General features: G+C 65.6%; 60 protein-coding genes (1 of these 60 cut by a window edge). 15 read left to right on the plus strand and 45 right to left on the minus strand.

Translation table 11 applies throughout. The annotated features are described in order from the left end of the window. A protein-coding gene (locus AB0J47_RS07555) for a BTAD domain-containing putative transcriptional regulator (protein ID WP_364341635.1) crosses the window boundary here: on the plus strand, positions 1–23 show its end. The gene continues 1,147 nt to the left of window position 1, outside the view; 23 of the gene's 1,170 nt are visible here — the last part of the coding sequence; its start codon lies off the left edge, out of view; its stop codon occupies positions 21–23. Here the strand turns inward: AB0J47_RS07555 and AB0J47_RS07560 are convergent. From AB0J47_RS07560 to dxr, 5 genes are all read right to left on the minus strand, one after another. Next, positions 17–1,804, minus strand: coding sequence for a penicillin-binding transpeptidase domain-containing protein (locus AB0J47_RS07560; RefSeq protein ID WP_364341637.1), 1,788 nt, complete (start codon positions 1,802–1,804; stop codon positions 17–19). The genes AB0J47_RS07555 and AB0J47_RS07560 overlap by 7 nt on opposite strands. Positions 1,805–1,868: 64 nt before the next feature. Continuing rightward, on the minus strand, positions 1,869–2,732 hold the full coding sequence (locus tag AB0J47_RS07565) for a GNAT family N-acetyltransferase (protein WP_364341639.1): 864 nt from the start codon (positions 2,730–2,732) through the stop codon (positions 1,869–1,871). Between the two features lie 55 nt (positions 2,733–2,787). Continuing rightward, the gene (gene ispG / locus AB0J47_RS07570; RefSeq protein ID WP_364341641.1) at positions 2,788–3,945 is read right to left on the minus strand and encodes a flavodoxin-dependent (E)-4-hydroxy-3-methylbut-2-enyl-diphosphate synthase; all 1,158 of its coding nucleotides are present in this window, start codon (positions 3,943–3,945) and stop codon (positions 2,788–2,790) included. A 169-nt stretch (positions 3,946–4,114) separates the two neighbouring features. Next, positions 4,115–5,317 carry a site-2 protease family protein gene (locus AB0J47_RS07575; protein WP_364341643.1) on the minus strand — a complete coding sequence of 401 codons (1,203 nt, stop codon included), beginning with the start codon at positions 5,315–5,317 and terminating at the stop codon, positions 4,115–4,117. Between the two features lie 276 nt (positions 5,318–5,593). Further along, a complete protein-coding gene (gene dxr, locus AB0J47_RS07580; protein WP_364341645.1) occupies positions 5,594–6,736 on the minus strand; it encodes a 1-deoxy-D-xylulose-5-phosphate reductoisomerase in 1,143 nt (380 codons plus the stop codon). 150 nt (positions 6,737–6,886) lie between these two features. On the opposite strand from dxr, the gene AB0J47_RS07585 reads away from it, so the two are divergent. Next, positions 6,887–7,153: a DUF2631 domain-containing protein gene (locus AB0J47_RS07585; protein ID WP_364341647.1), complete on the plus strand. Its 267-nt coding sequence runs from the start codon at positions 6,887–6,889 to the stop codon at positions 7,151–7,153. A 41-nt stretch (positions 7,154–7,194) separates the two neighbouring features. Here the strand turns inward: AB0J47_RS07585 and AB0J47_RS07590 are convergent, their stop codons facing one another. Next, positions 7,195–8,118: a LysR substrate-binding domain-containing protein gene (locus AB0J47_RS07590; RefSeq protein WP_364341649.1), complete on the minus strand. Its 924-nt coding sequence runs from the start codon at positions 8,116–8,118 to the stop codon at positions 7,195–7,197. A gap of 83 nt (positions 8,119–8,201) precedes the next feature. Here AB0J47_RS07590 and AB0J47_RS07595 point away from each other — a divergent pair, with 83 nt between their 5' ends. Beyond that, positions 8,202–8,615 carry a DUF5997 family protein gene (locus AB0J47_RS07595; protein ID WP_364341651.1) on the plus strand — a complete coding sequence of 138 codons (414 nt, stop codon included), beginning with the start codon at positions 8,202–8,204 and terminating at the stop codon, positions 8,613–8,615. Between the two features lie 347 nt (positions 8,616–8,962). Here AB0J47_RS07595 and AB0J47_RS07600 read toward each other — a convergent pair whose 3' ends face one another. After that, positions 8,963–9,550, minus strand: a complete 588-nt coding sequence (locus tag AB0J47_RS07600; protein ID WP_364341653.1) for an RNA polymerase sigma factor — start codon at positions 9,548–9,550, stop codon at positions 8,963–8,965. 204 nt (positions 9,551–9,754) lie between these two features. Here AB0J47_RS07600 and AB0J47_RS07605 point away from each other — a divergent pair, with 204 nt between their 5' ends. Next, on the plus strand, positions 9,755–10,546 hold the full coding sequence (locus AB0J47_RS07605; RefSeq protein WP_364341655.1) for an SAM-dependent methyltransferase: 792 nt from the start codon (positions 9,755–9,757) through the stop codon (positions 10,544–10,546). On the opposite strand, the gene AB0J47_RS07610 is transcribed toward AB0J47_RS07605, so the two are convergent. Beyond that, positions 10,543–11,580, minus strand: a complete 1,038-nt coding sequence (locus tag AB0J47_RS07610) for a hypothetical protein (protein ID WP_364341657.1) — start codon at positions 11,578–11,580, stop codon at positions 10,543–10,545. The two genes, AB0J47_RS07605 and AB0J47_RS07610, sit on opposite strands and share 4 nt — an antisense overlap. 121 nt (positions 11,581–11,701) lie before the next feature. On the opposite strand from AB0J47_RS07610, the gene AB0J47_RS07615 reads away from it, so the two are divergent. After that, on the plus strand, positions 11,702–12,730 hold the full coding sequence (locus AB0J47_RS07615) for an alpha/beta fold hydrolase (protein ID WP_364341659.1): 1,029 nt from the start codon (positions 11,702–11,704) through the stop codon (positions 12,728–12,730). Between the two features lie 33 nt (positions 12,731–12,763). Here the strand turns inward: AB0J47_RS07615 and AB0J47_RS07620 are convergent, their stop codons facing one another. Further along, complete coding sequence (locus tag AB0J47_RS07620; protein WP_364341661.1) at positions 12,764–13,021, minus strand: cold shock domain-containing protein; 258 nt, start codon at positions 13,019–13,021, stop codon at positions 12,764–12,766. 207 nt (positions 13,022–13,228) lie between these two features. On the opposite strand from AB0J47_RS07620, the gene AB0J47_RS07625 reads away from it, so the two are divergent. Both AB0J47_RS07625 and AB0J47_RS07630 read left to right on the plus strand, forming a co-directional pair. Then, positions 13,229–13,429, plus strand: coding sequence for a hypothetical protein (locus tag AB0J47_RS07625; RefSeq protein WP_364341663.1), 201 nt, complete (start codon positions 13,229–13,231; stop codon positions 13,427–13,429). A 90-nt stretch (positions 13,430–13,519) separates the two neighbouring features. Beyond that, positions 13,520–14,473: a TIGR03557 family F420-dependent LLM class oxidoreductase gene (locus AB0J47_RS07630; RefSeq protein WP_364341665.1), complete on the plus strand. Its 954-nt coding sequence runs from the start codon at positions 13,520–13,522 to the stop codon at positions 14,471–14,473. A gap of 48 nt (positions 14,474–14,521) precedes the next feature. On the opposite strand, the gene AB0J47_RS07635 is transcribed toward AB0J47_RS07630, so the two are convergent. From AB0J47_RS07635 to AB0J47_RS07645, 3 genes are all read right to left on the minus strand, one after another. After that, positions 14,522–16,636 (minus strand): catalase, encoded by a 2,115-nt coding sequence (locus AB0J47_RS07635; RefSeq protein ID WP_364341667.1) that lies wholly within the window; start codon positions 16,634–16,636, stop codon positions 14,522–14,524. Between the two features lie 5 nt (positions 16,637–16,641). After that, positions 16,642–17,208 (minus strand): hemerythrin domain-containing protein, encoded by a 567-nt coding sequence (locus AB0J47_RS07640; RefSeq protein WP_364341669.1) that lies wholly within the window; start codon positions 17,206–17,208, stop codon positions 16,642–16,644. A gap of 131 nt (positions 17,209–17,339) precedes the next feature. Then, entirely contained in the window at positions 17,340–17,756 is a 417-nt protein-coding gene (locus AB0J47_RS07645) for a CBS domain-containing protein (RefSeq protein WP_364341671.1), read from the minus strand. Positions 17,757–17,890: 134 nt separating this feature from the next. Here AB0J47_RS07645 and AB0J47_RS07650 point away from each other — a divergent pair, with 134 nt between their 5' ends. Beyond that, on the plus strand, positions 17,891–18,208 hold the full coding sequence (locus tag AB0J47_RS07650) for a hypothetical protein (protein ID WP_364341673.1): 318 nt from the start codon (positions 17,891–17,893) through the stop codon (positions 18,206–18,208). A 141-nt stretch (positions 18,209–18,349) separates the two neighbouring features. Here AB0J47_RS07650 and rlmN read toward each other — a convergent pair whose 3' ends face one another. Continuing rightward, positions 18,350–19,459, minus strand: coding sequence for a 23S rRNA (adenine(2503)-C(2))-methyltransferase RlmN (rlmN, locus tag AB0J47_RS07655; protein WP_364341675.1), 1,110 nt, complete (start codon positions 19,457–19,459; stop codon positions 18,350–18,352). Between the two features lie 329 nt (positions 19,460–19,788). Between rlmN and AB0J47_RS07660 the strand changes: the two genes are divergently transcribed. Beyond that, on the plus strand, positions 19,789–20,052 hold the full coding sequence (locus tag AB0J47_RS07660) for a lipopolysaccharide assembly protein LapA domain-containing protein (RefSeq protein ID WP_364341677.1): 264 nt from the start codon (positions 19,789–19,791) through the stop codon (positions 20,050–20,052). Positions 20,053–20,115: 63 nt separating this feature from the next. Here the strand turns inward: AB0J47_RS07660 and AB0J47_RS07665 are convergent, their stop codons facing one another. From AB0J47_RS07665 to rpsB, 5 genes are all read right to left on the minus strand, one after another. Beyond that, positions 20,116–20,982, minus strand: coding sequence for a phosphatidate cytidylyltransferase (locus AB0J47_RS07665; protein WP_364342032.1), 867 nt, complete (start codon positions 20,980–20,982; stop codon positions 20,116–20,118). Positions 20,983–21,581: 599 nt separating this feature from the next. Then, complete coding sequence (gene frr / locus AB0J47_RS07670; RefSeq protein ID WP_364341680.1) at positions 21,582–22,139, minus strand: ribosome recycling factor; 558 nt, start codon at positions 22,137–22,139, stop codon at positions 21,582–21,584. 49 nt (positions 22,140–22,188) lie between these two features. Then, positions 22,189–22,917 carry a UMP kinase gene (gene pyrH, locus AB0J47_RS07675; RefSeq protein WP_364341682.1) on the minus strand — a complete coding sequence of 243 codons (729 nt, stop codon included), beginning with the start codon at positions 22,915–22,917 and terminating at the stop codon, positions 22,189–22,191. Positions 22,918–23,166: 249 nt separating this feature from the next. Beyond that, positions 23,167–23,991, minus strand: coding sequence for a translation elongation factor Ts (tsf, locus tag AB0J47_RS07680; RefSeq protein WP_364341684.1), 825 nt, complete (start codon positions 23,989–23,991; stop codon positions 23,167–23,169). Positions 23,992–24,161: 170 nt separating this feature from the next. Next, positions 24,162–24,995, minus strand: coding sequence for a 30S ribosomal protein S2 (gene rpsB / locus AB0J47_RS07685; protein ID WP_364341686.1), 834 nt, complete (start codon positions 24,993–24,995; stop codon positions 24,162–24,164). Between the two features lie 365 nt (positions 24,996–25,360). Here rpsB and AB0J47_RS07690 point away from each other — a divergent pair, with 365 nt between their 5' ends. The 3 genes from AB0J47_RS07690 (at position 25,361) to AB0J47_RS07700 (ending at position 27,040) form a co-directional block, all read left to right on the plus strand. Beyond that, positions 25,361–25,900, plus strand: a complete 540-nt coding sequence (locus tag AB0J47_RS07690; RefSeq protein ID WP_364341688.1) for a hypothetical protein — start codon at positions 25,361–25,363, stop codon at positions 25,898–25,900. A gap of 6 nt (positions 25,901–25,906) precedes the next feature. After that, positions 25,907–26,452, plus strand: a complete 546-nt coding sequence (locus AB0J47_RS07695) for a M23 family metallopeptidase (protein WP_364341690.1) — start codon at positions 25,907–25,909, stop codon at positions 26,450–26,452. 69 nt (positions 26,453–26,521) lie between these two features. Next, complete coding sequence (locus AB0J47_RS07700) at positions 26,522–27,040, plus strand: DUF1990 domain-containing protein (protein ID WP_364341692.1); 519 nt, start codon at positions 26,522–26,524, stop codon at positions 27,038–27,040. Between the two features lie 155 nt (positions 27,041–27,195). On the opposite strand, the gene AB0J47_RS07705 is transcribed toward AB0J47_RS07700, so the two are convergent. The 16 genes from AB0J47_RS07705 to AB0J47_RS07780 all read right to left on the minus strand — a co-directional run bounded on the left by AB0J47_RS07705 (position 27,196) and on the right by AB0J47_RS07780 (position 40,217). Next, positions 27,196–27,561, minus strand: a complete 366-nt coding sequence (locus tag AB0J47_RS07705) for a hypothetical protein (protein WP_364341694.1) — start codon at positions 27,559–27,561, stop codon at positions 27,196–27,198. Between the two features lie 76 nt (positions 27,562–27,637). Continuing rightward, the gene (locus AB0J47_RS07710; RefSeq protein ID WP_364341696.1) at positions 27,638–29,533 is read right to left on the minus strand and encodes an alkyl sulfatase dimerization domain-containing protein; all 1,896 of its coding nucleotides are present in this window, start codon (positions 29,531–29,533) and stop codon (positions 27,638–27,640) included. A 48-nt stretch (positions 29,534–29,581) separates the two neighbouring features. Next, the gene (locus AB0J47_RS07715; RefSeq protein ID WP_364341698.1) at positions 29,582–29,890 is read right to left on the minus strand and encodes a DUF202 domain-containing protein; all 309 of its coding nucleotides are present in this window, start codon (positions 29,888–29,890) and stop codon (positions 29,582–29,584) included. After that, positions 29,887–30,252 carry a DUF202 domain-containing protein gene (locus tag AB0J47_RS07720; RefSeq protein ID WP_364341700.1) on the minus strand — a complete coding sequence of 122 codons (366 nt, stop codon included), beginning with the start codon at positions 30,250–30,252 and terminating at the stop codon, positions 29,887–29,889. Before AB0J47_RS07720 ends, AB0J47_RS07715 begins: the two co-directional genes overlap by 4 nt. A gap of 162 nt (positions 30,253–30,414) precedes the next feature. After that, positions 30,415–31,143 carry an acetoacetate decarboxylase family protein gene (locus AB0J47_RS07725; RefSeq protein WP_364341702.1) on the minus strand — a complete coding sequence of 243 codons (729 nt, stop codon included), beginning with the start codon at positions 31,141–31,143 and terminating at the stop codon, positions 30,415–30,417. A gap of 326 nt (positions 31,144–31,469) precedes the next feature. Beyond that, positions 31,470–32,390, minus strand: coding sequence for a tyrosine recombinase XerC (locus tag AB0J47_RS07730; RefSeq protein WP_364341704.1), 921 nt, complete (start codon positions 32,388–32,390; stop codon positions 31,470–31,472). A gap of 373 nt (positions 32,391–32,763) precedes the next feature. Then, positions 32,764–33,915 carry a DNA-processing protein DprA gene (dprA, locus tag AB0J47_RS07735; RefSeq protein WP_364341707.1) on the minus strand — a complete coding sequence of 384 codons (1,152 nt, stop codon included), beginning with the start codon at positions 33,913–33,915 and terminating at the stop codon, positions 32,764–32,766. A gap of 686 nt (positions 33,916–34,601) precedes the next feature. Then, complete coding sequence (locus AB0J47_RS07740; protein WP_364341709.1) at positions 34,602–36,110, minus strand: YifB family Mg chelatase-like AAA ATPase; 1,509 nt, start codon at positions 36,108–36,110, stop codon at positions 34,602–34,604. Beyond that, a complete protein-coding gene (locus AB0J47_RS07745) occupies positions 36,110–36,466 on the minus strand; it encodes a YraN family protein (protein WP_364341711.1) in 357 nt (118 codons plus the stop codon). The genes AB0J47_RS07740 and AB0J47_RS07745 overlap by 1 nt, the downstream gene beginning before the upstream one ends. Before the next feature lie 180 nt (positions 36,467–36,646). Then, positions 36,647–36,952 (minus strand): DUF2469 domain-containing protein, encoded by a 306-nt coding sequence (locus AB0J47_RS07750; protein ID WP_011210678.1) that lies wholly within the window; start codon positions 36,950–36,952, stop codon positions 36,647–36,649. 46 nt (positions 36,953–36,998) lie between these two features. Then, the gene (locus tag AB0J47_RS07755) at positions 36,999–37,787 is read right to left on the minus strand and encodes a ribonuclease HII (RefSeq protein WP_364341713.1); all 789 of its coding nucleotides are present in this window, start codon (positions 37,785–37,787) and stop codon (positions 36,999–37,001) included. A gap of 43 nt (positions 37,788–37,830) precedes the next feature. Then, positions 37,831–38,574, minus strand: a complete 744-nt coding sequence (gene lepB / locus AB0J47_RS07760; protein ID WP_364342034.1) for a signal peptidase I — start codon at positions 38,572–38,574, stop codon at positions 37,831–37,833. Between the two features lie 106 nt (positions 38,575–38,680). After that, positions 38,681–39,022, minus strand: a complete 342-nt coding sequence (gene rplS / locus AB0J47_RS07765; protein WP_011210681.1) for a 50S ribosomal protein L19 — start codon at positions 39,020–39,022, stop codon at positions 38,681–38,683. Further along, a complete protein-coding gene (locus AB0J47_RS07770) occupies positions 39,019–39,501 on the minus strand; it encodes a hypothetical protein (RefSeq protein WP_364341716.1) in 483 nt (160 codons plus the stop codon). The genes rplS and AB0J47_RS07770 overlap by 4 nt, the downstream gene beginning before the upstream one ends. Continuing rightward, on the minus strand, positions 39,498–39,821 hold the full coding sequence (locus tag AB0J47_RS07775) for a hypothetical protein (RefSeq protein ID WP_364341718.1): 324 nt from the start codon (positions 39,819–39,821) through the stop codon (positions 39,498–39,500). The genes AB0J47_RS07770 and AB0J47_RS07775 overlap by 4 nt, the downstream gene beginning before the upstream one ends. An 18-nt stretch (positions 39,822–39,839) precedes the next feature. Beyond that, positions 39,840–40,217: a DoxX family protein gene (locus tag AB0J47_RS07780; protein WP_364341720.1), complete on the minus strand. Its 378-nt coding sequence runs from the start codon at positions 40,215–40,217 to the stop codon at positions 39,840–39,842. Between the two features lie 95 nt (positions 40,218–40,312). On the opposite strand from AB0J47_RS07780, the gene AB0J47_RS07785 reads away from it, so the two are divergent. Further along, positions 40,313–41,182, plus strand: a complete 870-nt coding sequence (locus AB0J47_RS07785; RefSeq protein ID WP_364341722.1) for a sigma-70 family RNA polymerase sigma factor — start codon at positions 40,313–40,315, stop codon at positions 41,180–41,182. A 73-nt stretch (positions 41,183–41,255) separates the two neighbouring features. On the opposite strand, the gene AB0J47_RS07790 is transcribed toward AB0J47_RS07785, so the two are convergent. The 4 genes from AB0J47_RS07790 to AB0J47_RS07805 form a co-directional block, all read right to left on the minus strand. Next, a complete protein-coding gene (locus AB0J47_RS07790; RefSeq protein ID WP_364341724.1) occupies positions 41,256–42,122 on the minus strand; it encodes a hypothetical protein in 867 nt (288 codons plus the stop codon). A 30-nt stretch (positions 42,123–42,152) separates the two neighbouring features. Beyond that, positions 42,153–44,522 carry a Tex family protein gene (locus AB0J47_RS07795; protein ID WP_364342036.1) on the minus strand — a complete coding sequence of 790 codons (2,370 nt, stop codon included), beginning with the start codon at positions 44,520–44,522 and terminating at the stop codon, positions 42,153–42,155. Between the two features lie 303 nt (positions 44,523–44,825). After that, positions 44,826–46,460, minus strand: coding sequence for an AMP-binding protein (locus tag AB0J47_RS07800; protein WP_364341726.1), 1,635 nt, complete (start codon positions 46,458–46,460; stop codon positions 44,826–44,828). Then, positions 46,460–48,106 carry an AMP-binding protein gene (locus tag AB0J47_RS07805; RefSeq protein ID WP_364341728.1) on the minus strand — a complete coding sequence of 549 codons (1,647 nt, stop codon included), beginning with the start codon at positions 48,104–48,106 and terminating at the stop codon, positions 46,460–46,462. Before AB0J47_RS07805 ends, AB0J47_RS07800 begins: the two co-directional genes overlap by 1 nt. 96 nt (positions 48,107–48,202) lie before the next feature. Here AB0J47_RS07805 and AB0J47_RS07810 point away from each other — a divergent pair, with 96 nt between their 5' ends. Further along, positions 48,203–49,057, plus strand: coding sequence for a LuxR C-terminal-related transcriptional regulator (locus tag AB0J47_RS07810; RefSeq protein ID WP_364341730.1), 855 nt, complete (start codon positions 48,203–48,205; stop codon positions 49,055–49,057). 434 nt (positions 49,058–49,491) lie between these two features. On the opposite strand, the gene trmD is transcribed toward AB0J47_RS07810, so the two are convergent. The 4 genes from trmD to rpsP are packed head-to-tail and all read right to left on the minus strand — an operon-like array spanning position 49,492 to position 51,390. Then, complete coding sequence (trmD, locus tag AB0J47_RS07815) at positions 49,492–50,172, minus strand: tRNA (guanosine(37)-N1)-methyltransferase TrmD (RefSeq protein WP_364341732.1); 681 nt, start codon at positions 50,170–50,172, stop codon at positions 49,492–49,494. 26 nt (positions 50,173–50,198) lie between these two features. Further along, the gene (rimM, locus tag AB0J47_RS07820; protein WP_364341734.1) at positions 50,199–50,723 is read right to left on the minus strand and encodes a ribosome maturation factor RimM; all 525 of its coding nucleotides are present in this window, start codon (positions 50,721–50,723) and stop codon (positions 50,199–50,201) included. After that, positions 50,723–50,965, minus strand: a complete 243-nt coding sequence (locus AB0J47_RS07825; protein ID WP_040693288.1) for an RNA-binding protein — start codon at positions 50,963–50,965, stop codon at positions 50,723–50,725. Before AB0J47_RS07825 ends, rimM begins: the two co-directional genes overlap by 1 nt. Further along, the gene (gene rpsP / locus AB0J47_RS07830; RefSeq protein ID WP_364341737.1) at positions 50,965–51,390 is read right to left on the minus strand and encodes a 30S ribosomal protein S16; all 426 of its coding nucleotides are present in this window, start codon (positions 51,388–51,390) and stop codon (positions 50,965–50,967) included. Before rpsP ends, AB0J47_RS07825 begins: the two co-directional genes overlap by 1 nt. 225 nt (positions 51,391–51,615) lie before the next feature. On the opposite strand from rpsP, the gene AB0J47_RS07835 reads away from it, so the two are divergent. Then, the gene (locus AB0J47_RS07835) at positions 51,616–51,783 is read left to right on the plus strand and encodes a hypothetical protein (RefSeq protein ID WP_364341739.1); all 168 of its coding nucleotides are present in this window, start codon (positions 51,616–51,618) and stop codon (positions 51,781–51,783) included. Between the two features lie 277 nt (positions 51,784–52,060). Here AB0J47_RS07835 and AB0J47_RS07840 read toward each other — a convergent pair whose 3' ends face one another. The 3 genes from AB0J47_RS07840 to ffh form a co-directional block, all read right to left on the minus strand. Continuing rightward, positions 52,061–53,044 (minus strand): LLM class F420-dependent oxidoreductase, encoded by a 984-nt coding sequence (locus AB0J47_RS07840; protein WP_364341741.1) that lies wholly within the window; start codon positions 53,042–53,044, stop codon positions 52,061–52,063. A gap of 126 nt (positions 53,045–53,170) precedes the next feature. Beyond that, positions 53,171–54,265 carry an amidohydrolase family protein gene (locus AB0J47_RS07845; protein WP_364341743.1) on the minus strand — a complete coding sequence of 365 codons (1,095 nt, stop codon included), beginning with the start codon at positions 54,263–54,265 and terminating at the stop codon, positions 53,171–53,173. Positions 54,266–54,484: 219 nt separating this feature from the next. Continuing rightward, positions 54,485–56,038: a signal recognition particle protein gene (ffh, locus tag AB0J47_RS07850; RefSeq protein ID WP_364341745.1), complete on the minus strand. Its 1,554-nt coding sequence runs from the start codon at positions 56,036–56,038 to the stop codon at positions 54,485–54,487. Between the last annotated feature and the right edge of the window lie 96 nt (positions 56,039–56,134).

Below are 56,134 nucleotides of genomic sequence, written 5' to 3' on the forward strand. Positions count from 1 at the left end.
CCAACTCCAGGCGCGTTCAGTAGCCCGCGGGCAGGGCGGCGAGCATATCGCGCGTCACCGCGACGGCATGATCCGAACTGCCACCCTTGACCAGCAATGTCGCGAAAGCCAGATCCCCGCGATAGCCGACGAACCACGAATGCGAGCCGCCGTCGACCTCGGCCTCCCCGGTCTTCCCGTACACCTCGCCCTGGTCGGCAACACGTTCGGCGGTACCGCCGGTGACCACCTTGCGCATCATCATGCGCAGACCATCGATCACCTCCGCACCGATGGCCGGACGATCGCCTTTGATCTCGGTGATCCGCCCGGCGATGAGATACGGCACCGGCGCGGACCCGTGCGCGACGGTCGCCGCGAGCACCGCCATTGCGAACGGGCTCACCACCACCTTGCCCTGGCCGATACCGTCCTCGGTGCGCTGGATCATGTCGTCGGCCGGTGGCACCGAACCCGATTCGGTCGGCAGGCCGGGAACCGTATACCCCTGTCCCACACCGAGTTTCGCGGCCGTATCGTGCAGCGCATCGCTCGGCAGCTCGCTGGCCAATTTCGCGAATGCGGTATTGCAGGATCGCTCGTAGGCGGTGGCCATCGGTACGTCACCGAGTTGGAACAGGTTGTAGTTCGGAATTGTCCGGTCCCCGATGACAATTCGGCTCGGACACGGCAAAACCGTTTCGGGCGTGGCCTTTCCGAGTGACATGGCGGCTGCCGCGGTCACCGTCTTGAAGACCGAGCCCGGCGGATACTGGCCGATGGTGGCCACCGGACCGTCGCGGTCGGCCGCCCTATTCTGTGCGACAGCGAGAATCGCGCCGGTCGAGGGCTGCAGCACCACCATCATGGTCTGTTCCTCGCGGCCACTGACGGCCCGCTGTGCGGAGTTCTGCACGTTGCGGTCGATGCTGAGCGAGAACGACGGGGCGGGTTGTGCGGGCACCTCGGTGAGCACGTCGGTATCGGCGCCGTTGGCGTTCATGGTGACAACGCTCCAGCCCGCCTTACCGTCCACCTCGGCGACCACCGTCTTGCGCACCTGCGCGAGCAGATCCGGTGCGAAATTCCGGTCGGTGGCGACCATATCCCACTGTTGGGTCAGCGTTACCCCGGGCAGGCCGATGAGATCAGCACTCACCTGGTCGTATTCGTACTCGCTCAAGAGCGCGACGGTGTACTCGCCCTTGGCGGCGTACGCCGCATTCAGGATCGACACGGGGGTGAGCCGCTCGTCGAAGCGGTTCAGCGCCGCCGCCAGCGAGGTCGCGGTGTAACCCGGATCCGGGGCGGAGGCCGCGGTGAACGCGACCCGAGATACCTTGCCCGGCACCAGCACATCACTGCCGGACTGCTCGTTCACCCTGGCGCGCGGGGCCTGGTTGGCGCGCAGTGCCATGGTCTGGGTATCGCCGAGTTTGGGGTGGATATCGGAGGAGGTCCAGCGCACCATCCAGCGGCCGTCACTGCGACCCATCTGCAATTGACCGGAGTACTTCCAGATGCGGTCCTTGGGCAGGTGCCACTCGTAGGTGTAGTCGACGGTCGCGGTATCGCCGATGACCCTGGCCGCGCCGGTATGCGCGATCAACTTCTCGGCCTGCAACTCGCCCCATGCCGAACGCAGCGCGGCGGTCGCCTTCTCGGGCTGACTGGTGAGTTCGGCCGCGGCCGCGCTGTCGTGGTCGGCGAAGGCGGCCAGGAAGGCATCGGCCGCGGGCACCGGTCCCTGCGGGTTGGCCGAGCAGGCGGTCCCCACCGCCGCGAATGCCGCGACGGCCAGCGTAATGAGCATGCGAGTCGACATCGGGACCGATCGTATAGTCAACAGCAAGCAAACGGCTGTGGCACACCGATGTTCGGCGCCGCGTTCAGTCGAGCAGAACGGTCGCGAAGGTGGCGATCTGCCGGAACCCGACTCGGCTGTAGGCCCGGCGGGCAATGCCGTTGTAGTCGTTCACATACAGACTGGCGGTGCGGCCCGAGGCCACCACCGCATTCGCCACGGCGGCCGTACCACGGGTGCCGAGACCAGCGCCGCGCCGTTCGGGATGCACCCACACGCCCTGGATCTGCCCGGTACGCCGGGACAGCGATCCGACCTCGGCCTTGAACACGACTTCGCCGTCCTCGAAACGCGCCCAGGCGCGGCCGGATTCGATCAGACTCTGGATCCGGCGCCGATAACCGCGGCCGCCGTCGCCCGCGCGCGGGTCGACGCCGACCTCCTCGATGAACATGGCGATCGCCGCGGTGAGATAGCGCTCCAACTCATCCGGCCGGACTCGGCGGACCTGCGTATCCGCGGTGGCCAGAGCGGGCTGGCCGAGGGCTAGTAGCGGCTGTGCACCGCGTAGCTCGCGTTCCGGTCCCCAATGCGCGGACAACATCTCCCACAGCGGCAGCGTCAGTTCCTGACGCCCGACCACCGACGAACACACCCGCGGCCAGCGGACCGCCCGCGCGGCGAAGGCGCGCAACGCATCCTCATCGCCGCGCAGGGGCACCAGATTCGCACCGGAGAAGCACAGCGATTCCGACGGACCACCCCGACTCCACAGTTCGCCGTGCCCGACGCCGGTATCCAAGCCGAATTCCTGTAACCGCGCCGCCACCATGCACGAGGCGATCGGATCGCTATCCAGCACCCGCAGCACCTGTGCCAGATCTCGGTTCGCGAGCTGACGCGCGGGGGCATCCTTGGCCCGCCGCGCGGGCTCCAGCAGACTCCGCACATCGACAGCCTGCCACGAATCGGCCGAGTCCGGTACGGCTACTCGGGAACCCGTGCTACCCGACGGTGACGACGGGTTCGCCGGCGCCGGGCGTCTCGCCCATCTCCTCGGCGATGCGCATGGCCTCTTCGATCAGGGTCTCCACGATCTGCGCCTCCGGCACGGTCTTGATGACCTGCCCCTTCACGAAGATCTGGCCCTTGCCGTTGCCCGAGGCGACACCGAGGTCAGCCTCGCGTGCCTCACCGGGTCCGTTCACCACACAGCCCATCACAGCAACCCGCAGCGGCACCTCCATGCCCTCCAGACCGGCGCTCACCTCATTGGCCAAGGTGTACACGTCGACCTGGGCACGACCGCAGGACGGACAGGAAACGATCTCGAGCTTGCGCGGGCGCAGATTCAGCGACTGCAGGATCTGCCCGCCGACCTTGACCTCCTCGGCCGGCGGCGCGGACAGCGACACCCGAATGGTGTCGCCGATGCCCTCGGACAACAGCGCACCGAACGCGACGGCGGACTTGATGGTGCCCTGGAAGGCCGGACCGGCCTCGGTCACCCCGAGGTGCAGCGGGTAATCGGACTGCGCGGCCAACTGGCGGTAGGCCTCGACCATGACCACCGGATCGTTGTGCTTGACCGAGATCTTGATATCGCCGAAGCCGTGCTCCTCGAACAGGCTCGCCTCCCACAGCGCCGATTCGACCAGCGCCTCCGGGGTCGCCTTGCCGTACTTCTCCAACATCCGCTTATCCAGCGAACCGGCATTCACGCCGATGCGAATCGGGATGCCCGCCGCGCCGGCGGCCTTGGCCACCTCACCGACCCGTCCGTCGAATTCCTTGATATTGCCCGGGTTTACGCGCACCGCGGCACAACCCGCATCGATGGCAGCGAAGATATAGCGCGGCTGGAAATGGATATCCGCGATGACCGGGATCTGGCTCTTGCGCGCGATGGTCGCCAATGCGTCGGCGTCCTCCTGGCGCGGGCAGGCGACGCGCACGATATCGCAGCCCGAGGCCGTCAGTTCGGCGATCTGCTGCAGGGTGGCGTTGACGTCATGGGTCTTGGTGGTGGTCATCGACTGCACGGAAATCGGGTGATCGCTGCCGACGCCCACATTGCCGACCATCAATTGGCGGGTCTTGCGGCGAGGCGAGAGAACGGCCGCGGGTGCGGTCGGCATCCCCAATCCGATTGTGCTGGTCACTTTCGGCTGCCTACTTTCGTGCGTACTTTTTCGGGCCGTTCGCCTACCGAGCTTAGCCGCGTGCCGCGGCTGCTCACCCTGTGAGGGCCATGACATGAGTCATGACACACAGATGTCCCGAAATACCAGCAATCCGGCGTTCGCGGGGGTTATCGCGACAGGTTAGCGCTCAGCGGAACAACTGGATCGGATTCACGATGTCGGCGACCAGCGTGAGCACCATATACGCACCACCGATCACCACTGCGACGTAGGTCACCGGAAGCAGTTTCAGGTAGTCGACCGGACCGCCCGGAGCCAGCCCCTTCCAGCCACGGACGGTATTGCGGATCTTCTCGTAGAGCACCACCGCGATATGCCCGCCGTCCAGCGGCAGCAGCGGCAACAGGTTGAAGGCGCCGAGGAAAAAGTTCAGGCTGGCCAGGACCAGGATGAACACACCCCACAGGCCGCGCTCCGCAGTCTCGCCACCGATCTTGCTCGCGCCGTAGACACTGACCGGGGTTTCCGGATCGCGCTCACCACCGGTGACCGCGGTCCACAGCGCGGAAACCTTCTGCGGCATCTGGGCCAGCGATTCCACCGTGCGCACGAACATCTGCCCGGTATATGCGCCCGCAGCCGGAATCGCGGCCAGCGCGTTGTACTTCAGGGGTTCGTAGTATTCCGAACCGACGCCGACCGCACTGACCTCGCGGCCAGGACCGCCGTCGTCGGGATAGCGAGTGATGCGTTCCGGAGTGACCTCGATGGTCTTGGTCTGACCGCCGCGCTCGATGGTGTAGGTGAACGTACCGGTCTGCTTCTGGGTTTCGGCGGTGAACTGCTGCCAGGTCGTCACCTTCACGCCATTGACGGCCTTGACCACGTCACCGCGCTGCATACCGGCCCGCTGCGCCGGACCGGTGCCCTGGCAGTCGGCAAGCGACTTATCCGGATTCTGCTGGGCTACGCATTTCATCGCACCGATGGTGGTGGCCGGCGGCTGGTCGAAGCGCGGCAGGCCCCAGCCGATAGCAAGCACGACCAGCAGGAGGAAGCCGAGCACGAAGTTCATCGCGATCCCGCCGAACATCACCACCAGGCGCTTCCAGGTGTCCTGGCGGTACATGGCCCGGTCGAGTTCCTCGGGTGCGAGTTCGTCCAATGCGGTCATGCCCGCGATATCGCAGAAGCCGCCGAGCGGGAGCGCCTTGAGGCCGTATTCGGTTTCACCGCGCTGGAACGAGAAAATCTTCGGACCGAAGCCGATGAAATAGCGTCGCACTTTCATGCCGGTGGACTGGGCGGTCCACATATGCCCGCATTCGTGCAGCGCGATCGATATCGTGATGCCGAGGGCGAACAGTACGAACCCCAACGCGAACACCATTTGCTGTACAGCCCTCCTGCGTTGCGCAGCTCGCCTCAAATGAAGTGCGGCCGCCCGCAGCGGCCGCGATTACCCGCACAGGCGCGTCCGTCCGCGCCGCGAGCACCCCGACCACAGTAACCGGACGCCGACCAACCTTCGCTCCCAAGTCTGCCAGGCCACCATTCGGCGGCGCGTCCGATCGCATCGAAGGCCGTTCGGGGCCGACGATCCGCCCGGCCACGCACTTGCGTACGCATGCCGCAAAAGTCACCGGATAGCGCGGGAAATACGCGCTCAGGCGGGGTGGACCAGCGCGCGGGCGTAGTCGCGCGCCCAGGTGTCGGCCGCCAGCACGTCGTCGAGTGTCTCGGGCTCGGCCTGCCACCGATCGGCCGCCTCGACCGCGCGGGCGACGGTGCGCACGATATCCGGGAACCGAATGATCCCGTCCAGGAAGGCTTGCACCGCAATCTCATTCGCCGCGTTGTAAACCGCGGTGACGCTGCCGCCCGCGGTGCCCGCCTGCCTGGCCAGCTCGACCGCCGGGAATACCGCATTGTCGACCGGCTCGAATTCCCAGGTCGACGCGGTGCTGAAGTCGCAGGCAGCCGCCGCGCCCGGCACCCGGTCGGGCCAGCCGAGGGCAAGCGCGATGGGCAGCTTCATATCCGGCGGGCTGGCCTGGGCCAGCGTGGAGCCGTCTTTGAAGGTGACCATCGAGTGCACGATCGACTGCGGATGCACCGTGACATCGATGCGGTCATAGGGCACCCCGAACAGCAGATGCGTCTCGATCAGTTCGAGGCCCTTGTTCACCAGCGATGCCGAATTCAGCGTATTCATCAGCCCCATCGACCAGGTCGGATGCGCCTTCGCCTCGGACGGATGCACCGATTCCAGCATTTCGGTGCTCCAGCCGCGGAACGGACCGCCGGACGCGGTGAGCACCAGCCGGTCCACCTCCTCGGCCCGGCCGCCACGCAGGCACTGGGCGAGCGCGGAATGTTCGGAATCGACCGGCACGATCTGGCCGGGTGCGGCGGCGCGGGTCACCAGCGAGCCGCCCGCGACGAGGGATTCCTTATTCGCCAGCGCCAGCCGGGTGCCCGATTGCAGCGTGGCCAGGGTCGGCTCCAGGCCGAGCGAACCGACCAATGCGTTGAGTACTACATCGGCCTCAGTGCGACGCACCAGTTCGGTGACCGCGCCGGGACCGCTCAGTGCCAGGTCGAGTCGGGTGCCCGCAGCCGGATCCGCGACCGCGACATTGCGGGTCCCGGTGGCGGCCATCTGCGCCGCGAGCAACTCGGTATTGCCGCCGCGCGCGGCCAGGCCGACCACCTCGAACTTGTCGGGATTGGCGGCAATCACCTCGAGCGCCTGGGTACCGATGGAACCGGTGCTGCCGAGCAGAAGGACTCTCACGATGTCGGACACGGCCCCATTGTGGCAGCGGAGCCGGCGACGCGCCGCGAGGCGGTAGCCTGCGTAACCACTCCGCCGATCAAACACAGCCCTGCTGGCTACGACGAGCGGTCGTATGCCACGATATCGGCAGCAACGCCCACACCGAGCTAAGGAGCGATCGTGGCCGCCACGGAACTCGAACCCACCAGTGACCGCGCAATCGTCACCCACGTGGATACCGCCGAGGTTCCGTCCGCCGAATGGGGCTGGAGCGGGGAATCGCGCCGCACCTTCCGTGTCGCGGGCTGGATCGTCTGCGTGATCCTGGTGGCCATGACGATCGGCAACCACAAGGGCCACATCGAGGACGTGTTCCTGATCGGTTTCGCCGCCGTGATCGCGGGCATCATGATCCGCGACTCGATCCTGCGCCGCAAGCCTCGGTAGTCCACACCGAAAGGTATTGACTCGCTTGGGGATACGCCCGCCTAACGCCCTCGTCGTTTGGCGGGCTTTTTCTTGGCTCCGGTGGTCTTGACGACATGTTTTGTCGAGCGCTTGGCGGTGGTCTTCTTCGGCTCGGTCTTCTTGCGCTGAGCCTGGGTGCGTGAGCTGCGTTCCGAGCGACCGCGCACGATACCGACGAAGTCCTCGATCAGGTCGGTGGTCTGTGCGGCGGGCCAGGCCAGGGCGATTTCGGTATCCCGGACGCCCATCATCGTCCGGTAGACGAGGTCGCGGCGGGCATGCAGACGGGCAATGGAATGCGGGACGATGGCGACACCGACACCGGCCGCGACCAATTCGATAGTGCCCGCGATCGCATCGATATCGCTCGAGTCCTGGATTCGTTCGCCTTCCAGATCGCCCATGCCCACCTGTTCGAACAGCGACAGGGTGTGATCCTTGGGCAGCACGACGACAGGAAGCTCTCGGTAGAGCGGAATCGCGCTCAGACCTGCGCGATCGATGGGTAGGCGGACGAAGCAGGCCTCGACGCGCCCGTCCCGCAGCGCGGCGAGTTGTTCGGCCATCGGGATCGCGATCACCTCCAGCGGGGAGTCCGGAAACCGCTCAGCCCAGATGCGCGTCCATTTGGAGACCGTGACGCCAGGTACGAAGCCGACCCGCAGTGCGACCTCCCCCTGGGCCACCGGCTCGGGCTCTTCTTCGGCGCGCGCGATGATGTACCTGGCATCGCGCAGCAACTGCTGTCCGGCCTCGGTCAGCTGCGTCGGCTGCGCACCGGGCACAAAAAGTTTGCTCCCGAGTTCCTGCTCCAAGCCGATCACCGTGTGACTCAACTTCTGCCGCGAAATGTGCAGCGATTTCGCCGCGCGGGCGAAATGCAGTTCCTCGGCAACCGCGACAAACCAGCGCAGGCGGGTCACGTCGATGGACTCGGGGTTCATTCGTATGAGGGTATTGCCATCAGGGCTGTCGACTACCGAGGCGGGTGGTCTGAGGGCGAGACCGGGCCGGATACGCTGTACCGGTGAGCCCGGATAAGAAACCGCAGACCATGAAGCCGCTTACTGCGGCGAACAAACTCGGCATCTACCTTCCGGCGACGCCCGAGGAATTCCGCAACTCGCCGATCTCCCGCGCCGAACTCGAACAGTTGCGCACCAATCCCCCGGCCTGGCTGACCGAACTGCGCAAGACCGGCCCCTTCCCTCGCGATATCGTCGCCCGCAAACTCGGAGTTTCCAATACCGGCCTGGCCCGCGCCGAAGTCTCCGATGCGATGAATGCCGAGGAAATCGCCGCGCTGCTCGCCGACCCGCCGGAATGGCTGATCCGCGAGCGCGAGAACTACGCCGCGGTGCGCGAGGAAAACGAGCGCATCAAAACCCAACAGGCCGAACGCCGCGCCGCCGCCAACCGGCCCGCCAAGAACCGCGCCTAGCACAGCCGCACCCATCTGGGGTGCGGCTGCGTTTCAGCGGAAGTGGTTATGTCGCATCGGGATTCGTGGTGACCAGTTGGCAGCGTCCGTCGGTGCACGAGCGCTGTAATCGGCCACGGGAGAGGGTCTGGAGCAGGCCGATCGCCCAGCACGTCGGGCAGCCACGCAATGCGACGAGGCCGACCGGTAGGAGCAGCAGGCTGACGAGGCCAACCGCTGGCATCAGCGCGAAGGAACCGATTACAGCGCCGAATCCGATTGCGCCACGGACCAAATGGCGAGATAGCGACGCACTGGCGAATTCATCGCGCCCACCCGGTGCTCGACCACCACCTCTCATGGAATCGCTACGCGATGACTTCCTCATTACCGACCTCCAAACTCCGCTGCACCGCCGCACGCGCCCGATGCAGCCGTGATTTCATCGCCGCGGTGCTCAGCCCGAGCAGATCCGCGACCATTCGACCGCTGTACCCCTGCACATCTCGCATGATCAGCACCCGTCGTTGATCGCCGGGCAGCGCCGCGATCGCCGCGGCCACCCGCTCGGCCTCCAGGCGATTGATCGCCTCCTCCTCCGCCGACGCGATGGCCGAGTCGGGAATCGGCTCGGCCCGACGCACATGGAACCGCAGTTGCCGCAGACATTCGTTGCGCACAATCCGAAACATCCACGAGGCCAACGCACCCGATGCCCGCAAGGTCCCGATCTTGCGGTACAGAATGATCAACGCCTCCTGCGCCGCGTCCTCGGCATCCTCCGGCGACGCGCACAGCGAGTACGCGAATCGACGCACGTGCGGATGCGATCCGGACACCAGCGTGGTGATCGACTCGATATCGCCAGCCCGCGCCGCGGCGACGAGATGTTCGTCGGGCCAGCACACCTCGGTCACTTCGACCGGCTCCGCCGCCGCAGCACGGTGATGCTGCACGCGCAAATGAGCAGCGCCCCAACAACAATCGTGGCAATGATCACGACAAACCTCCGATCTCGTGCCGACCGTGTTGCCGACACAGGTATGAGAGGTGTGAACCCGCACAAAGGATTCACCGCCATCGAGTCCCGCAGCTCGATCCACGCGGACAAACGACCAGTCGTTGTTACCATGTGCCCAGGGATATCAAAGGGAGGTGCGGTGGCTGAGGCCGATCGGGCGCCGGTGCGCGTCGATCCATCCAAGCCGAACGCTGCTCGGGTGTACAACTACCTGCTCGGCGGTAAGGACAACTACGAGGTGGACCAGCGAGTCGCCGAGCGAATGCTCGCGGTCGCGCCGGACACCAAGACGACGGCCTGGTTCAGTCGTAAATTCCTCCTCAACGCTGTGGAAGACGCGGCCCATGCGGGGATTCGGCAGTTCATCGATATCGGTGCCGGAATCCCCATCTCACCCAACGTGCACGAGGTGGCACAGAAGGTCGACCCCACGGCACGCGTCGTGATGATCGACTACGACCCGGTCGTGTACGTGCACACCAACGCGCTGCTGTCCGGCACATCCGGTGTCGCATCGATACTCGGTGATATTCGCCGAACGGACGAGATCATCGAGAAGGCGCGGACCGAAGGACAGATCGACTTCGACCAGCCGGTGGCGATTCTGATCGTCGGTGTGCTGCACTTCGTGATGGACGACGAAGCCCCTGCCGGGATCATCGCGAAACTCCGCGATGTGATGGCACCGGGCAGCATCCTGGCCTTCACCCACGGATCGGTCGACACATACTCGGAATTCGTCGCGCAATCGACCGGCGATACCGACGGCAGCTCGGCGCAGGTCCAATTCCGGACCCCGGATATGGTGGCCGCCTTCCTGGACGGTTTCGAGGTGGTCGAGCCCGGTCTGGTGCCGGTACAGGATTGGCTCGACGATGACCTGCCGCGCACCAAGTTGGTGCTTTTGGGCGGAATCGGGCGCAAGCTCTAGGTCGCGGCGAGCGTATCGGCGCGTGCCGCGAGCGCGTCGGCGATCGGACGCGGACGGCGGCCGAGTCCACACGCACTCGCGACGCCGTCCACCGGTCTGCCCAGGGCGTTCTCGATCAACCGTAAGGTCTCGACCTGCTCTGCCACCGTGGGAGTGTCGTGGACTAATCCCGCATAGAAATTGGTGCCCTCGTCGAGTGACAGGTCCGCCAGGGGTGCGTAGAACCCGGGATCCGCCGACGGCGGCATCTCTCCCGCCGCGAACGGACCGTGCACATAGGTCAGCGGCCGATCCGAAGGCCACTGCCGGACAACGGAATTGGCCAGGTCCACGAAGGGGCGCAGATCACGCATGTTGGCCCTGGACTTGTTGTGCATACTGCCGACGCACAGGTGCACGCCGAATCTCGTTCCCGCAGGCGCGGATTCGGCCAGCGCCGCAATCCCCTCGCCAAGGTGCAATGCCGTCTCCACTCGCTGGTGCAATGGCTGCGTCTTCGCCATGATCACCATTTCCGCGGTGGCCTCCAATTGCACGACCACGTCGGGACCGACCAGTTCGTGGATGGCCGCGATGTCGCGCACGGTCGCGTCCCGGAACGCCTTGCGGTGCGACCTGACTCCGGATATGCCCATGGCGACGAATGCCAGGGTGAAATCGGTCGGCATCCCGATCTGGAGGGTTAATTCGGGCAGCTCGCGCGCCGCGCGCAAATCCCGAAATATCGGGAGCGCCTCCTCGGCCTCGGCGAGATAACCGAGGTCCATCATGTCGCCGGTCAGTTCGCGACCGGATGCGACGCGATGGATGGTGCGTTCTCTACTGGACCGCCACGTGCCCGGCTTCTTCACTTCCAATGCGCCCTGCGCCACCAGATCCTCGATGATCGGCTGAATATAGAACTCATAGCGGCGCGTTTCCCCGGTAGGGAGCGTGCGTAGCCGCGGTCCTGCGGCATCGAGCATCGCACGCATAGCGTCGTCCGTACTCGTACCCGGAAAGCTACCGACGAAATGCACACCACGCGAACCCATGCCGTGCATCGTAGATCGCATCTCCGCCACGCAACCCCATAGCTACGGATCTTCGTGTGCGGTATGGTGATTCGCCAGAAGATGGCGCAGCGCACGATATTTCCCATTCGGAGGGAACGCGGTGACGAACAAGCTCTACGCCCGGATGTTGGTGGCCGCTACCGCGGCGGCGACAATGCTCGGTGTCGTACCGGGCGCGGCCGGTGCCGATCCGGCGGCCGCACCCGACCGTTGTCAGGAGATCTCTTTTCCGGTACCGGAGGGGACCTTGGCCGCGACTCTGTGCCTGCCGGATCGGCCGACCGACACCGTCATGGTGTTGATGGCGGGCTCCAATTACAACCACACCTACTGGGATTTCCCTTACGCCCCAGAGACTTACAACTTCCGCCGCGCGATGAACGCCGCGGGTTACGCGACGCTGGTGGCCGATCGACTCGGTAACGGCGCGAGCACCCGCCCGCCGAGCATGTCACTGACCGCGACCGCCACCGCGGAAGCCCTGCACAACATCGTGCAGGCCCTGCGCCACGGGCTCGCGGGCGCACAACCGTTCGGCAAGGTCGTCACCGGCGGTCATTCGCTGAGTTCGGGCACCTCGGTCATGGAGGCCACCACTTACCACGACGTCGACGGCGTACTGCTCACCGGATACTCACACACCCTGAGCGTGCCGGACGTCCTCGGTGTCATCGGCACGTACTACCAGGCCGTGCGGGATCCCGTATTCGCCAGCCGCGGATACGATTCGGGCTATCTCGTGACACAGCCGGGCACTCGGGCCAGCGATTTCTTCGGGCCGGATAATTTCGATCCGCAGGTGCTCGCGATCGACGAGGCGACCAAGGAAACCTTCTCGCTCACCGAATATCCCGACGGGCTCACCTCCACCCTGCCCGGGATGTCGAGCTTCATCACCGCCCCGGTCATGCTGGTCAATGGCAGTTTGGACCGGTTGTCGTGCGGACCCGCCTATTCGATCTGCGCCGATAGCGCGACTCTGCAAACCGCGGAGGCGGCGTTTTTCAGTCCGGCCGCGCGGTTGCGCACCTTCGTGCTGCCCGGCAGCGGACATTCGGTGAATCTCGCACGGAACACCGCGCAGTATCAGGCCGCCGTCGTCGACTGGATGAAGTCGGCCGTCGGATAGCTCAATCTGCCTGCAGTAGTTGACATTCCGCGATCACAACCGGCTGTCCTGCGGAAGGTACGGACGCACCACCGCGGCCGCACGACCTTGCGCCTCGGGATCGCACAGGTAACGCACCTGCTGACCTTCGGCGAGTGCGCGATAGCCCGGCACATCGATATGGCTGTATTCGACGAACACCGGCCACTGCCGGACACCGTCGGGTTCGATGAAGCCGAACCCACGCTGTTCGTCGAACCAGGCCACCGTACCGGTCAGCCATACCGAGGTCGGATCGATAACGCTGCTCATCGTAGCCTCCGCGAGGTCGGGATCGGCGATACCCCCGCATCCGGCCTACCCGCGAATGGCACTGGTAAACACTACTTTTCAGGGCGCGAGATCGTCGCGCAACCGGGAGACATCAACTCGATTAGTCGACTCGATCCGGGGTAGGTCGCAGATGTGGTCCGAACCGGGGCCGCAGATAGTTCCAACTACCGAAAAGGAGTGCCGACCATGGCAGATCCGAAGAACCCCGGGCAGTTCGGTAATCGCAAGGACACCCAGGAGCAGGCCAGCAAGGGTGGAAAGGCCAGCACCGGCAGCTTCGGCCAGAAAAACGCCGCAGACCCGCATGAGGCCGGTCGTAAGGGCGCACAGGCGCAGCCGACGGCGGCCAAGCAGAAGGGCGGCCAGCACAGCCACAGCGGCAGCTAGCTCCACCTGTCGAACGGGCCTCGGTCATCTCGATCCGGGGCCCGTTCGTATGCGTCGAATATCACCGGCGAACCTGGGTAAGCGCCGGACATGGTCACCTTCGGATATTTCTTAGCCAGCGAACAGTTCGGGCCGAAAGAACTCGTCGAGCAGGCCAAACGCGCCGAACAGGCCGGATTCGAACGGCTGTGGATCTCCGACCATTTCCATCCGTGGAATGACGCCCAAGGGCACAGCCCCTTCGTGTGGGGCACCATCGGAGCGCTCTCGCAGGCCACCGACCTGCCGATCACCACGGCGGTCACCTGCCCTACCGTCCGCATTCATCCCGTCATCATCGCGCAGGCCGCCGCGACCGCCGCCGTCCAACTCGACGGCAACTTCGTTCTCGGCGTCGGCAGCGGTGAGGCACTCAACGAGCACATTCTAGGCGATCCGTGGCCATCGCCCACGGTCCGGCTCGAAATGCTGGAGGAGGCGGTCCAGCTGATTCGGCGGCTGCACCGCGGCGGTAACGTCAACCACCGCGGCCAGTACTACACCGTGCAGGACGCCAGAATCTATACCCTGCCCGATGCTCCGGTGCCGATCTATATCTCCGGATTCGGCCCGCAGGCAACGCAATTGGCGGCCCGCATCGGTGACGGCTTCTGCACCGTGCTGCCCGACGCCGATGCGGTCGACACCTTCCGTACCGCGAGCGGAGGCGCGAAACCGGTACAGGCGGGCGCCAAGGTCAGCTGGTCCCGCGACGAGGAGTCGGGTCTGGACGCCGCACATCGCCTTTGGGCCAATGAGCTGTTGCCGGGCCAACTTTCCCAAACACTGCCGCGGCCGCGCGATTTCGAGGACGCGATGAGCCTGATCGATCGCGAATCCACCCGCGACCACTTCGCCACCGGGCCCGATCCGGAACGTCATATCCGCCAACTTCAGCAGTATCTCGATGCCGGTGTCGACGAACTGTACGTCCAACAGATCGGGCCCGATCTGGATGGCTTCTTCACCGCATGGGAGAAGGAGATCCAGCCCGCCCTGAACTGACCCGAGGCTTAGGGCTGAACCGAGACGGTTAGGGGTGAACCGAGACGGTCAGGCCGGTACCGCGACGGTCGCCCGGTTCCAGACCCGGTGCCGGGCAACCGCATTCGCGAATGCCTCGATGAAGTCCTCGGTCACGCCCGCACCGCTGGCGGTCGTGGTGAAGACGCCTGCTTGCGCGTCCTGATCGGTATCGGATAGGAGACCGACGACCCGCAGCAGCGTGACACCGTCGCCGAAGCCGCCGATCGCTTTGACGTGTTTGAACGCCTCCAGGACGAAATGCACCGCCGCGCCATTGCCCGCCAGCGTGTCGGCGGACTGTTTTCCACCCGCGACGAGCACCGCATCGTAGAGAACCGACGCGACGGTGGCCAGCGACCGGTCCACGGCGAGGGTTTCACCGTCACTGCCGTCACCGCCCAGCGTACCGGCATGCGGCGCAAGCACTTCGGGGATGGCACCACGCTCGGTCAACCACGATTTGATGCGACGTACACCCAGGGTGTCCACCCCGTCAGCAGCCAGGATCGCGATCTTGCGGGTCGCGATGGTGTCGGTGACGGTATTCAGTTGCGACAGTGCGGGAGATACCACCGCCTCCCGATCGCCCGAGTCCGGTTGCGGTACCGGCATACCCAGTTCACCCGCGACCCGCTCGGCCAGCTCCGGCTCGATCTGCACCAGATGTTCGAGCACCCTGGCCCGGATGGCCACCCGCTCCACCTTGCCGAGTTCGAAGGCGAAGGCGGCGACGATATGATCGGCCTCCGGCGGTGACATACTGCGCCAAAACATTCGCGGCTGGCGGTAGTACTCCCGAAAACTGTTGGCACGCTGACGAATAGCTGATCCTGTAAGTGGCTCAGCGTAGTGCTGGAACATCTCGGTGTTCGCCAATGCCGGACAACCGCCGCCGATGGTGTTCTTGGTATACGCGGCCTCGCCCTGCGGAATGGCGTGTTGGCCGTAGCCATCCTGCTGGTGATTGCGCACATCGGCGACCGGCCGGTTGATCGGCAGCTGGGCGAAGTTCGGCCCGCCCAAGCGGATCAACTGGGTGTCCAGGTAGGAGAAGTTGCGCAACTGCAGCAGCGGATCATCGGTGAAATCGATACCGGGCACCAGATTGGCTGTGTGGAAGGCTACCTGCTCGGTCTCGGCGAAGAAGTTGTCCGGATTGCGATCCAGCACCATGCGGCCGACCGGCTGCACCGGAACCTGTTCTTCCGGAATGATTTTCGTCGCATCGAGCAGGTCGAAGTCGAAGCCGAATTCGTTCTCGTCCGAGACCAGCTGCACGCCCAGCTCCCACTCCGGATACTGGCCCGCCGCGATGCAGTCCCACAGATCGCGCCGATTGAAGTCGGGATCACGTCCGGCGATCTGCTGACACTCGTCCCACACGAGCGAATGCACGCCCAGTTTCGGTGTCCAGTGGAACTTCACGAAGGTGCCTCGGCCCTCGCTGTTGACGAGTCGGAAGGTGTGCACACCGAAGCCCTGCATCATGCGATAGCTGCGCGGCAATGCCCGGTCCGACATCAGCCACATGATCGCGTGCAGCGTCTCCGGTTGCTCCCCGACGAAGTCCCACAGGGTGTCGTGCGCGGAGGCAGCCTGCGGAATCTCGTTGTGCGGCTCGGGCTTCACCGCATGCACGAAGTCCGGGAATTTGATTCCGTCCTGGATGAAGAACACCGGGAAGTTGTTGCCGACAAGATCGTAATTGCCCTGGGCGGTATAGAACTTCGTCGCGAAGCCACGCACGTCGCGCACGGTATCGGCGGATCCGCGCGATCCGGCGACAGTCGAAAACCGGACGAACACCGGCGTTTCCACGCTCGAATCGGTGAGGAAGCGGGCGGTGGTGAAATCGCTGAGCCAGCCGTCGTAGGGCCGGAAGTGTCCGTAGGCGCCCGCACCTCTGGCATGGACAACCCGCTCCGGAATCCGCTCGTGATCGAAGTGGGTGATCTTCTCTCTGGCATGGAAATCGGCGAGCAGCGTCGATCCGCGCTCCCCTACTTTCAGGGCGTCATCGGTGCTGTCCACCCGTACGCCCTGCTGTGTGGTGAGCTTCCCCTGTTCGCGATCTACCCGGTATCGGTCCAGCTGGCGCTGCTTCTCATTCGATGCGCCGTTCTTGTTCGTCGCGTCGGTCACGCCGCTCACCCCTCGGTCTTGCGGCGCCAATCACGCACCGCGTCGCGAATCCGGTCGAAGAGCGCAAGTGGCGGTCCGGCAACGATATTCACCAGTGCCGACTCACCCGCCTCCGGATGCGGCCGGGTCGGGGCGACGGCCTCAGCGACCCGCACGACATCGGCGAGCACCGCGCTCTCATTGGCGGAGATCTCTTGGCGCAGCTGGTCGAATTCCTCCTTCTCCTCCAGATCGGCGTGTTCGATCACCGATTCGGCGAAGGAGCGGAACTTGGTATCGAAGTCCTCATGCTGCACACCCATGTCGTAGAGCTCGGCCAGCACGTGCTTGGCCTCTTGCTCTTCGTGCAACCTGCTGTCGACAACGCTGGCGGGCACCGATGTGCGCCGTGATGCCGGATGCACCACTTCCTCTTCGGCGCTCTCGTGCACCGCCAGTGCGCGAACCAACTCCTCGAACGGCTCCCGCTTGGCCGCACCCTGCGCAAGCTGCACTTTTTCGATCAGGCCCTTGATCAGTTCGTGCTGTGCCAGCAAGAGCGTGACGACGTCTTCCTTCTGACCGGTGGCCATTGCGTACCTCCTCGATCGGGGACGGAGCCACCGCGGCTCCTCTCGTCCGCGCATACCCGCAAGCGGAACACTCACACCTGAGACGGAGACAGTGCGGACGAGCCGGAGCCGAGCCGGATCGCAGGTCGCGGTCAGTCCGTAGACACCGCCTCCACCACGCCGCCGGTATCGGCATTGCCGAGCGCGACGGCCACATCGGCCTGCGCCACAATGCCCACCAACTGGTCGCCGTCGAGCACCGGCACCCGGCGGATCTGATGCACCGACATCACATTGAGCACCTCATCGGCATCAGTGCCCGCCTGCACCGTGATCGGTGTGCCCTCGGCCAGTTCTCCGGCCTTGACGCCGAGCGGATCCTTGTTCTCGGCAAGTACCTTCACCACGATGTCGCGGTCGGTCAGCATGCCCTCGAGCCGATTGTCCTCACCGCAGATCGGGAGCGCGCCCACACTCAGCTGTTTCATCAGCTTGGCGGCCTCCACCACCGAATCGCTGGATCGCACGCACTGCACACCTTCGGTCATGAGTTCACGAGCGGTTGTCACGGTTGTCCTCCCAATTCGTCGCGAGCAATTCGGGTTCGCGGTACCCGTCGCGTTGCCCGATACACCCTTGATTGATCCCGAACATCCGGGGTATCCGCACGAACGAGACGATCCATCCGAACGGAGAGGACGCCATGTTTCCTGGACACGACCAGCCCGAATCCGATCGGCTGCGCTCCGACTTCCCGGACCGCGCACGCAACACCAGAAACCACGCGGGCGAATTGATCGCCGACACCCACAACTGGCCCGGCGTCATCCTGGTGCTGCTCGGCGTAGTCGCTGCCGCCCTGACACTCACCGCCGCAGGCTACGGATTCGCCGGTTGGGCCATCGTGGCAGGAATCGCCACCGTCGTCTGCCTGATCTGCGGCGGCGGGCTAATCCTCGCCGAACACCGCCGAGTCAAGGCCGACGAAGGCCGCGACCTGCTCGAGCCGGGCGGTCACTGACACACACTCACCTGCGAGGACCGGCGCTACGCTCAGATGTCGCGCCGAGATTCTGGCCGACCTGGACACCGTGGACGCGTGCAGCAGCGTCATCGACAGGTGCCCGGCTCTGGATCAACCACTGTGACTTCGGGGGACTGCCTAGCCCTCTGCGGCCAGCTGTCCGCAGGCGGCGGCGATTTCCTGGCCCCGCGTATCGCGCACCGTGCACGGCACGCCCTGTGCGTTGACGCGCCGAACGAATTCCTGCTCAACGGGTTTCGGGCTGGCATCCCACTTGCTGCCCGGCGTCGGGTTCAGCGGGATGACGTTCACGTGCACACGGGAGCCAAGGGCCTTGTGCAGCTTGGCGCCGAGCATATCCGCACGCCACGGCTGGTCGTTGATATCGCGGATCAGCGCGTATTCGATGGACACCCGACGGCCGCTCTTATCGGCGTAATAGCGGGCGGCATCGAGGACCTCGGCGACGGGCCAGCGGTTGTTCACCGGCACCAGGGTGTCGCGCAGTTCGTCATCGGGGGTGTGCAGCGAGACCGCGAGGGTGACCGAGAGGTCCTCGTCGGCGAGCTTGCGAATGGCCGGAGCCAAGCCGACGGTAGAAACGACCACGTTGCGCTGAGAAATACCGAAGCCGTCGGGCGCGGGTGAGGTGATGCGGCGAACCGCGGCGACCACCCGCTTGTAATTGGCCAGCGGCTCGCCCATGCCCATGAAGACGATATTGGACAAGCGGCCCGGACCGCCCGAGACCTCACCATCGCGCATAGCGGCGGCCGCGGCACGAACTTGGTCGACGATCTCGGCGGTAGAAAGATTGCGATTGAGCCCACCCTGGCCGGTGGCACAGAACGGGCACGCCATACCGCAGCCTGCCTGGCTGGAAATGCACAGGGTGGCACGGTCCGGATAGCGCATCAGCACGCTCTCGAGCAGGGTGCCATCGCCCGCGCGCCACAGGGTCTTTCGTGTCTCGCCGCCATCGCACGCAACATGCTTGACCACCGACATCAGCGGCGGAAACAGCGCTGCGCCGATCTTTTCGCGCACCGCGGCGGGCAGGTCGGTCATCTGGTCCGGGTCGGCCTGCAGGCGGCCGTAGTACTGGCGCGCGATCTGATCGGCACGGAACTTCGGCAGACCGAGCTCCTCGACCACGGCCTTGCGCCCGTCGGCATCGAGGTCGGCGAGGTGCCGCGGCGGCATGCCACGGCGTGGAGCATCGAAGACGAGGGGCAGGGAGACGGTCATAATCTCTCCAGTGTCCCATCTCGCGTATGCGGCCCGGACCGAAGGTGACCATCACGACGCCCGACGCGACGAAGGTCACGTGCGATCAGGGCGGGTGAGCAGCCCCTGCCTCGACATAACGACATACCGGTCAGCGCCCAGAAATGCGTGCACCCGGGATAGCGATCGGCAATGATCGAAGTATGACCAGTCACGCCGAGTCGTCCGAGCCGGAGCGCACCGATGATGTCGCACCTGCGTCGACGGGCCGTGAGACGGTCGAGCCGACCGACCGTAGGACGGTGGAACCGACCGACCGTAGAACGGTGGAACCGACCGACCGTAGAACGGTGGAACCGACCGGTCGCAAGTCGCTGGCGAAGAGCCGGACCGGTGACACCTGGGTCGCACTCGTCGCCGCGACGCTGATCGGGATCGTGCTGCTGATCTTCATCCTGCAGAACCTGGAACAGCAACGGGTGGATCTGTTCTTCTGGAGCTTGTCCCTGCCGGTCGGCATCCTGGTGCTGCTGTCGGTGATCGCGGGCGCACTGGTGATGGCGCTGGTCGGCGGCGTGCGGATCATTCAGCTTCGGCGGGCGGCGAAGCGGTAGTACGCGGTTCGCACTTACCGCCCATTCTTGCGTCGAAAATTCAGCTCGAGAATGGACGCTGACTCAGATCAAAGTGGACAGCACCAACCAGGACACGAAGGCCGATGGCAGCATCGAGTCGAGGCGGTCCATGATGCCGCCGTGGCCGGGCAGCAGAGTGCCCATATCCTTGATGCCCAATTCCCGCTTGACCTGGGATTCGATCAGATCGCCCACGGTCGCCACCAGCACAAGGCCGACGCCGAGCACCACGCCGATCATCGAATTGGCTTCCAGCAGCAGGGTGACGGTGAGCAGACCGCCGATCACGCTGAACACCAGCGAACCGCAGAAGCCCTCCCAGGACTTCTTCGGGCTGATCGCGGGCACCATCGGATGCCGCCCGAACAGCACACCCGCGACGTAACCGCCGACATCGGAGCAGACCACCAGAATCATGAAGGTCAGCACCCGCAGATTACCGTCGGGCTCGAGCAGCAGCAGCGTCGCGAACGAGGCGAGCAGCGGGATCCAGGCCAGCGTGAAAATCGTAATCGCGGTGTCGCGCAAAAAGTTTCGCGGCGCGGTACGCAAGCCGTGATCGAAAAGTCGCCACACCATGCAGATCAGTGTGGTCGCGGCGAAGGCACCCGCCACGCCGCTGGCGCCCCACGGCCAGCCGAGCCAGAACACCGCCTGACCGCCGACGATGAGCGGGATCCGCGGGACCAGGACATCCGCCTCCCGCAGCCGCTTGGCGACCTCCCAGGTGGCGACGCCGACTCCGGCGGCCGCGACGCCGATGAATACCTTCGGCACGAACAGCAGGATCGCGATGAGCGAGAGACCGAGGCCGAAGCCGACGGCCAAGGCGGCGGGCAGATTGCGGCCGGCACGCGAGGCGGGGGCTGCGGGTTCCGCCGAGTTCTCTTGCTGGACGGCGGGATTCACCGGCGCGGTCGAATATTCGGGGTTCGCGGATCCGTCGCTTTCGGAGCCGGGCGTCACCGGCCCCCAGGTCGAGGGCCCATCGGTGGCGGTTCCTGGGATCGCGGTGCTATTGGTCGCGGATCCCGGTGCCGCGGGTCCATCGGCCGCGGGTTCCGGTGCCGCGGGTCCATCGGCCGCGGGTCCATCGGCCGCAGGCCCGGGTGCCGGGGGTCCACCGGCCGCAGGCCCGGAACCAGCGGGTCCATTGGCGGAGCGTCCCGGTGTCGCAGGTCCATCAGTCTCGGGAACGGGCGCTGAGGGTGCGGCGGTCGAATCTCCCGAAGTCGCGGGCCGACCGGGCGAGGCCACCGGCGAACCGGATTCCCGACGCGCAGCCTCGGACGCAGCGAAGTCGGTGCGCACAGGTTCGGGAGGTGCGGCTTCGGGAATCGCGGCATCGACCGCGCGCCCGTCCGTCGCATCAACTGTGCCGTTGGCCGGCCTCGGCTCCTCGGCCGCACCGGTCGCGGCGGCGTTCTCGGCCACGATTGTCCCGTCGCTCAACTCGTCGTTCCGTTCGTCCCCCGCCCGGGCGGGCCTGAAAGATCCGGCCTCGGACCTCAGACCTCGAGCAGTTCAGCTTCCTTGTGTTTGACCAGTTCATCGACCTGGCCGACATATTTCGCGGTGGTCTTGTCGAGCTCCTTTTCGGCGCGCCCGACCTCATCCTCACCCGCCTCGCCATCCTTCTGGATCCGCGACAGTTCGTCCATGGCCTTACGGCGGACATTTCGAATCGAGACCTTGGCGTCCTCGCCCTTACCCTTGGCCTGCTTGGCCAGTTCGCGGCGCCGCTCTTCGGTCAGCTGCGGAACCGAGATCCGAATGATGTCACCGTTGTTGGTGGGGTTGACACCGAGATCCGAATTGCGGATCGCGGTTTCGATCGCGCCGAGCGTCGACTGCTCATACGGTTTGATCACCACCATCCGCGGTTCGGGCACGGAAATGCTCGACACCTGGGTAATCGGGGTCGGCGAACCGTAGTAGTCGATGACAATCCGTTGGAACATACCCGGATTCGCCCGACCGGTACGGATGGACCCGAGGTCGTCCTTCGCCACCGTGACGGCCTTCTCCATCTTCTCCTCGGCGTCGAAGAGCGCTTCTTCAATCACGACCGTTTCCTCCACAGCGTCGTCATCGTCATGATCCGCGGGCGCGGGGTCAGGACCGAACCAAGGTGCCGATCTTCTCACCGGCGACCGCACGGGCGATATTGCCCTTCGTCAACAAATTGAACACCAGCATTGGCATCTGGTTGTCCATACACAGGCTGAAGGCCGTCGCGTCGGCGACCTTCAGATCACGCTCGATGACCTCTTTGTGCGTGATTTCGGTGTACATGGTCGCGCTCTCGTCGACCCGGGGATCCGCGGTGAAGACCCCGTCGACGGCCTTGGCCATCAGCACCACGTCGGCGTCGATCTCCAGTGCGCGCTGGGCGGCGGTGGTGTCGGTGGAGAAGTAGGGCATGCCCATGCCCGCGCCGAAGATGACCACACGGCCCTTCTCCAGGTGCCGCTTGGCGCGCAGCGGCAGATACGGCTCGGCCACCTGGCCCATGGTGATCGCGGTCTGCACGCGGGTGTCGACGCCCTGCTGTTGCAGAAAGTCTTGCAGCGCAAGGCTGTTCATCACGGTGCCGAGCATGCCCATATAGTCCGAACGGGCGCGTTCCATACCGCGCTCCTCGAGTTCGGCGCCGCGGAAGAAATTGCCACCGCCGATCACCACGGCCACCTGAACACCGCTGGAGACCACCTCGGCGATCTGCTCGGCGACCGTCTGCACCACATCGGGGTCGAGCCCGACCTTGCCGCCACCGAACATCTCCCCACCCAATTTGAGGAGCACCCGGCGATATCCTGGGCGGTCGGTCCCGGGGTCCGTCATGGGTGTTCGTCTCCTTCGGCGATAGATTTCGGTCTGTCGACACAGCACGTGGGCCGGATGGCAACGCGGAGGCTCAATACGGAGCGCCCTTATCCTGCCCTACTCGGATTCGATGTGGGTAGAAGACCCCCTCGGACGCAACGAACCAGCCCGGTCAGGCTCGGGAATTGCGGATGAACGGCCAGCGTCCGGACAGGCGAAACCCCTCGTACACCGTATCCGGCGCACGAGGGGTTTCGCGGGGCGTGATCAGGCCTGGCCGACCTCGAAGCGGGCGAAGCGGGTCACGGTGACACCGGCCTCCTCCAGCAGCGCCTTGACGGTCTTCTTCGAATCGGTGACCGATGCCTGCTCCAGCAGGACGACATCCTTGAAGAAGCCGTTGACGCGGCCCTCGGTGATCTTCGGCAGCGCGGCCTCGGGCTTGCCCTCTTCCTTGGCGGTCTGCTCGGCGATGCGGCGCTCGTTCTCCACCACGTCGGCCGGCACATCCTCGCGCGTCAGGTACTTGGCCTTGAGCGCGGCGACCTGCATGCCGACCGCACGCGCGGCCTCGGCGGCGGTGTCACCCTCGCCCTGGTACTCGACCAACACGCCGACGGCGGGCGGCAGGTCGGTGGCACGCTTGTGCAGGTAGACGGCGACGGGGCCGTCGAAGGACGCGACCCGACGCAGCTCGAGCTTCTCGCCGATCTTGGCGGCCAACGCCTGCAGCGCATCGTCGGCGGTCTGGCCGCCCAGGTCCAGGGCCTTGAGGGCGTCCAGATCGGCCGGCTTGGCGGCCGCGGCGGTGGTCACGATCTTGTCCGCCAGACCCTGGAATTCGGCGTTCTTGGCGACGAAGTCGGTCTCGGAGTTGATCTCGATCAGCACGCCGCCCTTGGCGGCGACCAAACCTTCGGCGGTGGCGCGCTCGGCGCGCTTGCCGACGTCCTTGGCACCCTTGATGCGCAGCACCTCGACGGCCTTGTCGAAATCGCCGTCGGTCTCGACCAGCGCGTTCTTGCAGTCCATCATCCCGGAGCCGGTGAGCTCCCGCAGCCGCTTCACGTCAGCGGCGGTGTATGTCGCCATGGGTGGCGCTCCTCCTGTGTGTTGTTTCGGGTGGTAACACCACCTTGCCGACCGCTCCTATCAGGAGAGGTCGGCAAGGTGAACAAACGCCCGCGGTGGCAGCTACGGGGCCGGAGGCGGCAGCTCGCGTCACCATGTAGGCACCCGCTGCCACCGCCATCAGGCACCGATCAGGCGTCGGCCGGAGTGGCGGGGGCCTCGGCGGCAGCCTCGGCCTCGCTCGCGGCGGGGGCGGCCTGCGCGAGCAGCTCCTGCTCCCACTCGGCGAGCGGCTCGCCCGCACCGGCTTCCGGCTTCTCGTCACCGGAGGAGATACCGGCCCGCGCCTGCACGCCCTCGGCCACCGCGGAGGCGACGACCTTGGTCAGCAGAGCGGCGGAACGGATCGCGTCGTCGTTACCCGGGATCGGGTAGTCGACCAGGTCGGGATCGCAGTTGGTGTCCAGGATCGCGATGACCGGGATGTTCAGCTTGCGCGCCTCGCCGACGGCGATGTGCTCCTTGTTGGTGTCGACGACCCAGATGGCCGAGGGCACCTTGGCCATATCGCGGATACCGCCGAGGGTGCGCTCCAGCTTGTTCATCTCACGCGTGAGCATGAGGATTTCCTTCTTGGTGCGACCCTCGAAGCCACCGGTCTGCTCCATCGCCTCGAGTTCCTTGAGGCGCTGCAGGCGCTTGTGCACAGTGGAGAAGTTGGTGAGCATGCCACCCAGCCAACGCTGGTTGACGTAGGGCATCCCGACGCGAGTCGCCTCGGCCGCGATCGACTCCTGGGCCTGCTTCTTGGTGCCGACGAAGAGGACGGTGCCACCGTGGGCGACGGTCTCCTTGACGAACTCGTAGGCCTTGTCGATGTAGGTCAGCGTCTGCTGCAGGTCGATGATGTAGATGCCGTTGCGATCGGTGAAGATGAACCGCTTCATCTTCGGGTTCCAGCGCCGGGTCTGGTGTCCGAAGTGTGCGCCGCTGTCGAGCAGCTGCTTCATTGTTACGACAGCCATGGTGCCGTATCCCTCTTTCGTTGCCGGTTGCCGCGGCGAATCGGTGATCCGCCGCCCTGGCGCCTCCGGATCATCGGACCCGATCGCTAGGATCAGGACCAGCCGATGATTCCCTGCTTCGCATGCACTGCCGATTCACGAAGTCGAGCTCCGGTTCGAACAGCGCCGTTACGAGCAAGCATGGGGTGGCGCGCGAAGTCGGTCAGTGCAGGCACAGACCGCTCGACCAGTCTACGGGCTGAGGGGGTCAGTTTCTAAATCGCCCTGTCATGGGTCGAAACGAGCCCTCTCCACAACCGAGCAAGTTGTCCACACTCGCCGAAGCTAGGGTACTGCGGGCGTCATGCGCGGCCGACGCTTGAAGCATGAATCGCATAGCTATCTCGATAACCATGCTCATCCCACCGCTATTCCTGCTGTCACTGGTTCTGGCACAGCCGGTTTCGACCGCACCACCGAACAGCTCGACTGCCGCGGCGTTGCCTTGGGGTCCGCTGGCAACCACTGGGCATGATGGCGGTTTCCCTGGAACGGAAGTCGTGTTCGGGGATTGCACGGGTTCGGCTTGTTCGGCGGGTGGCGGACTCACGTGGATGCCCGATCCGCTTCGGGTTGCACCGCTCGTTGTGAATGTCGCGCCCGACGCACTCCGTGTCGATATCGCACCAGATGCACACCGTGCGGACCTCGCACTCAACGTGCCCAATGTGGACAGCGCGTTAGAGGTACGTCCGACTGAAGGGGTACAGACGCCGATCTCTGCGGAGGGCGCGACGCCGCTCGCCACCGATATCGCGCGTCGGGGCGGTACCGGATCGGCGAGTTCGTTGCCGCGGGTTTTCAGCGATCTGCTGTCGCGGCTGCTGGATCTGGTTCAGCGGGCTCCGCTCCCGCTGCGGCGCTGATCTCGGATGCATCGCCTCGGCTGGGTCGGCGGGGTCTATCGTCGGCGCCTGATTTCGATCATCCTCGGCGTCGTCGCTCTGCTGGGACTCGTTGCGGAGCAGTCGGTTTCGGCTGCGCCACACGGGGAGTTCAGCTGGCCGCTGCAACCACGGCCCGCAGTCGAGCGGCAGTTCGACAAACCGGCGCAGGACTGGCTTCCTGGGCATCGTGGTGTCGATCTGGCAGGTGCGCCTGGGCAGGCGGTCTTCGCGGCCGGTGCGGGAATCGTGGTGTTCGCGGGAACGGTCGCGGGCAAACCAGTTGTGTCGATCGACCATTCCGGCGGTCTTCGCACGACATACGAGCCGGTACAAGCCGAGGTTTCGGTGGGCCTGCGAGTTGCGCGCGGAATGCGAATCGGCACCTTGGAGGCAGGACACGAAGGTTGCGTGGCGGCGGCGTGCCTGCATTGGGGTGCGAGACGAGAAGCGAGTGGGCACAGCCGACGTGAGTACATCGATCCACTCGGACTACTGCACCCGACTCCCCTGCGACTGAAGCCCGTGCCATGAATCAGGGGCCGAGCAGCGGGTTCGACGGGCGCCCTTCCGTCGTGACCGTTCCGGGACGAGGATCGGGTTATGGGATATGCGCTCGGAGATCCGCCGTTCACCTATACCGAGGTCGGCGCGACGAAGGGGGTGTCACCTGCGGGCTATCACCGGTTTCGGCTGCGCCGCCGCATCGGATCCGGGCGGGCGCTGTTCGAGCGCGCTGGTGCGGAGATCCTGGCATATCGAATGCAGAAGGGCACCGGCATCTTTCGGGAGGCCGACACACCGACCGCGGAGCCAGGGACGGGACTGACGGTGCGGTTGGGCATCGGTCCGGTCGGCATCACCGCACCGTGCCGGGTCGTGTACGTCCTCGACGAACCCGACCGGCGCGGCTTTGCCTACGGCACGCTGCCCGGACATCCGGAAATCGGCGAGGAACTCTTCGCCGTCGAATACGACACCACCGACGCCGCCGTCTACGGCGTGGTCACGGCCTTCTCCCGCCCGGGGGCCTGGTACGTCCGGCTGGGCGGACCGGTGGTTCGAGCCATTCAACGCATCATCGCCGGAAAGTACATCGATACCCTCCCGACCTCCGCCTAGTATCCGTCCACCGCTTATTCGACTGCGGCACAGCCGAATTCGGTGCTATTTCCTCGATGGCCAACACGAAAACCTGCGGGTGATCGACGTGCTTCGCAGCCATCCGGGCCTCGCGCCCACGGCTCTGCACGTACACAGCACCCGGCGTCGGGTACCTAGAGCTGCACCTCGAGCGCGGCAGCTTCGGCGCGCAACAGATCGCCGTGATCGGAGCGGCCGAGAGCGTCGTATTCGGCGGCGGCATGCTGTCGGTCGGCGATTTCGGCGCGGACGATCTGTTCGATATCGGCCTCGGTGAGATCGCGGCGGCGAGCTTCGGCGGCGCCGAGTCCGACCGCACTGGTCTCGATGGCACCGGCCTTGATGTCCACGGTGTCGATGGCTTCGGCGTTATCGATGGCACCGAGGGCTGAGCGCAGCCCGGAGATCGCGCTGCGGTCGCGGGTCTTCATCGCAGCGGACAGCGCAGTGCGGAGGCGCTCACGCACAGGTACGGATTTGTCGATGGCTTCCGTGGACATGGTCGCCGACCATACGTGCCCGGACCTCGCGCGTCGAGCGATTTAGTCGATCGGCACACAAGGTCCCGGCACGATCTCACGGGGTGACGATGGCGAAGTCAGGATCCGGCGCGTCGATCACACCGACCACCGAGTTCAGCCCGCTGGGATTCCCGGCAATGGCGATATCGCCCGCGGCGACCAGTGCGCCGAGGTTCTCGCCTGCCAACAAGGCTCGAATCAGGATCGCCCTCGTCAAGGTGAAAGATGCGTCCGGATCGGGTATGTCGGCGCCGTCGGGCTTGTCGTAGTGGACCAACAGGCCGTTGCGCAGTTCGAGGCGGTAGGTGCGTTTTTCGTCGGTAATATGCCAGTCGATCACCACGCGCAGATTCCACGCCTTCGGTCCGTCGATGCGCAGCGCGATCACATCGAAAATCTGCTCGATGGTCAGCGCCTCCAGCATCGTGGGCGCAGTTGTCGTCGGGCTGCCAAACGAGCCGTTGCGCAGCTCATATGCTCCGCTGAGGTAGAAGTTGCGCCAGGTGGCGTTCTCCGCACCATAGCCGAGCTGATCGAAGGTGTTGGCCTGCAGTGTTTTCGCCGCCTCGTTAGTCGGGTCAGCGAAGATGACGTAGTTGACCACCTGGGCGACCCACCGGTAGTCGCCCGCGTCGTAAGCGGTTTGCGCCTTGCGCAGCACCTCGTCGGCACCACCCATGAATTCCACATGGCGCCGCGCGGATTCGACCGGCGGATGCTCCCACAGATGCGCCGGATTACCGTCGAACCACCCCATGTACCGCTGGTAGATGGCCTTGACATTGTGGCTGACCGAGCCGTAATACCCGTGCGTGTGCCATGCATCGGCGATGGCCGGTGGCAGCTCCAGCATCTCGGCGATCTCACCACCCAGATATCCCTGATTGAGCCTGCGCACCGTCTGATCGTGCAGGTATCCATACAGATCACGTTGCAGCGAAAGGTATTCCACCAGCCGCTCGGTTCCCCAGGTCGGCCAGTGATGCGAGGCGAAGACCACGTCGGAATTACGGGCGAACAGATTGATCGACTCGGTCAAATACCTGGCCCACACATGCGGGTCACGCACCAGCGCGCCACGCAGCGTCAGCAGATTATGCATTGTGTGCGTCGCATTTTCGGCCATACACAGCGCGCGCATATCGGGAAAGAAGAAGTTCATCTCGGCGGGCGCCTCGGTGCCCGGGGTGAGCTGGAACACGATCCGGATCCCGTCGACCGTCTCCTCCTGGCCGGTGCCGGTGATATCCACCGTCGGCGAAATCAATGTGATCGTGCCCATCGACGTAGTCTGTCCGAGACCGGCGCCGACCTGCCCCTTCGGACCGCGCGGCAGCGCGGCGCCGTACATATAGGCAGATCGACGCCCCATCGCCGTTCCCACATAGATGTTTTCGGCAACCGCGTGTTCGAGGAACCCGGCCGGTGCGAGCACCGGACAGCGACCGGCCGCAACCTCGTCGACCGTCGTCACACCCATCGCACCGCCGAAATGGTCGGCGTGCGAATGGGTGTAGATCAATCCGGTCACCGGTCGATCGCCTCGGTGCGCGCGATACAGCGCCAGGCCCGCCGCAGCGGTCTCCGCCGAGATCAGCGGATCGATCACGAGCACACCGGTGTCGCCCTCGATCAGCGTCATATTCGACAGGTCGAGCCCGCGGATCTGATAGATACCCGCCGCGACCTCGTACAGTCCCTGCTTGACAACCAGACCGGACTGCCGCCACAGGCTCGGATTGACCGACGCCGGACAGCTTCCCTGCAGAAAAGCGTAGGAGTCGTTGTCCCACACCATCTTTCCATCCGGCGTGCGCACCTCCCCGGGCTTGAGTGCCGCGATGAACCCGCGGTCCGCATCCGCGAGATCGGCCGTATCAGAGGGCAGCGCGGCAGTCGCTCGTTGCTGCTCGGCGACGATGAATTCGCTCGGCTCGGTCGCAGTGCTCATATCCATCCTCCTGTGGTTGTCCGCCGAACATGTCCGGCCCGCAACGCATTAGGGCCGTGGATCCGTAAAACTGATAGCGGCCGCGACGCATGCGACGGCCAGCACCGCCAGCATGGTCGCGGCAATGGCTCCCCCGCCGTGGCCGAAGCGCCCCTGATGCAAGGCGCGATTGCGTGAAAAGGAAAGGGCCGCAACGGCTGCCATGGTGATCGCCGCGCCGGTCGGTGCGATGGCGACGGCGCGCCACCCGTGCATCGCGGCATGATTGACGAAAAGCGCGGCCACGACTATCGCGGCAACGGCGGTGCGCCGCCACGCCAAAGCGGTGCGTTCGGCGGCCAGACCCTTGGCGCTCATCGAAACAACACCACCACGCATGCAAATACCGACACGACGGCGATACCCGCCGACAGAATCGGCACCATGATCGTGTTGGGTAGCGGTTCACCGTTTCGCATGGCCCGACCGACGCGCCGCCAATGTCCATACGCACCGACCGCGATGATCACAGCGAGCACGATGCAGCTCATCGCGAGCGTGCGACGCAGCCCCGACATCCGCAGCGGCTGCACCAGCGTGTGCACCGCGACACCGCCCGCGAGCAGGCCGAGCGAGGTGCGCATCCAGGCCAGGAAGGTGCGTTCGTTGGCGAGGGTGAAGCGGTAGTCGATCTCGTCTTCCCCGTCCTCGGATTCCTCAGCGGGGGTGGGGAGGGTCATGCCGCCTCGGCTCGGACTGCGCCATGGTCGTCGTCGGAATTCACGGGCACCTCTGCATCGCTTGTCGGTTTCCTGCCGCATGCGAACGTTCCGCTACGTCAGGTTAACTACCGGCATTGCGGTCGTCTACAAAGATCGCGATCGCGTGTGCAGCGCTCCCGGTCAGACGGGTGTGGCGTCCTGGAAGGTCATCGCGAGCCGATCGACGGTCGAGGCCATGAGTGCACGCTTGGGTAATCCGAGGGAGCGCAATTCGTCGGCCCAGGCATGCTCGCCGAGGGACAGTTCTGCGCCACCGGGGCGAACGCGCATGCCGGACGGCTCCATCTGCCAATGCGTGCAGCGGGTGATCCCATCGATATGGGAGTAGGCGTCGAAGGAGGAGCCGCTACGGCGCTGCGGGACCGCGAGACCGGGGCGGATGGTGAGATCGACGATCAACTGTCCGCTCTGACGCAGTGCGCCACGTCGCACGCTGCCCTCGTGCTGTGCGTCGAAATCGGCGATTTCCTTGGGGAAACCCCAGATACCGCGGCCCGCCGCCAAGGTGAATTCACCGTCTACGGGGAGACGATGGATAAAGACACCCGCGCCACCGGTGGACAGCGCGCGCAGATCACCGAGCGTGCCGGTGGGTCCAGCGGTGTGGTGGCGGACCATGAACGACACACCGAACTCGTTGTACGGCCCGAGGTCGCCGTCGACGTAATCGACGAAAACGAGCGTGCACATCGCGCGACCGCCCGGCAGCCGAAGGATCTCCAGGCCGGAGTAGGCGATGAGTCGCTGCGCGGCAGCCGCCGATACCGAGTAGGTCGCCATAAATGCACGCGCAAGCCGAATCCGCACGGGCATCTGCACTTGCTTGCCCAGCACAACATGCGTACTCATCGGCCCCGCCCCGAGATAGCAGTGCAGCATGCACCGTCGACAAATCGTGCGGTGTTCACGAATCCTCCAAACTAGAACTCGTGTCAGAATAGACGCCATATCACTCTTGTCGCATCGCTTTCAGCTACAAGAACGCGTTTCAATTATCATCTGAGCCCGCGGTCGCTTCGATGGTCCTGCCCCGCTCGCACACCACTGTCAGCTGCACACTCCTCCCTGCAGCGGGGTGCGCAGCCGCTGTAAGCGGGTGGACGAGACATCCTGGTGGCCAGCGCCCCGATCCCGATCACGGCTTCCGGTGCAGTGGTCCTCCATCCCGAGGGCGGTCAGGCACGGGGGTGGGCTTGGTCGTGCACCTTCTTCAGGCGCTCGATGGAGACGTGGGTGTAGAGCTGGGTGGTTGCCATACTGGCGTGGCCGAGGAGTTCCTGTACTACGCGCAGGTCCGCGCCGCCCTCCAACAGATGGGTTGCGGCCGAATGCCGCAGACCGTGCGGGCTCATATCGGGTGCGCCCGGAATTGCCGAAACGACCTCGTGGACAACCGTTCTGGCCTGTCGCTGGTCGAGCCGTTTACCGCGACGACCGAGCAGTAGCGCGCGCCCGGAGTCGGCTATTGCCAGCGCGGGGCGGCCGTACCGCAGCCAATTCGCAATCGCCTCGTCGGCCGGTACTCCGAAGGGCACCGAGCGCTCCTTGTTGCCCTTACCGATAACGCGGACCAGCCGCCGTTCGCGATCGATATCGTCGAGATCCAGACCGCACAACTCACTGACCCGAATCCCGGTCGAGTACAGCAGCTCCACAATCAGCCGATCCCGCAATGCCATCGGATCGCGTTGTACCGCACCGGATTCCGCCGCATCCATAGCCGCGACAGCCTGCTGCGTACCGAGCACCGCAGGCAACACCCGATGCGCCTTCGGCGACCCGAGCCGCAACCCCGGATCGATGGACAGCCGCCCGGTGCTGGTCAACCAAGCGGTGAACGTCCTCGCCGAGGATGCCCGCCGCGCCATGGTAGTCCGGGCCACCCCACCAGCCGACTGTGCCGCCAACCACGACCGTAATAACGCCAAATCCATTTCCCGCACCGCCGAATCCGCCGACCGCGCAACCAAATGCCCCAACAACGACCGCGCATCCCCCACATACGCCCGCGCCGTATGCACCGACCGATTCCGCCCGAGCCGCAAATGCCGCTCATACTCCGCCAGCAACGCCTCGAGATCCTCCGGCAACTCCATCCCCCCACCGTCACCGCCGCCACCCCCCTTGGCAAGTGAGCACGCCGCAACGCCGCAGGTTTACCGCCGTGGACACGGTCTGCCGCATCATCGCGTCAACTGCATTTCTCCGAAATCGGCGGACGAACGACACCGAGCCACCGACTGCACCAGTCCGCGCCGATGCCGGTCCATGGCCGCGGAGATCGCGAAACGCCCCTCAGCTCACTCGAGCTGTCCCTCGTGACAGCGAGCGAGCTTCGCCACGAGGGCACCAGCACGGCTACACCCCCAGACGAGCGCGACTCGCTTGCTGCGAGCACGAGCCGCGCTGCCGAGCGCGAGCTCTCCGGGTCACTCGAGCGAGCTGTGATCGGCTCGGCGCGTGAATCGTTCATCGGCTCGGAGGATTCGCGGTTCGGTGCCAGCCGTTTTCGTCCATGCCCACTAGACCAACGAGTTCGAGGGCAGGGAGTATGGCACGGACGGTGGGGAGGTCCAGGCCGGAGTTTTCGGCGATAGCGCGGGGTTGGCGGGAGCCGATTTCGGGGAGGACGGCGTAGACCGAGGCTTCGTGGCCTTGTAATCGGTCGCTGGGCTCGGACGGCTGGCCGATTGGTAGTGACAGGCGTAGTGGGCCGGCTTCATCGATGACGTCTTCGGCGCGGGTGACCAGGAGGGCTTCACCTTCGCGGATCATGCGGTGGCAGCCTGCCGATGAGGCGGCGGTGACCGGGCCTGGGATGGCGAGGGCGGGGCGGCCGAGGCGGCGGGCCCATTTCACGGTGTTGCGAGCGCCGCTGCGCAGTCCGGCTTCTACAACGAGGACGCCGTCCGCCAGCGCGGCGATCAGGCGATTGCGGGCCAGGAATTGGTTCTTGTGGGCAACCGTACCTGGCGGGTATTCGCTGACTACCAAACCGGTTTCGGCGATCTCGGCTAACAGTCGCTCGTGCTGGGCCGGATAGGGACGATCGACGCCGCAGGCAAGGACGGCGATCGTCGGAGCGCCGACGGCGAGCGCGCAGCGATGCGCCATACCGTCGATACCGAAGGCGGCTCCAGACACGATTGTCCAGCCCTGTGCGGCCAGATCACCAACGATCTCGCCGGTGACGTGCTCGCCGTATCCGCTGCTGCACCGCGCCCCGACCACCGCGATCGCCCGCTCGCTCGACTCCGACAACGACTGCGGCCCACGCACCCACAATGCCAACGGCACCGCCCCGTCCCGATCGCGTCCCGGCTCGAGTTGGCGGAGCCCGAGCATCCGCCACGCCGGCCACTCCGGATCGTCCGGAGTCACCAACCGGCCACCCAGCCGCTCCATCACCTCGAGATCCCGCGCCGCACAATCGATCTTCCGTCGTTCAGCGGTCGGCCCGAGCAACGACCCCGGCAGCTCACACTCCCGTACCGCCCGCGCCGCCTCCACAACCCCGACCGACTCGATCAACGACGACAACGCCGCACACGGCCCCTGAACCACTCGCGACAAATACGCCCAAGCCAACCGCCGCCCATCAACATCCCCACTGGAAACCATTAGCTCCGAACTCCCCGAAGCCCAACCATCCAGATCCACATCCCCATGCCCCGAACCACGTGTGCGGTCTGTCCCCGCCCTGACATCTCCCGCCGCATCCGCCCTGCTGTCCACCAATGCGACCGGATGCGTATCACTTTCCACCGAGGTACCCGAGGTTCCCTTTGCCGCAGCCCCACTCGCCGAGGCAATAGATCCGCCGCATGCCCGCACCTCTACGCGATCCGAGACAACGTCCGAATCGCCTGTGGTACATGAGCTGTCGCCCGGCAACGGAACCGTGGTGGGAACGCCGCCACAGGCAGCTCGGTAATCCGAGGTGGCCATCGACTCGGCTGCACACCCGCCAGTGGCGGATGCACCGCCCGCCGCCGCCTCTGCGGGTTCGGGTGCAACGACCGCTCGCGTCGCGCAAGATCCGCTGCCCACCGGGGTGCGCATGGCACCGCTCGCGGGATGGTCGCCACGCGCCGTCAGTGGTGCCCAATCGGAGACATTGCCCGTCGACTCGCCCGGACACCCCACGGCAGCAAGGCAACTCGCTGCGGTCGCCGAGAGATCCGAAGCGGCCGCACCGATGTGCGCCGTGCCTGCGCACCCCGAGGCGTTTGCACTGTCGCCGATGTCTGGCGCAACGGACCTCATAACCTCACCGACGATCGGGCGCTCGGCTCCCGTCGCCCCGCTCAATGGGAGCTCCGTTGGCGGAAGTTCAAGGCGGCCAGTACGTCTTGGGCACTGGGTTGGTCGGCGTTGCGGAGGTCGCAGATGGTCCAGGCGACGCGGAGGGCCCGGTCGGCGCCGCGGGCGGAGAGGCGGCCCAGGCGGAGGGCGGCTTCGATGGGGGCGGTTGCTTCGTGGGGAAGTCGGAAACGTTGGCGCAGGATGTGGCCCGGAACTTCGGCGTTGTTGGACCAGCCGTAGTCCTTCCAACGTTGCACTGCGGCCTGCCGTGCGGCCGCGACTCGATGGCGCACGACCTCGCTGCTTTCGGCTTCCTCGGCGGCGAACGACGCCCCGGGGTGCCCGTGCATCTGAACCCAGATGTCTATGCGATCCATCAACGGTCCGGACAATTTGCCGAGGTATCGGCGGCGCGCGAGCGGGGCGCAGATGCAGTCGACATCGCGGGCGGGGGCACAGGGGCAGGGATTCGCGGCCAAGACCAGTTGGAAACGGGCCGGGTAGCGAGCCACTCCGTCGCGGCGCGCGATGCGAACTTCGCCCTCTTCCAAGGGCGTTCGCATCGCTTCCAGGACCTTGGTCCCTATCTCCGCACATTCATCGAGGAACAAAACCCCGCGATGAGCACGGCTGACGGCACCCGGACGTGCGGTCCCCGATCCCCCACCGACCATGGCGCTGGCCGAGGTCGAGTGATGCGGAGCGACGAAGGGCGGCATGGTGATCAACGGAGCGTCGTTGGAGAGCGCGCCTGCGACCGAATGGATAGCCGTCACCTCGAGCGCCTCGGATTCGGTGAGCGGCGGGAGTAGTCCCGGAAGACGTTGTGCCAGCATGGTTTTACCGATTCCGGGCGGCCCGGTGAGCAGCAGGTGATGTCCGCCGGCCGCGGCGACCTCCAATGCCCACCGGGCCTCCTCCTGACCGACCACCTCGCTCAGATCGCCGCCACAGCGCACGCTGTCTGGCAGCATGCCATCGGGCTCCACCAGACTGCCCTCACCGCGCAGCCACGCGACGACGGTGCGCAGGCTCGTCGCCCCGAAAACCTCGATGCCGTCGACCAGACCGGCTTCGGCCAGTGCGGATTCCGGCACGATCACCCGCGTCCAACCCGCATTGCGTGCCGCGAGCACCGCGGGCAGGATGCCGCGCACCCGGCGGACGCGCCCATCCAGCGCCAATTCCCCCAGCAATACGGTCTTTCCGAGCCGATCGGAGGGGACCGCGCCCGCCGCGTCCAGCACCGCGATCGCGAGGGCCAGATCGTAGACGCTGCCGATTTTGGGCAGTGTCGCCGGAGACAGTGCCAGGATCACGCGTCCATCCGGCCATTTCTCCCCGATATTCGCCACCGCGGAGCGCACCCGGTCACGAGATTCCTGCAGTGCGGTATCGGGCAAGCCGACCAGATGCACCGAAGGCAGTCCCTGCCCGATATCCGCCTCGATTTCGACCAGTTGGCCGTCCACCCCGCTCACCGCGACCGAATACGCCACCCCCAGCGCCATCAGAACACCGCTTTCAGGTGATCGATGACAGGTCGGTGGCCGCGGTGCAGCAGCACCGAAATCACGTCGAAGCGGATATCGCGCCACGGACCGTCCTGTTCGGACAGCCACACCAGCGCCAGCCGCCTGATCCGCTGCTGCTTATCGAAGGTGACCGCCTCGGCGGGCGTCCCGAACTTCGTTCCGGTTCGCGTTTTGACCTCGACGAAGGCAGTCACGCGGCCATCCCGGGCGATCAGATCCAGTTCGCCGTACTTGCACCGCCAATTCCTGTTGATGATCTCCATCCCGGCGGCCTGCAGGAATCGGGCCGCCAGTTCTTCCCCTTGTGCGCCGAGCGCCTGGTTTTCTGCCACCGGCTCAGCGTGCCCGGACCGCGCCCACGGCCGATGACAGCGACCTGCGCGAACAGAAAACCTGTGGATACCCGCTCAGCTGTGGACAACCCGAGGATCCAGCGCCTGTACTCCACCTACTTGTCGGTGCCCGATGCTATAGGCCCGAGCACCAACCACAGTCTGCGCGGACCAGAGCGTCTACTCGGGCAGCCGCAGATCCGGCTTCTCCAACTCCTCGATATTCACGTCCTTGAACGTGATCACCCGAACATGCTTCACGAAGCGTGCGGGCCGGTACATATCCCACACCCACGCATCGCTCATGCGCACCTCGAAGTACACCTCGCCGTCGGCGTTCTGCGGCCGCAATTCGACGGAGTTGGCCAGATAGAAGCGGCGCTCGGTCTCCACCACGTACGAGAACTGACCGACGATGTCCTTGTACTCCCGATATAGCGAGAGCTCCATCTCGGTTTCGTATTTCTCCAGGTCCTCGGCACTCATCGGGTGGGACGTCCTCCTTCTCGCCGCACTGCGTCTGCTGACATCATCATCGCGCATGCGCCGCATCGGTAGCCACTCGGCTATCCGGTTCGACGCCCTCCAGCAAAACCTCATCGGCCAGTTCCGCGTCGGCGTACTCCGCCGCGGCTACCGGCCGCAACCCCGCTGCCAGTCGCACATTGCGCCAAGATCGGCGGTGCTCACTGCTCGGTCCGAGCCGCTCCAGCGCGGCCGTGTGCTCGGGCGTGTTGTAGCCCTTGTGCGCGGCGAATCCATAGCCGGGGAACCGCTCGTCCAACTCGACCATCATTCGATCCCTGGTCACCTTGGCCAGAATGCTCGCCGCCGCGATACAGGCCGCGGCCGCGTCACCGCCGATGACCGGCAGCGACGGCACCGGAATTCCGGGCACCCGGAAGCCGTCGGTCAGTACATACCCCGGTGTCTGCCCGAGTCCGGCGATCGCGCGCCGCATACCCTCGATATTGGCGACGTGGATGCCGATCGAGTCGATCTCCCAGGCCGGAATGACGACGACCTTCCAGGCCAGCGCCAACCGGGTGATGACCGGGTACAGCTCCTCGCGCACGGATTCGGTGAGCTTCTTGGAATCGTCGAGTCCGGCCAGCCTGTCGTAGGCCTTCGGAGCGAGTAGACAGGCGGCGACTACCAGCGGTCCCGCACAGGGTCCGCGCCCGGCCTCGTCGACACCGGCGACCGGGCCGAGTCCACTGCGGATCAGCGCGGCCTCCAACGTGCGCAACCCACCGGCTCGACGCATCACCACACGCGGCGGCCACCCGTTGCCCGCAGTCGCGCCATTAGCCCTAGCCACTCGACCCTGCCCCACCATCCAATTATCCTGCGGCTCGCACCGATCAGTTCGTCTGGGGATCCTGTGCTTTCACCGGACCGATCCGGCTGGGCGGCCAGATCTTGAAGACCGTTTTGCCGCGCACATTGTCGATCGGGACGGTGCCCTGCAGGTTATCGCTGACGTGGGCGCGTGAATCGGCGGACTGGTTGCGGTTGTCGCCCATCACCCACAGGTTGCCCTCGGGCACCTTGACCGGGCCGAATACCCGCCCCGCCGGGTAGGTCGCGTTCTGCTGACCCGGGTACCACGGGTAGTCGTTCAGGACGTACGGCTCGTCCAACGGCTTGCCGTCCACCATGACCCGCCCCTGCGCGTCGCAGCACTGCACGGTCTGGCCACCGACGGCGATCACTCGCTTCACCAGATCGTTCTCATCCGGTGGCACGAGTCCGAAGAAGGAGAAGAAGTTCTGCACGCCGCGCACGACGACATTGCTGGACCGGATCGACTGGTAGCGGGTATTCCAGGACGGCGGACCGACGAACACCACGACGTCACCGGGCTGCGGCTCGCCCCAGTAGTAGCTCGGCTTCTCCACGTAGATACGGTCGCCGATGAGCAGCGTCTCTTCCATCGACTGGGACGGAATGACGTACGGGCGTCCAACAAAACTGACCATGAGTGCCGCGATGACCGCGGCGATGACAATCAGGACCGGCAATTCCTGCCAGAAGGGGCGCTGCTTGCGCTTCGAGCGCCGCGAGCGACGGCTCGTACCCTCGTCGTCCGAATCGGCCACCGTCATCGACCCACTTTCGTCTGCCACGCCGAACAGATTAGCCCGGCACCATGACTCACGTCCGGTGCCGGGCTACTGAAGAACTTTCGTGCCGGGCGGTACTGCTACCGGCTCAGCGCTTTTCCTTGATCTTGGCGGCCTTGCCGCGCAGATCGCGCAGGTAGTACAGCTTGGCACGACGGACGTCACCGCGGGTCACGACATCGATGTGGTCGATGTTGGGGCTGTGCACCGGGAAGGTGCGCTCCACACCGACACCGAACGACACCTTGCGGACGGTGAAGGTCTCGCGGATGCCACCGCCCTGACGCCGGATCACGACGCCCTTGAAGACCTGGATGCGCTCCTTCGAGCCTTCGATGACCTTCACGTGCACGTTGAGCGTGTCGCCCGGACGGAAGTCGGGGACGTCGCTGCGCAGCGACTTTTCGTCGACGAAGTCAAGGGTGTTCATTTCATCCTTCTGATGTTTGCGCGAGCAGAGGACCCTGGCGGCACTGGCGTGCTCGACCGGTTCATGCTCCGAATAAGGGGTGCTCCGTGGGCCGAACGCACCCAGGGCAACCTGTGCATTGTGCCAGATCGGCGGGTCGCAGGAAAAATCGGGCCCGGCTCATCGGGTGGCCGCACGGTGCCCGCGGCCGCCAAACGGTCGTTCTCCGGCGCGCTGAGTTCACCCACCCCGCCGGCTGCCATCCCCCTGAACCCGAAGGCCGCGCGCCGCCGAGTGTAGCCATAGGCCAACCCGCTGCGCGGATCCGCGAAGCCGTCGCTGCCCACGGCACCGGTGTGACCGAAGGCGTTCGCGCTCAGGTACGGGTAGTACAGGCCCTTGGCCTCGAAGCCGAGCGCATAGGGCGCGCGGTCGCCGCGAACGAGATCCGGGCCGGCGCTGTGGATGGTGGTCACCGCCGCGAGGGTGTCGGGCTTCAACAGCGGAGGGTGTCCGTCACGCCCGGAGATCGCGACGGCGTACATGGCCGCCAGTCCGCGGGCGCTGCCGACCCTCCCGCTGAACCTTGGCCTTGTGCACGTACGCCCGGATCGTTCGGCAGGGTCAGGACGTCCACGGGGGTGAAGCCGGTCGAGGTATCGCCGGTGACCTGCGGACCGGCCCACAGGTCGACCACCTGCTCACCGTGGACAAAGGCGGCGAGTTGAGCACCGGATTCACCGTTCTCCTCGGCGAACTCCTCGCGCACCCAATCGAATCCAGGCGCAACTGTGCCGTTTATCTCGATGATGTTGTCCATGATCGATTCCTCTCCCCATCAGACCGCGAGTGACCTGGTCGGGCGTAGGGACCACGATGCGAGGGTGAGCCCGGCGAAACCCAGCGGTCCGAGCCATGCCTTCGGCTCGTCGCCGACGGCGATATGGGAGGCGGCCGCGCCGCCGTAGACGAAGGTCAGGCCCGCGTACGCCCATTCCTCGGCGCGCGGGAAGCCAGGCGTCACGATCGCGGTGACCGCGGCGGCCTTGGCGATGCCCATGATGGTGGCGAAGTACATCGGGTATTCGAGTCGTTGGAAAACCTCGCGTACGTAGGAGATTCGCGCGAGATCCCAGTAGGACCCGACGACCGTCTCGGTCAACAGGATTCCGGTGGCGCCGAGGTAGGCCAGGCGGGAGGTCTTTCGTAGGTTCATAACTGTCTGACGGATGGCGGCCCGACAAGGTAACGGGTTGTCACACTCACGGGCTCGGTTCCGTCATCTCTTCGAGCAACCTCGAGGAGATCGCTGTGGGCAAAGACAATTCTTTGGCGGACCGATTCGTGGCGTATTGGGCGCACCTGAGCGCGGTGGCCTATCGCATGCTCGGTTCGCTGAGCGAGGCCGATGATGCGGTGCAGGAGGCCTGGCTACGGCTGTCGCGGGTCGATACCGCGGAAATCGACAATCTCGGCGGTTGGCTCACCACGACCGTCGGGCGGGTCTGCCTGGATATGTTGCGATCGCGCAAGTCCCGCAGCCAGGAGGCCTATCTGCCCGACCCGATCGTCACCACCGATGCGGCGACACAGCCGGAACATCAAGCGGTACTCGCGGATTCGGTCGGACTGGCGCTGCAGATCGTGCTGGACTCGCTGAATCCCGCGGAGCGCGTGAGTTTCGTACTGCACGATATGTTCGGGGTGCCGTTCGACCAGATCGGCCCGATCATCGGCAAATCCGCGGCCGCGGCGAAGATGATGGCCAGCCGCGCCCGTCGCCGGGTCCAGAATCAAGCGCCACGCGCCGACCGCGATCTGCCTCGCCAACGTCGGGTCGTCGAGGCCTTCCTCGCGGCCGCCCGCGGCGGTGAATTCGACGCACTACTGGCCATTCTCGACCCCGACGTGGTGTTGCGCGCCGACGCCGGAGCCCGCTTCCCCGGCATGCGCGTACTGCACGGTGCAGCGACGGTGGCCGGTCAGCTCGATGCCTTCCAACGCGCCGCCAATACCTTTGCCTCGCAACATGTTCTGGTCAACGGTGCGCCAGGATTACTCAACACCGCCAAGGACAGAACAGTCTCACTGATCGCCTTCACCATCGTCGACGACAAAATCGCCGCCATCGACCTGCTCTCCGACCCAGCCCGCCTGCGCTACGCAGCCTTGGACGCTTGATCAACGTGCAACGGTTGAGGCAAACGTCGAGAGGACCCTCCACCAGTACATTCTCGGCAATTGTGTGGGGGGGTTATTGGTCGTGAGGAGAGGCGGGCCAGGGGTGGTGCCAGTGGTGGGGGGCGGGGGGTGCGGGGACGACGGTGCGAGCCAATTCGGCTTCGGCGGCCTCGCGGACGTGGACGACGTCGGGTTTTCCGGCGACGAGGTCTTGTACGAAGATCTTGGCGCGGATCACTGGGCGGCGGTAGCGGCGTTCGCGGACTATTGCTCGGTACATGAGCCGTCGCCTGCCTGGGTAACGCCAGCGGGCCCACGGTGCGCCGGGTCTGCTCAGGCGGAATGCGCCGACCATGAGTAGGGGCAGGAAGAACATGCCGAACAGGCCGGTCCAGATCTTTCCCTTGGCGATGACGATAGCCGCCAGACCCAGGTTCACCACGGCGAAGCAAACGATGAAGATGCGGACTTCGGTGCTGGGGTCGCGGCGGAAGTCGTTGATATCCAATAACCACAGCGGGTGGAACCCGAGCAGCAGCAGTCCGGTCACCGCCAGTGCTACGAAGACCGCATCGACCGAGGTGCGGCCCTGCTCCTCCCAGTACACATCGCGCAGGTAAAAGATCAGCGCGAATTCGTCGAGGGTCAGGGCCGCGCCGACACCGAAGGCGGCGGCGAGCAGGCTCGCGGTGAGCGCACCGGCGCTCTCGTAGGTGGTGACCATCCCGATGCCGGACAGCAGCACCAGGATGACCCCGAACACCATGTGGTGGATGTGCACCCCACCGGAGCGCAGATTGCCGGGCCACCAGCGGACCTGCTTGCGGATCAGTCGGACGCTGAGCCGGATCAGCAGGAAGCCGACGATGAACCCGAGGAGGAAGCACAGCAGCGGGAGGCGGCCGTGCCCGATCACATCGTCTTCGAGCCACCGTCGCATGGCCGCCTACAAACCTCCGCCCGTATCGCCCTACTGCCCGAAACCGGCCCGCCGCAGCGCATCCGCCATCGAACCGCTCGGTGCGGGTGCGTTGCGCCGCTGGTTGCCATGGTTGCGGCCCTGATTCTGCTGCCCACCCTGGCCCTGCTGTCGACCCTGGCCCTGCTGCCTACCCTGACCATTCTGCCGCTGTCCGCCGCGATCCTGCCCACCGCGACCGCCTTGGCCACGACTGCGACCGCCGTCGCCCTTGGCCGCATCGCCCGGCTCGTCGTCCAGCCGCAGCGACAGCCCGATGCGCTGACGTGCGACATCGACCTCGAGCACCTTCACCTTGACGACATCGCCGGACTTCACGACCTCGCGCGGATCCTTGACGAAGTTGTGCGACATGGCCGAGACATGCACAAGTCCGTCCTGGTGCACGCCGATGTCGACGAATGCGCCGAATGCGGCCACATTGGTAACCACACCCTCGAGCACCATGCCCGGCTGCAGATCCGCGACGTTCTCCACACCCGCCGCGAATTCGGCGGTCTTGAATTCCGGACGCGGGTCGCGCCCCGGCTTCTCGAGTTCGGAGATGATGTCGGTGACAGTGGGGATACCGAATTTCTCATCGGTGAAATCGGCGGGCCGCAGCGCACGCAGGGTCGTGGTGTTGCCGATCAGTTCCGCCATACCGCGCCCGGTCGATTCCAGGATCCGCCGCACCACCGGATAGGCCTCGGGGTGCACCGCGGAGGTGTCGAGCGGATCGTCGCCGCCGCGGATGCGCAGGAAGCCCGCGCACTGCTCGAAGGCCTTGGGGCCCAGGCGCGGCACATCGAGCAGGGCGGTGCGGCTGCGGAACGGGCCGTGCTGATCGCGGTGCGCCACAATGCTTTCGGCGATCGAATTGGCGATACCTGATACCCGCGACAGCAGCGGCACCGATGCGGTGTTCACATCGACACCGACCGCGTTCACCGCATCCTCGACCACCGCGCCCAGCGAACGGGCCAGCAGGGTTTCGGAGACATCGTGCTGGTACTGACCGACGCCGATGGACTTCGGGTCGATCTTCACCAGCTCGGCCAGTGGGTCCTGCAGACGACGGGCGATGGATACCGCGCCGCGCAGTGAGACGTCCATATCCGGTAGTTCCTGCGAGGCATAAGCCGATGCGGAGTACACCGACGCGCCCGCCTCGGAGACCACGATCTTGGTCGGTTTGTTCTCCGGAATCCGCGAAATCAGTTCGGCGGCAAGGGCATCGGTCTCACGCGAGGCGGTGCCGTTGCCGATGGCGATGAGGTCGACGCCGAAGCGGGCGACCAGCGCGCCGAGTACGGCCAGCGACTTCTCGGTCTGGCCCTGCGGCTTGTGCGGATAGATGACCTCGGTCGCGACGACCTTGCCGGTGGCGTCTACGACGGCGACCTTCACGCCGGTGCGGTAGCCCGGATCCAGCCCCATGGTGGTGCGGGTACCCGCGGGCGCGGCGAGCAGCAGGTCGCGCAGGTTCGCGGCGAAGATGTCGACGGCGTCCTTCTCGGCAGCCTGACGCAGCCGCATGCGGGTGTCGATACCAAGACTCACTTGCAGTTTCGTGCGCCACGCCCAGCGAACCGTATCCAGCAGCCAGGTATCGGCGGCACGGCCGCGATCGGCGATATCGAACTTCACCGCGATGCGGCCCTCGTAGACCGACCGCTCGCCCGGCTCCAATTCCTCGGCATCCGGCTGCAGCTGCAGCTGCAGGATCTCTTCCTTCTCACCGCGCAGCAGCGCGAGGATCCGGTGCGAGGGCAGCTTGCTGAACGGCTCGCTGAATTCGAAGTAGTCGGCGAATTTCGCGCCCGCCTCCTCCTTGCCCGGCCGCACGCTCGAGCTGACCTGGCCGCGGTTCCACATCAACTCACGCAGCTCGCCGACCAGGTCGGCGTCCTCGGCGAAACGCTCGACCAGAATGGCGCGGGCGCCGTCGAGCTGTTCGGCGGTGTACTGCGCGGGATCGGTGTTCGGATCGCCGATCAGTGCATCGGCGACGGGTTCGTGACCGGCCTCGCGGGCGATCTGCGCCTTGGTGCGCCGCTTCGGCTTGTACGGCAGGTAGATGTCCTCGATGCGAGCCTTGGTCTCGGCCGTCATCAGCTGCCCGAGCAGCGCGTCATCGAGTTTGCCCTGGCCCTTGATGGATTCGATGATCGCGCCGCGGCGCTCATCGAGTTCGCGCAGATAGGTCAGGCGCTCGTCGAGCTGGCGGAGCTGGGCGTCATCGAGGCCATCGGTGACCTCTTTTCGGTATCGCGCGATGAAGGGCACCGTGGAACCCGCATCCAGCAGCTCGACGGCGGCGCGAACCTGGGTCTCGCGCACGCCGAGCTCATCGGCGATGCGCCGGCCCACGCTGGCCAGAGCTGTGGTCGCGGCCGGTGCGGCGGCGGTCGTGTCGGTGTTCGTCGCTGAACTGGCGATCTCGGGCGCTGTCGTCACGCCCGAGACACTACCGTTGTCACCTGACAAACGGCCCACGCCCAGGTAAACCGGCATGATGATGCCCGGACTGCGCGGTGTCAGCGCTGGTACGGAAGGTCGAGTACGGACTGGACAACTCGCGCTCCGGTCGTGAGGTGCACGAAGACTTCCGTCGCCGGCCGGCGGTCGATCTGCTGCCGTAGTTTTGGACGTCCCCGACGGGTTACCCATGTGCTCACGACATCAGTCGTCACGGTCCGACGACACGAGCAGTTCCACAGCGAGCTCACGCATTTCGGCTTTGCGGATTTTCCCGGTGACGGTCATCGGGAACTCCTCGACGATGTGCACGTAGCGCGGGATCTTGAAGTGGGCGAGCTTGCCGGTGCAGAAGGCGCGGATCGCGTCGGCGTCCAATGGTGTTGTGCCGTCCTTCATTCGGATCCAGGCCATCAGTTCTTCGCCGTACTTCGGGTCGGGGACGCCGATCACCTGGGCGTCGAGTATGTCGGGGTGGGTGTAGAGGAATTCCTCGATCTCGCGCGGGTAGATGTTCTCGCCGCCGCGGATCACCATGTCCTTGATCCGGCCGGTGATGGCGAGGTATCCGTCGTCGTCCATGACGCCGATATCGCCGGTGTGCATCCAGCGGGCGGCGTCGATGGCCTCGGCGGTCTTCTCTGGTTCGGACCAGTAGCCGAGCATGACCGAATAGCCGCGGGTGCACAGTTCGCCGGGTTCGCCGCGCGGCATGGTCAAACCTGTTGCGGGGTCGACGATTTTGACCTCCAGGTGTGGGCCGACCCGGCCGACGGTCGCGGTGCGGCGGTCGATGCCGTCGTCGCGGCGGGTCTGGGTCGACACCGGGGAGGTTTCGGTCATGCCGTAGCAGATGCACACCTCACGCATGCCCATGCGATCGATCACCCGCTTCATCACCTCGACCGGGCAGGGTGATCCGGCCATGATGCCGGTACGCAGACTGGACAGGTCGACGTCCCTACCCGAATCCAGTTCCGCGAGTACGGCGATGAACATCGTCGGTACGCCGTAGAGCGAGGTGCACCGCTGCGCGGCCACGGCGTCCAGGGTTGCGACCGGATCGAACGCAGGGGCCGGAATCACCACGGCCGCACCGTGACTGGTGCTCGCCAAATTACCCATGACCATGCCGAAGCAGTGATAGAAGGGCACCGGCACGCAGATCCGGTCCTGTTCGGTATAGCCGCAGAGTTCGCCGACGAAGTAGCCGTTGTTGAGGATGTTGTGATGGCTCAACGTCGCCCCTTTTGGGAAACCTGTTGTGCCGGAGGTGTATTGGATATTGATCGGGTCGTCCATGGACAGCGTCGCGGCAATCGCCGCCAGTCGTCCAGCATCGATAGCGGTCTGCGCCACCGCATCCCATGCAGGAGCGCCCAGTACCAGAACGTGTTCCAGGTCAGGACAATTCGGCCGAACCTGCTCGATCATGGCGATGTAGTTCGAGCTCTTGAATTCCGGCGCGGCAATCAGCATGCGCACACCGGCCTGGCGCAGCACGTATTCCAATTCGCTGGTGCGATAGGCCGGATTGATATTGACGAGGATCGCACCGAGTTTCGCGGTCGCGTACTGGGTGAGGAACCACTCGGCACAGTTCGGGGCCCAGATGCCGACCCGGTCACCCTTGGTGATGCCGCGCTCGGCCAACCCGGTGGCCAGTGCGTCGATCGCGGCCGCGAGTTCGCGATAGGTCCAGCGGCGGCCGGATGGGCAGTCCACCAACGCTTCCCGGTCCGCATAGGCGGCGGCCATGCGGTCGAAGTCATCGCCGATGGTATCGCCGAGCAGCGGGGTGTCCGCGGTGCCGGATGCGTAACTCGCAAGTGCGGACATCACTGAACCCCCTGCTTCCGCAGGATGAACCGCTGTACCTTACCGCTGGGCGTCTTGGGGAGGGCGTCCACGAAATACACCTTGCGTGGATAGGCGTGCGCGGCGAACTTACGCTTCACCAGGCTCTGCAATTCGGCCTCGAGTTCGGCGTTACCTTCGAAACCGTCGCGCAGCACCACAAATGCTTCGAGCACCTCACCGCGCAATTCGTCGGGCATGCCGACCACCGCGGCCTCGACCACCCGCTCGTCGAGCACCAGCACGCTCTCGACCTCGAACGGGCCGATGCGGTATCCGGCCATGATGATGACATCGTCGTCGCGGGCGGAGAAGTGGAAGAAACCATCCGCATCCAGGGATCCGGCATCCCCGGTCAGATACCAGCGCCCGTCGGCGGTGTAGCGCTGCGCGGTACGTTCCGGGGCGTCGAGGTAGCCCAGGAACCACAGCAGCGGGCTGTGTTCGGTATCGATCGCGACCCGGCCCAGTTCGCCGATCGGCGCTTCGACGTCTGCATCCTCGGCGAGCACCGCGCAATGCCAACCCGGCATCGTCCGACCCATCGAGCCCGCGGGAGTGTCTACTCGCAGCGCATCGTGCCAGGAATTGCAGATGAGCATGCCGTGCTCGGTCTGCCCGTAGTGGTCGCGTACCGCGACGCCGAGGGTTTCGACCGACCACGTCACCACATCCGGAGTCAGCGGTTCGCCCGCGGACGACGCCCGCCGCAACCGGAGATCGGTTGGGGCGGCGGAACTATCGGCACGCAACGCGCGGTAGACCGTCGGCGCGGCGGTGAAGTTGGTGACGCCGAAGCGTTCGAGCACCTGCCAGGTCAGCGGTGCGGAGAAGGCGGCATGTAGCAGCAAGCTGCGGATACCGGAGGCGAGCGGGCTCAGAATCGCCCAGTACAGTCCATACGCCCAGCCCGGATCCGCCGCGTTCCAATAGACGTCGTCCGCGCGCACATCCAGCGAAAACTCTTGGTAGGCATGGAATGCCCCGAGCGCACGCACCGGAATCGGCACGCCCTTCGGGGTACCCGTCGTGCCACTGGTGAACAACTGCACCAGTAGCCCATCCCCGCCGACCGCCACAGCGGCCGCGCGCGGGTCATCGGCGGAGTAGGCGGCGAGCAGATCCGCGAACCGCAGTGATGCCGCCGCGTCACCTCCAGAGGGACCGTTCCCGGCGATGATGACGCGCCAGGGCGGATCGGCTGGGATGTCATCGCCCGGTAGCAGCTTTGTCGCCTGATCGGCGTCGGCGATGACGATCGTCGCGTCGCTCGCGGCCAGTCGGAAGGCGATGGCAGGTGGGGCGAAGGCGGTGAAGAGCGGGACGTGGACCGCGCCGCGGCGCCAGATGCCGAGCAGCGCGATCACCAGGTCGGCGGACTTCGACATGAGCGTGGCGACGCGGTCGCCGGGTTCGACGCCCAGGCCGGCCAGGGCGACGGCGAAGCGCTGGGAGCGTTCGCGAAGCTCACCGTAGGTCAGGTCCGTCGAGGTCAGGTCGGGGTCGACAATGGTGAACGCGATCCGATCGGCGGGGTGCCGGTCGCACAGCAGATCCGCCGCGCTGGCGTCGGGTCCGTCGTAGGTCTGCAGTAACTCGCGCACACGCGCGTTCAGGTCCGCGGTCATCTCGCCTCTCCTCATCGGTGATCCAGGCCACCTCGATCTCCAATAGGATGTGGGTCACATCACGTTCGGCACTACCCCCGAAAAGGGGTGAGTCTTTTGACCCACACCACCGCGCTGCTGCGGCCGCGCGACGGCGATGCGCTGCGCGCCGAGATCCGCTGGGTGGCGAATAAGGCGGGCGTGCCGGTGGTTTTCGGCGGCGAAGTGCATGACGACGCGCTGCTGCTCACCGAATTCGTCGGCACCGTCACCAATGGCCTGCGCGGGCTGACCGTGCTGCGCACCTCCGGACTGGGCGGCCGGGTCATGGATATGCGCCGCCCCGCCTCGGTCGCCGACTACCGCAGCGCCTCAGACATCACCCACCACTACGACGGCCCGGTTTCCGGTGAACGCATCCGTTCGGTGCTCGCGGTACCGGTGGTGGTCGACGATCGCTCCCGCGCGGTGCTCTACGCCGCCAACCGCGGCGGCACCCCACTCGGCGACCGCACCGCCGACCTGGTCGTCACGGCCAGCCGACGCCTCGCCACCGAGATCACCATCCGTGACGAGGTGGACCGTCGCCTGCGCCTGCTGGAAATGACCACTCCCGCGCCCGAGACCGCACCCGCCGTCGCCGAGGAACTGCGTGAGATCAATGCCGAACTGCGTGGTGCGGCCCGCTCGGCCGAGGACGAACGCCTACGCGAACGCCTACATTCGGTATGCGGACGCCTCACCCGAGTCCTGGTCGGCGACCCACCCGCGGATGCGCCGCGACTGTCCCGCCGGGAACTCGACGTGCTCTCCCAGATCGCCCTCGGCTGCACCAATCACGAAGCTGCCCAACGCCTTTCGCTCGGTCCGGAAACAGTCAAGAGCTATCTGCGCAATGCGATGACCAAGCTCGACGCGCACTCCCGCCACGAGGCTGTCGTCACCGCCCGCCGCCTCGGCCTGCTGCCCTGACCAACGATCTCCCGCGCACGAATTCGCACGCCGCGCACAGAATCTCGGACGATTCGATGCGCGGCGCGCGGCACGATGACCGAACCTCGTCAGCGCCCGCCGGTGCAGACGCCTTCGGGGGTGTACTGGCATGGGCGCTCGTTGCGGCCTTTGTATTGCCCGTGGTTGCTGCTGCGGCCGCGCTGACCTGCGCTGTTGCGGCTACGGCCAGCATCGGGCTCATGTGTGTCCCGATCCGCGGCGACTCTGACTTCGACGAGTTCGGGCGCGGCTAGGTCCGATAGGACGATCATCGCGCCACCGATCAGAGTCGAGGCCACCGCTCGACGCACTGTCTCGAAGCGAGCCACTGTCACCATAGCCACCTACCGTTCACCGTTGATTAATGTGCCGTTAATTAACGATACATTCAATAGGGCGACGAGTCGGTGGTTTTATTCCTCGAGCAGATCCGGACGCCGTTCGCGGGTCCGGGCGAGCGACTGATCGCGCCGCCACGCGGCAACCTTGGCGTGATCACCGGACAGCAAGATCGGCGGCACTTCGAGGCCGCGCCAAGAGACGGGACGCGTGTAGCTCGGCCCCTCGAGCAGTCCGTCGGAGAAGGAATCCTCCTGGTGGGATTGCTGATTGCCGAGTACGCCGGGAAGTAAGCGGACCACGGCCTCGGCCATCACGAGGACCGCGGCCTCCCCGCCGATGAGGACGTAGTCGCCGATGCTGACCTCTTCGACGCGTACCCGCCGGGCGGCATCGTCGAAGACGCGTTGATCGATGCCTTCGTAACGGCCGCAAGCGAATACAAGGTGCCTCTCGGCGGCCCAGCGTTGCGCGGTGGCCTGGGTGAAGGGCACCCCGGCGGGCGTCGGCACCACGAGCAGGGCATCGTCGGGGCATACCTCGTCGAGGGCATCGCCCCAGACCGTCGGCTTCATGACCATGCCCGGCCCACCGCCGTAGGGCGAATCGTCGACGGACTTGTGCACGTCGTGGGTCCAGCGCCGCAGATCGTGCACGTCCAGGGAAATCAGGCCCTTGTCGATGGCCTTGCCCAGCAACGCCGTTCGCAGCGGCTCCAGATACTCCGGAAATATCGTGACGACATCGAGTTTCATGCAGTCCTTAAGTTTCCGGCGGTCCGCTACTCCGGATCGAGCAGACCCTCGGGCGGATCGATGACGACCAGTTGATCGGCCCGCGACACCGTAGGCACGATCGCGGTGACGAAGGGGATCAGGATTTCCCTGCCGTCATCGGCAGCGCGCACCGAAAGCAGTTCTCCCGCAGCCGAATGCAGCACCTCGGTGACCTCGCCGACAACGGTGCCATCGGCGAGCTGGACGCTCATGCCTTCCAACTCGTGGTCGTAGAACTCGTCCGGATCCTCCGACGGCGGCAGCTCCGCACTGTCCACGACGAACAGCGTGCCGCGTAGCGCGTCGGAGGCGGTGCGGTCGGAGATTCCGGCGAGTTGCACGAGAAGTCGGCCCGAATGCTCTCGGGCCGACTCCACGGTGAACTCACGGACTTCATTGGATCGCGCCACCCGCCCGCGCAGCCGCACACCGGGTGTGAAGCGCGCGTCGGGATCGTCGGTACGTACCTCGACGACCAGTTCGCCGCGCACACCGTGCGATTTGGCGACCCGGCCTATGACGAGTTCCATTAAGCGTCGGTATCGACCACGTCGACCCGGATGCCCCGGCCGCCGATTCCGGCGACCAGGGTGCGCAGCGCGGTCGCGGTACGACCGCCACGACCGATCACCTTGCCCAGATCATCGGGGTTGACGTGCACCTCGACGGTGCGTCCGCGGCGGCCGGTGATCAGCTCGACCCGGACGTCATCCGGATTGGCGACAATGCCGCGAACCAGGTGCTCGACGGCATCGGCGACGACGGCCGACATTATTCGGCAGCCTCGGTCTCGGCGGCCTCGTCCTTCTTGGCGGCCTTCTTCTTGGGGGTGACGGCCTCGGCGACCGGCTCGTTATCGGCGGCGGCCAGCGCGGCGTTGAACAGGTCCAGCTTGGACGTCTTCGCCGGCTTCACCTTCAGGGTGCCCTCGGCGCCCGGCAGGCCCTTGAACTTCTGCCAGTCGCCGGTGATCTCCAGCAGCCGCTGCACGGCCTCGGTCGGCTGCGCGCCGACACCCAGCCAGTACTGCACGCGCTCGGAGTTGATCTCGATCAGCGACGGCTCTTCCTTCGGGTGGTACTTGCCGACGTTCTCGATGGCACGGCCGTCACGACGGGTGCGGGCGTCGGCGATGACCACGCGGTACTGCGGGTTGCGGATCTTGCCGAGACGGGTGAGCTTGATGCGAACAGCCATGTGCTGATCTGCCTTTCAGTGGTTGGTCACGGCGCAATTCAGCGACCCGCACGGTCTGCGAGCCCGGTTTTGCGCTTGGAGTGTGTGACCGCCGCGCGGCACGTAACCGGAGACGGGCTGACACTTGTCCAGGAAGGACGGTGGTCCATTCTGCCAGACCGGTCCCCCGCTCCCGAAATCGCGTCGTCCGGAAACGATCGACCGCCCGCCTCGGATAATCACAATATGGGGATCTTCAGGAGGCGCCATCGGCGCAGGCGGGGCCAGGTTGCCGAGGCGGCCACCGAAATCGGCGGTGACGCGGCCATGGAATTGCTGGCGCCCGGCCTCGCGCGCGCCACTGTCGGCGGTATTCGCGGCGTGATCGGCGTGATCGCGAACCTGCTGAGCTGACGATCACGTGGTTCGATAGCGCAGCAGCACGACCCCGGCCCGGAATTTACGGCTTTCGACCAGGCGCACCCTAGCGGAGATCTGCCGTTTCGACGGTGATCGGAACGGGGCTCGGTGAGAGCGATACCGTCAGGAGGTATACGTCGCGGCGGGCGAGACGGTCGTGCCTCCCGGACCTGCTTTAGCGTGAGCGCCCATTCCTGAGCACGATTCGTGGGATGCCCGGGATTCGGCGAGGAAAAGGGCGCTCAGGTCAACCGGCGCTCAGATCAACCGCTCAGCGGACCAGCGGGGCGAGGGTGCGACCGGCGAGGTCTACCGCACCCGGCTCGTGGCCGTTTGTCACCATGTTGACGACGAGGCCCTGCACACCCTGGTCGAGGACCCTGGTTTGCAGTTGCTCGGCGACCTCGGCCGGGCTGCCGACGAATTGGCGGTCGGCGATGGTCTGCTTGCGCTGGTCCTCCGACAGCGTGGACAGGTCGACGCCGATGCCGCTGAGTAGATCCTGTTGTTGTTTGCGTGCGCGGTCGCCGTCTTCATCGATCATCAGAAAACAGAGGTAGCTGATCTCCAAAGTATCTGGATCACGGTCGTTTTCGGCGCAGCGCTGGTGCAGTGCCTCGATCTTGCGGGGCAGTTCGGAGGCGTTGCAGATGATGTTGATGTGGTCGGCGAAGCGGGCGGCCAGTGCGAAGGTCTTCTTCTCGCCGCCACCACCGAGCAGGATCGGCAGGTCATCGCGCAGCCGTGGCTCGTTCATGGCGTTATCGGTGTGGTACCAGTTGCCGTCGAAGGTCGAGTGTTCACCGCGCAGCATGGGCGTGATGATCCGCAGTGCCTCGTCGAGCCGCTGGAAGCGTTCGGTGAAGGTGCCGAATTCGAAGCCGTAGGACTGGTGTTCGAGCTCGAACCAGCCGGCTCCGATGCCGAGCACGGCCCGTCCGCCGCTCACCAGATCCATGGTGGTGACGGTCTTGGCGAGCAGTGCGGGATTGCGATAGGTGTTGCCGGTTACCAACGCCGACAACTGAATTCGTTCGGTAGACGCAGCGATTCCGGACAGCGTGGTGTAGGCCTCGAGCATCGGCTCACTCGGCTCACCGAGACCGGGCAGCTGATAGAAGTGATCCATGACGAAGACCGTGTCGAAACCGGCGGCTTCGGCTTCCCTGGCCTGCGCGACCACGGTCGGAAAGAGTTCGCTGACGGGCTGGCCATAGCTGAAATTGGGCATCTGATAACCGAGGCGAATGGTCATAACCCGACCCTACGCGCGCCCCGCCCCACCTTCCCGATCTTGGCCACATCAAGCCGTTGACCTGGGAGTCTGTCGCACGCAGAGTAACAACCTCGCACGAGTTACAGCCCGTGCGCAATGCGGGGGTCAGCGGTGGCCAGTGACCGGATTGTGGATTTTGACCAGGCGGCCGCGCAGGATGACATATTGCGGCTCAGCGAGCGCCGCCGGGTCGATGCGCGGATCTTCCTGGTAGACAACGAAATCCGCTGGGGCACCGGCCTCGATGCCCGGTCGGCCGAGCCAGCTGCGGGCATTCCAGGAGGCGGCGCCGAGTGCGTCGTGTTTCGACAACCCCGCCCCGGCCAGGGCGGCGATTTCGTCGGCAATCCGGCCGTGACGGATGGATCCACCCGCATCGGTGCCCGCGAAAATCGGAACGCCCGCATCGTGCGCCTTGGCGACGGTGCCGCGGACGCGCGCGTGCAGGTCGCGCATATGTGCTGCGTAGATGGGGAATTTGCCTGCGCTGTCGGCGATTTCGGGGAAGGTGTCGATATTGATCAGCGTCGGGACCAGCGCGGTGCCGTGTTCGACCATCAACTCGATGGTGTCGTCGGTGAGGCCAGTGCCGTGTTCGAGGCAATCGATGCCCGCGTTGATCAGCCCGGGCAGCGCGTCCTCGCCGAAGACGTGCGCCGTCACCCGTGCGCCATTGGCGTGCGCGGCGTCGATCGCCTCCTTTAGGATCGCATCGCTCCACAGCGGCCGCAGATCGCCCACCGACCGGTCGATCCAGTCCCCGACGATCTTCACCCAGCCGTCGCCGAATCGAGCCTGCTCGGCGACGATCTCCGGCAGATCGCGCTCATCGCCCAGTTCGATGCCGAGCTCCCGGATATACCGCCGCGGTCGGGCGATATGGCGGCCCGCACGGATGATCCGGGGCAGCTCCTCATGCTCATCAATGAAGCGCGTATCGATCGGTGAGCCCGCATCGCGCAGCAGCAACGCACCCGCGTCCCGCTCGGTCTCGGCCTGGGCGATGGCACCCGCACGCTCCTCGTGCCCCCCGCCGTACCGGATCCCGACGTGGCAGTGCGCATCGACAAGGCCGGGCACGATCCACCCTGTGTCGCATAGTGTTTCGGCCCCCGCGACGGGATCGAACGACACCAGTCCATCGTGCACCCACAGGTCACGCACCTCGTCATCAGGGAGAACCACACCCCGCAGATGCACAGCAACCTCCTCGACCGCCCTCGGAACCGTCCAACCTACTGCCCACGCCCCTTGACGGGCACCCCGCCCGCAACGGCTTCCCAGCCGACGTTCGTCAGCCCGGCACTCCGTCTTGGAACCTCCGCGTAGAGGGTGCAGGGTTCGACGACAGGGCGCCCGGTCGAGCGGGTACGTTCGGTTGCCTTGCGCCGCAGCCGCAAGTGCGGAAGGCGCAGCCGCCTACTTCTTGGGGAAGTTCAGCTTGGACAGATCGAAGCCCTCGAGCCCGGGCGGCAACTCGTCCAATCCGGCGGGCATACCAGACAGATCCGGCATCCCGGCGGGCATACCCGGCATGCCGGGGAACCCACCGCGCACCTTCGGCGGCGTCGGTCCGCGCCCACCCTTCTTGCCCTTCTTGCCCTTCTTCGTATTGCTGCGGCGCGAACCGGGCAGGCCCATCTGGCGGCCCATCATGGCCATCATCTTCTTGGCCTCGAAAAAGCGGTCGACGAGTTGGTTGACCTCGGAGACCTGCACACCGGAGCCGTTGGCGATGCGCAGGCGCCGAGATGCGTTGATGATCTTCGGGTTCGCGCGTTCGGCCGGGGTCATACCGCGGATGATCGCCTGCACCCGGTCGAGCTGCTTATCGTCGACCTGGGCCAGCACATCCTTCATCTGCCCCGCGCCGGGCAGCATGCCGAGCAGGTTGCCGATGGGACCCATCTTGCGGATGGCGAGCATCTGATCGAGGAAGTCCTCGAGCGTCATCTCGCCGCTGCCGATCTTGCGGGCGGCTTCCTCGGCCTGCTGCTGGTCGTAGACCTGTTCGGCCTGCTCGATGAGGCTCAGCACGTCACCCATGCCGAGGATGCGCGAGGCCATCCGGTCGGGATGGAAAACGTCGAAGTCCTCGAGCTTCTCACCGGTGGAGGCGAACATGATCGGTGAGCCGGTCACATTCCGGACCGACAGCGCCGCACCACCGCGAGCGTCACCGTCGAGCTTGGTGAGGACGACACCGGTGAAGCCGACGCCGTCACGGAAGGCCTGCGCGGTGTTGACGGCGTCCTGACCGATCATCGCGTCGAGCACGAACAGCGTCTCGTCCGGCTGCACCGCATCGCGGATGCCGGCGGCCTGCGCCATCAACTCGGCGTCGATACCGAGGCGACCGGCGGTGTCGACGATGACCACGTCGTATTGCTTGCTGCGCGCCTCCGCGACACCGGCCTCGGCCACCGCGACCGGGTCGGCCGCCGAAACGCCGAGCGGATTCTCGCCGCTGCCGATGGAGGTGCCGGGATGCGGCGCGAAGACGGGCGCACCCGCGCGCTCACCCACTACCTGGAGCTGGGTGACCGCGCCGGGACGCTGCAGGTCACAGGCCACCAGCAACGGCTGATGTCCCTGTCCCTTCAGCCATTTCGCGAGCTTGCCGGCCAGGGTGGTCTTACCGGAACCCTGCAGACCGGCGAGCATGATCACCGTGGGCGGATTCTTGGCGAGCGTTAGTCTGCGGGTTTCGCCGCCGAGGATGCCGACGAGTTCCTCGTTGACGATCTTGACGACCTGCTGGGCAGGGTTGAGGGCGGCGGAGACCTCCGCACCCTTGGCCCGCTCCTTGATCCTCGCGATGAAACCACGCACCACGGGCAGCGCGACGTCGGCTTCGAGCAGGGCGAGGCGGATCTCACGACAGGTGGCGTCGATGTCGGCCGGTGACAGACGCCCCTTACCGCGAAGATCCTTGAGGGCACCGGTAAGCCGGTCGGACAGGGATTCGAACACCGATCGCGCTCCTGATCTCGTGGGACGTCACTTGATATCCCAGGGTAATGGGACTCGCCCCGGCGCGAGCGACGGGCCCGTAGGAGGCAGCGCAGC

This window comes from Nocardia sp. NPDC049737, assembly GCF_040674755.1.
In the GTDB taxonomy this organism is placed as follows: Bacteria; Actinomycetota; Actinomycetes; order Mycobacteriales; family Mycobacteriaceae; genus Nocardia.

Excerpts from the sequence above, each read along its gene's own strand:
- AB0J47_RS07715 (WP_364341698.1), bottom strand. The coding sequence starts at position 29,890 with ATGAGCGCCAAGGGTCTGGCCGCCGAACGCACCGCTTTGGCGTGGCGG.
- AB0J47_RS07705 (WP_364341694.1), bottom strand. The coding sequence starts at position 27,561 with ATGTCCACGGAAGCCATCGACAAATCCGTACCTGTGCGTGAGCGCCTC.
- rpsB (WP_364341686.1), bottom strand. The coding sequence starts at position 24,995 with ATGGCTGTCGTAACAATGAAGCAGCTGCTCGACAGCGGCGCACACTTC.
- AB0J47_RS07650 (WP_364341673.1), top strand. The coding sequence starts at position 17,891 with ATGTTTCCTGGACACGACCAGCCCGAATCCGATCGGCTGCGCTCCGAC.
- AB0J47_RS07625 (WP_364341663.1), top strand. The coding sequence starts at position 13,229 with ATGGCAGATCCGAAGAACCCCGGGCAGTTCGGTAATCGCAAGGACACC.
- AB0J47_RS07720 (WP_364341700.1), bottom strand. The coding sequence starts at position 30,252 with ATGACCCTCCCCACCCCCGCTGAGGAATCCGAGGACGGGGAAGACGAG.
- AB0J47_RS07740 (WP_364341709.1), bottom strand. The coding sequence starts at position 36,110 with ATGGCGCTGGGGGTGGCGTATTCGGTCGCGGTGAGCGGGGTGGACGGC.
- dprA (WP_364341707.1), bottom strand. The coding sequence starts at position 33,915 with ATGGTTTCCAGTGGGGATGTTGATGGGCGGCGGTTGGCTTGGGCGTAT.
- rplS (WP_011210681.1), bottom strand. The coding sequence starts at position 39,022 with ATGAACACCCTTGACTTCGTCGACGAAAAGTCGCTGCGCAGCGACGTC.
- AB0J47_RS07560 (WP_364341637.1), bottom strand. The coding sequence starts at position 1,804 with ATGTCGACTCGCATGCTCATTACGCTGGCCGTCGCGGCATTCGCGGCG.
- AB0J47_RS07710 (WP_364341696.1), bottom strand. The coding sequence starts at position 29,533 with ATGAGCACTGCGACCGAGCCGAGCGAATTCATCGTCGCCGAGCAGCAA.
- AB0J47_RS07750 (WP_011210678.1), bottom strand. The coding sequence starts at position 36,952 with ATGAGTGCCGAGGACCTGGAGAAATACGAAACCGAGATGGAGCTCTCG.
- AB0J47_RS07800 (WP_364341726.1), bottom strand. The coding sequence starts at position 46,460 with ATGTCCGCACTTGCGAGTTACGCATCCGGCACCGCGGACACCCCGCTG.
- rpsP (WP_364341737.1), bottom strand. The coding sequence starts at position 51,390 with ATGGCTGTTCGCATCAAGCTCACCCGTCTCGGCAAGATCCGCAACCCG.
- lepB (WP_364342034.1), bottom strand. The coding sequence starts at position 38,574 with ATGACGGTGGCCGATTCGGACGACGAGGGTACGAGCCGTCGCTCGCGG.
- AB0J47_RS07790 (WP_364341724.1), bottom strand. The coding sequence starts at position 42,122 with ATGCGACGGTGGCTCGAAGACGATGTGATCGGGCACGGCCGCCTCCCG.
- AB0J47_RS07805 (WP_364341728.1), bottom strand. The coding sequence starts at position 48,106 with ATGACCGCGGACCTGAACGCGCGTGTGCGCGAGTTACTGCAGACCTAC.
- AB0J47_RS07695 (WP_364341690.1), top strand. The coding sequence starts at position 25,907 with ATGCATCGCCTCGGCTGGGTCGGCGGGGTCTATCGTCGGCGCCTGATT.
- AB0J47_RS07640 (WP_364341669.1), bottom strand. The coding sequence starts at position 17,208 with ATGGCCACCGGTCAGAAGGAAGACGTCGTCACGCTCTTGCTGGCACAG.
- rimM (WP_364341734.1), bottom strand. The coding sequence starts at position 50,723 with ATGGAACTCGTCATAGGCCGGGTCGCCAAATCGCACGGTGTGCGCGGC.
- tsf (WP_364341684.1), bottom strand. The coding sequence starts at position 23,991 with ATGGCGACATACACCGCCGCTGACGTGAAGCGGCTGCGGGAGCTCACC.
- AB0J47_RS07780 (WP_364341720.1), bottom strand. The coding sequence starts at position 40,217 with ATGAACCTACGAAAGACCTCCCGCCTGGCCTACCTCGGCGCCACCGGA.
- AB0J47_RS07700 (WP_364341692.1), top strand. The coding sequence starts at position 26,522 with ATGGGATATGCGCTCGGAGATCCGCCGTTCACCTATACCGAGGTCGGC.
- pyrH (WP_364341682.1), bottom strand. The coding sequence starts at position 22,917 with ATGACGGACCCCGGGACCGACCGCCCAGGATATCGCCGGGTGCTCCTC.
- rlmN (WP_364341675.1), bottom strand. The coding sequence starts at position 19,459 with ATGACCGTCTCCCTGCCCCTCGTCTTCGATGCTCCACGCCGTGGCATG.
- AB0J47_RS07825 (WP_040693288.1), bottom strand. The coding sequence starts at position 50,965 with ATGTCGGCCGTCGTCGCCGATGCCGTCGAGCACCTGGTTCGCGGCATT.
- AB0J47_RS07610 (WP_364341657.1), bottom strand. The coding sequence starts at position 11,580 with ATGGGTTCGCGTGGTGTGCATTTCGTCGGTAGCTTTCCGGGTACGAGT.
- AB0J47_RS07620 (WP_364341661.1), bottom strand. The coding sequence starts at position 13,021 with ATGAGCAGCGTTATCGATCCGACCTCGGTATGGCTGACCGGTACGGTG.
- AB0J47_RS07775 (WP_364341718.1), bottom strand. The coding sequence starts at position 39,821 with ATGGACAACATCATCGAGATAAACGGCACAGTTGCGCCTGGATTCGAT.
- AB0J47_RS07835 (WP_364341739.1), top strand. The coding sequence starts at position 51,616 with ATGGGGATCTTCAGGAGGCGCCATCGGCGCAGGCGGGGCCAGGTTGCC.
- AB0J47_RS07630 (WP_364341665.1), top strand. The coding sequence starts at position 13,520 with ATGGTCACCTTCGGATATTTCTTAGCCAGCGAACAGTTCGGGCCGAAA.
- AB0J47_RS07730 (WP_364341704.1), bottom strand. The coding sequence starts at position 32,390 with ATGGAGTTGCCGGAGGATCTCGAGGCGTTGCTGGCGGAGTATGAGCGG.
- AB0J47_RS07725 (WP_364341702.1), bottom strand. The coding sequence starts at position 31,143 with ATGAGTACGCATGTTGTGCTGGGCAAGCAAGTGCAGATGCCCGTGCGG.
- trmD (WP_364341732.1), bottom strand. The coding sequence starts at position 50,172 with ATGAAACTCGATGTCGTCACGATATTTCCGGAGTATCTGGAGCCGCTG.
- AB0J47_RS07590 (WP_364341649.1), bottom strand. The coding sequence starts at position 8,118 with ATGAACCCCGAGTCCATCGACGTGACCCGCCTGCGCTGGTTTGTCGCG.
- AB0J47_RS07840 (WP_364341741.1), bottom strand. The coding sequence starts at position 53,044 with ATGACCATTCGCCTCGGTTATCAGATGCCCAATTTCAGCTATGGCCAG.
- AB0J47_RS07690 (WP_364341688.1), top strand. The coding sequence starts at position 25,361 with ATGAATCGCATAGCTATCTCGATAACCATGCTCATCCCACCGCTATTC.
- AB0J47_RS07575 (WP_364341643.1), bottom strand. The coding sequence starts at position 5,317 with ATGGTGTTCGCGTTGGGGTTCGTACTGTTCGCCCTCGGCATCACGATA.